At 63.9% G+C, this 57,671-nt stretch carries 44 protein-coding genes (1 of these 44 only partly in view); 27 read left to right on the top strand and 17 right to left on the bottom strand.

Annotated features, from left to right (window positions below; genetic code table 11):
- A protein-coding gene (locus ACQR1W_RS05130; protein ID WP_434849798.1) for an acyl-CoA dehydrogenase family protein crosses the window boundary here: on the bottom strand, positions 1-879 show its 5' portion. It extends 258 nt beyond the left edge of the window; only the first 879 of its 1,137 coding nucleotides appear in the window; its start codon is at positions 877-879; the stop codon falls past the left edge of the window.
- 281 nt (positions 880-1,160) lie between these two features.
- Between ACQR1W_RS05130 and ACQR1W_RS05125 the strand changes: the two genes are divergently transcribed.
- Entirely contained in the window at positions 1,161-2,711 is a 1,551-nt protein-coding gene (locus tag ACQR1W_RS05125; protein WP_434849797.1) for an acyl-CoA synthetase, read from the top strand.
- Positions 2,712-2,794: 83 nt separating this feature from the next.
- Positions 2,795-4,027, top strand: coding sequence for an ABC transporter substrate-binding protein (locus tag ACQR1W_RS05120; protein ID WP_434849796.1), 1,233 nt, complete (start codon positions 2,795-2,797; stop codon positions 4,025-4,027).
- Positions 4,028-4,348: 321 nt separating this feature from the next.
- Here ACQR1W_RS05120 and ACQR1W_RS05115 read toward each other — a convergent pair whose 3' ends face one another.
- Positions 4,349-5,119 (bottom strand): helix-turn-helix domain-containing protein, encoded by a 771-nt coding sequence (locus ACQR1W_RS05115; protein ID WP_434849795.1) that lies wholly within the window; start codon positions 5,117-5,119, stop codon positions 4,349-4,351.
- A gap of 204 nt (positions 5,120-5,323) precedes the next feature.
- Between ACQR1W_RS05115 and ACQR1W_RS05110 the strand changes: the two genes are divergently transcribed.
- From ACQR1W_RS05110 to ACQR1W_RS05095, 4 genes are all read left to right on the top strand, one after another.
- Positions 5,324-7,588: a marine proteobacterial sortase target protein gene (locus ACQR1W_RS05110; protein WP_434850427.1), complete on the top strand. Its 2,265-nt coding sequence runs from the start codon at positions 5,324-5,326 to the stop codon at positions 7,586-7,588.
- Positions 7,589-7,750: 162 nt separating this feature from the next.
- Positions 7,751-8,317, top strand: a complete 567-nt coding sequence (locus ACQR1W_RS05105) for a class GN sortase (RefSeq protein ID WP_434849794.1) — start codon at positions 7,751-7,753, stop codon at positions 8,315-8,317.
- A gap of 117 nt (positions 8,318-8,434) precedes the next feature.
- Positions 8,435-9,151, top strand: coding sequence for a DUF1614 domain-containing protein (locus tag ACQR1W_RS05100; protein ID WP_008971812.1), 717 nt, complete (start codon positions 8,435-8,437; stop codon positions 9,149-9,151).
- Positions 9,152-9,246: 95 nt separating this feature from the next.
- On the top strand, positions 9,247-10,083 hold the full coding sequence (locus tag ACQR1W_RS05095; RefSeq protein WP_434849793.1) for an MlaD family protein: 837 nt from the start codon (positions 9,247-9,249) through the stop codon (positions 10,081-10,083).
- Between the two features lie 244 nt (positions 10,084-10,327).
- On the opposite strand, the gene ACQR1W_RS05090 is transcribed toward ACQR1W_RS05095, so the two are convergent.
- From ACQR1W_RS05090 to urtA, 7 genes are all read right to left on the bottom strand, one after another.
- On the bottom strand, positions 10,328-10,669 hold the full coding sequence (locus ACQR1W_RS05090; RefSeq protein WP_434849792.1) for an FmdB family zinc ribbon protein: 342 nt from the start codon (positions 10,667-10,669) through the stop codon (positions 10,328-10,330).
- Between the two features lie 105 nt (positions 10,670-10,774).
- Positions 10,775-12,004: a formamidase gene (gene fmdA / locus ACQR1W_RS05085; protein WP_035982632.1), complete on the bottom strand. Its 1,230-nt coding sequence runs from the start codon at positions 12,002-12,004 to the stop codon at positions 10,775-10,777.
- A 50-nt stretch (positions 12,005-12,054) separates the two neighbouring features.
- Positions 12,055-12,744, bottom strand: a complete 690-nt coding sequence (gene urtE, locus ACQR1W_RS05080) for an urea ABC transporter ATP-binding subunit UrtE (RefSeq protein WP_434849791.1) — start codon at positions 12,742-12,744, stop codon at positions 12,055-12,057.
- A 207-nt stretch (positions 12,745-12,951) separates the two neighbouring features.
- Positions 12,952-13,707, bottom strand: a complete 756-nt coding sequence (gene urtD, locus ACQR1W_RS05075) for an urea ABC transporter ATP-binding protein UrtD (RefSeq protein WP_008971817.1) — start codon at positions 13,705-13,707, stop codon at positions 12,952-12,954.
- 10 nt (positions 13,708-13,717) lie between these two features.
- Positions 13,718-14,854, bottom strand: coding sequence for an urea ABC transporter permease subunit UrtC (gene urtC, locus ACQR1W_RS05070; protein ID WP_434849790.1), 1,137 nt, complete (start codon positions 14,852-14,854; stop codon positions 13,718-13,720).
- A 38-nt stretch (positions 14,855-14,892) separates the two neighbouring features.
- The gene (gene urtB / locus ACQR1W_RS05065) at positions 14,893-15,819 is read right to left on the bottom strand and encodes an urea ABC transporter permease subunit UrtB (RefSeq protein WP_434849789.1); all 927 of its coding nucleotides are present in this window, start codon (positions 15,817-15,819) and stop codon (positions 14,893-14,895) included.
- Positions 15,820-16,084: 265 nt separating this feature from the next.
- The gene (gene urtA / locus ACQR1W_RS05060; RefSeq protein ID WP_008966729.1) at positions 16,085-17,347 is read right to left on the bottom strand and encodes an urea ABC transporter substrate-binding protein; all 1,263 of its coding nucleotides are present in this window, start codon (positions 17,345-17,347) and stop codon (positions 16,085-16,087) included.
- A gap of 180 nt (positions 17,348-17,527) precedes the next feature.
- Between urtA and ACQR1W_RS05055 the strand changes: the two genes are divergently transcribed.
- The 4 genes from ACQR1W_RS05055 (at position 17,528) to ACQR1W_RS05040 (ending at position 23,957) form a co-directional block, all read left to right on the top strand.
- The gene (locus tag ACQR1W_RS05055) at positions 17,528-20,899 is read left to right on the top strand and encodes a hybrid sensor histidine kinase/response regulator (protein WP_434849788.1); all 3,372 of its coding nucleotides are present in this window, start codon (positions 17,528-17,530) and stop codon (positions 20,897-20,899) included.
- Positions 20,889-21,803 (top strand): response regulator, encoded by a 915-nt coding sequence (locus ACQR1W_RS05050; protein WP_434849787.1) that lies wholly within the window; start codon positions 20,889-20,891, stop codon positions 21,801-21,803. Before ACQR1W_RS05055 ends, ACQR1W_RS05050 begins: the two co-directional genes overlap by 11 nt.
- A gap of 227 nt (positions 21,804-22,030) precedes the next feature.
- A complete protein-coding gene (locus ACQR1W_RS05045) occupies positions 22,031-23,239 on the top strand; it encodes a glycosyltransferase family 87 protein (protein ID WP_434849786.1) in 1,209 nt (402 codons plus the stop codon).
- Between the two features lie 82 nt (positions 23,240-23,321).
- Positions 23,322-23,957, top strand: a complete 636-nt coding sequence (locus ACQR1W_RS05040; protein WP_434849785.1) for a LysE family translocator — start codon at positions 23,322-23,324, stop codon at positions 23,955-23,957.
- A gap of 130 nt (positions 23,958-24,087) precedes the next feature.
- On the opposite strand, the gene ACQR1W_RS05035 is transcribed toward ACQR1W_RS05040, so the two are convergent.
- The gene (locus tag ACQR1W_RS05035; protein ID WP_434849784.1) at positions 24,088-24,732 is read right to left on the bottom strand and encodes a glutathione S-transferase family protein; all 645 of its coding nucleotides are present in this window, start codon (positions 24,730-24,732) and stop codon (positions 24,088-24,090) included.
- Positions 24,733-24,940: 208 nt separating this feature from the next.
- On the opposite strand from ACQR1W_RS05035, the gene pyrE reads away from it, so the two are divergent.
- The gene (pyrE, locus tag ACQR1W_RS05030) at positions 24,941-25,498 is read left to right on the top strand and encodes an orotate phosphoribosyltransferase (protein ID WP_008966736.1); all 558 of its coding nucleotides are present in this window, start codon (positions 24,941-24,943) and stop codon (positions 25,496-25,498) included.
- Positions 25,499-25,712: 214 nt separating this feature from the next.
- Entirely contained in the window at positions 25,713-26,462 is a 750-nt protein-coding gene (locus ACQR1W_RS05025) for a DUF2865 domain-containing protein (RefSeq protein WP_434850426.1), read from the top strand.
- A 108-nt stretch (positions 26,463-26,570) separates the two neighbouring features.
- Here the strand turns inward: ACQR1W_RS05025 and ACQR1W_RS05020 are convergent, their stop codons facing one another.
- Positions 26,571-27,002, bottom strand: a complete 432-nt coding sequence (locus tag ACQR1W_RS05020; RefSeq protein WP_008966738.1) for a hypothetical protein — start codon at positions 27,000-27,002, stop codon at positions 26,571-26,573.
- Between the two features lie 167 nt (positions 27,003-27,169).
- Positions 27,170-27,616: a GNAT family N-acetyltransferase gene (locus ACQR1W_RS05015; protein WP_434849783.1), complete on the bottom strand. Its 447-nt coding sequence runs from the start codon at positions 27,614-27,616 to the stop codon at positions 27,170-27,172.
- A gap of 263 nt (positions 27,617-27,879) precedes the next feature.
- On the opposite strand from ACQR1W_RS05015, the gene ACQR1W_RS05010 reads away from it, so the two are divergent.
- Together ACQR1W_RS05010 and ACQR1W_RS05005 are read left to right on the top strand one after the other, a co-directional pair.
- Positions 27,880-30,399 (top strand): glycogen/starch/alpha-glucan phosphorylase, encoded by a 2,520-nt coding sequence (locus ACQR1W_RS05010; RefSeq protein ID WP_434849782.1) that lies wholly within the window; start codon positions 27,880-27,882, stop codon positions 30,397-30,399.
- A gap of 102 nt (positions 30,400-30,501) precedes the next feature.
- Positions 30,502-31,311, top strand: a complete 810-nt coding sequence (locus tag ACQR1W_RS05005; protein WP_434849781.1) for an acyl-CoA thioesterase — start codon at positions 30,502-30,504, stop codon at positions 31,309-31,311.
- Positions 31,312-31,575: 264 nt separating this feature from the next.
- On the opposite strand, the gene ACQR1W_RS05000 is transcribed toward ACQR1W_RS05005, so the two are convergent.
- Positions 31,576-33,192, bottom strand: coding sequence for a phosphoenolpyruvate carboxykinase (locus tag ACQR1W_RS05000; RefSeq protein ID WP_434849780.1), 1,617 nt, complete (start codon positions 33,190-33,192; stop codon positions 31,576-31,578).
- Positions 33,193-33,978: 786 nt separating this feature from the next.
- Positions 33,979-34,719, bottom strand: coding sequence for a HugZ family protein (locus ACQR1W_RS04995; RefSeq protein WP_434849779.1), 741 nt, complete (start codon positions 34,717-34,719; stop codon positions 33,979-33,981).
- Positions 34,720-34,935: 216 nt separating this feature from the next.
- On the opposite strand from ACQR1W_RS04995, the gene ACQR1W_RS04990 reads away from it, so the two are divergent.
- From ACQR1W_RS04990 to ACQR1W_RS04970, 5 genes are all read left to right on the top strand, one after another.
- Complete coding sequence (locus ACQR1W_RS04990) at positions 34,936-35,637, top strand: response regulator transcription factor (protein WP_008966744.1); 702 nt, start codon at positions 34,936-34,938, stop codon at positions 35,635-35,637.
- 130 nt (positions 35,638-35,767) lie between these two features.
- A complete protein-coding gene (locus tag ACQR1W_RS04985; RefSeq protein ID WP_008966745.1) occupies positions 35,768-37,576 on the top strand; it encodes a sensor histidine kinase in 1,809 nt (602 codons plus the stop codon).
- A complete protein-coding gene (locus tag ACQR1W_RS04980) occupies positions 37,573-38,097 on the top strand; it encodes an HPr kinase/phosphorylase (protein ID WP_434849778.1) in 525 nt (174 codons plus the stop codon). Before ACQR1W_RS04985 ends, ACQR1W_RS04980 begins: the two co-directional genes overlap by 4 nt.
- 132 nt (positions 38,098-38,229) lie before the next feature.
- A complete protein-coding gene (locus tag ACQR1W_RS04975) occupies positions 38,230-38,631 on the top strand; it encodes a PTS sugar transporter subunit IIA (RefSeq protein ID WP_006611446.1) in 402 nt (133 codons plus the stop codon).
- Positions 38,628-38,957 carry an HPr family phosphocarrier protein gene (locus tag ACQR1W_RS04970; protein WP_008966748.1) on the top strand — a complete coding sequence of 110 codons (330 nt, stop codon included), beginning with the start codon at positions 38,628-38,630 and terminating at the stop codon, positions 38,955-38,957. The genes ACQR1W_RS04975 and ACQR1W_RS04970 overlap by 4 nt, the downstream gene beginning before the upstream one ends.
- Before the next feature lie 131 nt (positions 38,958-39,088).
- Here ACQR1W_RS04970 and ACQR1W_RS04965 read toward each other — a convergent pair whose 3' ends face one another.
- Positions 39,089-40,693 (bottom strand): glycosyltransferase family 39 protein, encoded by a 1,605-nt coding sequence (locus ACQR1W_RS04965; RefSeq protein WP_434849777.1) that lies wholly within the window; start codon positions 40,691-40,693, stop codon positions 39,089-39,091.
- A gap of 116 nt (positions 40,694-40,809) precedes the next feature.
- On the opposite strand from ACQR1W_RS04965, the gene lepA reads away from it, so the two are divergent.
- The 5 genes from lepA to ACQR1W_RS04940 all read left to right on the top strand — a co-directional run bounded on the left by lepA (position 40,810) and on the right by ACQR1W_RS04940 (position 49,815).
- A complete protein-coding gene (gene lepA / locus ACQR1W_RS04960; RefSeq protein WP_008966750.1) occupies positions 40,810-42,621 on the top strand; it encodes a translation elongation factor 4 in 1,812 nt (603 codons plus the stop codon).
- A 179-nt stretch (positions 42,622-42,800) separates the two neighbouring features.
- Positions 42,801-45,062: a tetratricopeptide repeat protein gene (locus tag ACQR1W_RS04955; RefSeq protein ID WP_434850425.1), complete on the top strand. Its 2,262-nt coding sequence runs from the start codon at positions 42,801-42,803 to the stop codon at positions 45,060-45,062.
- 95 nt (positions 45,063-45,157) lie between these two features.
- Positions 45,158-47,125: a methyl-accepting chemotaxis protein gene (locus tag ACQR1W_RS04950; protein WP_434849776.1), complete on the top strand. Its 1,968-nt coding sequence runs from the start codon at positions 45,158-45,160 to the stop codon at positions 47,123-47,125.
- A gap of 139 nt (positions 47,126-47,264) precedes the next feature.
- The gene (locus ACQR1W_RS04945; protein ID WP_434849775.1) at positions 47,265-49,232 is read left to right on the top strand and encodes a methyl-accepting chemotaxis protein; all 1,968 of its coding nucleotides are present in this window, start codon (positions 47,265-47,267) and stop codon (positions 49,230-49,232) included.
- A 187-nt stretch (positions 49,233-49,419) separates the two neighbouring features.
- Positions 49,420-49,815, top strand: coding sequence for a DUF1801 domain-containing protein (locus ACQR1W_RS04940; RefSeq protein WP_434849774.1), 396 nt, complete (start codon positions 49,420-49,422; stop codon positions 49,813-49,815).
- A gap of 12 nt (positions 49,816-49,827) precedes the next feature.
- Here ACQR1W_RS04940 and ACQR1W_RS04935 read toward each other — a convergent pair whose 3' ends face one another.
- Entirely contained in the window at positions 49,828-52,011 is a 2,184-nt protein-coding gene (locus ACQR1W_RS04935; protein ID WP_434849773.1) for an EAL domain-containing protein, read from the bottom strand.
- A gap of 521 nt (positions 52,012-52,532) precedes the next feature.
- Here ACQR1W_RS04935 and mepA point away from each other — a divergent pair.
- Positions 52,533-53,528 (top strand): penicillin-insensitive murein endopeptidase, encoded by a 996-nt coding sequence (gene mepA, locus ACQR1W_RS04930; protein WP_434849772.1) that lies wholly within the window; start codon positions 52,533-52,535, stop codon positions 53,526-53,528.
- Positions 53,529-53,635: 107 nt separating this feature from the next.
- Complete coding sequence (locus ACQR1W_RS04925) at positions 53,636-54,154, top strand: hypothetical protein (RefSeq protein ID WP_434849771.1); 519 nt, start codon at positions 53,636-53,638, stop codon at positions 54,152-54,154.
- Positions 54,155-54,286: 132 nt separating this feature from the next.
- On the opposite strand, the gene ACQR1W_RS04920 is transcribed toward ACQR1W_RS04925, so the two are convergent.
- A complete protein-coding gene (locus tag ACQR1W_RS04920) occupies positions 54,287-56,080 on the bottom strand; it encodes a potassium/proton antiporter (RefSeq protein ID WP_434849770.1) in 1,794 nt (597 codons plus the stop codon).
- 216 nt (positions 56,081-56,296) lie between these two features.
- Here ACQR1W_RS04920 and ACQR1W_RS04915 point away from each other — a divergent pair, with 216 nt between their 5' ends.
- A complete protein-coding gene (locus tag ACQR1W_RS04915; RefSeq protein ID WP_008969365.1) occupies positions 56,297-57,616 on the top strand; it encodes a mechanosensitive ion channel family protein in 1,320 nt (439 codons plus the stop codon).
- Positions 57,617-57,671: the final 55 nt, after the last annotated feature.

Raw genomic sequence — 57,671 nt, 5'->3', positions numbered from 1 at the left:
CGCTGTCACCCGCTGCGCCATATCGACCAGCTTATGCCTGATGACCTGATGTTGCGCGAGCGGCTTGCCGAAGGTCTGCCGCTCCTTGGCATAGGCGACCGCCTCGTCGAGGCAGACACGGGCAAAGGCGGTGCAGCTCGCCGCCATGCCCATCCGCTCGCTGTTGAAATTCTGCATGATCAGCTTGAAGCCCTGGCCCTCCTCGCCGATCAGGTTCTCCGCGGGCACGCGGCAGTCGTCGAAATGCAGCGTCGCGGTGTCCGACGCCCACCAGCCCATCTTGTCGAGCTTGGTCCGCGTCAGCCCTGGCGTGCGGCCGTCGATCAGCAGCAGGCTGACACCGGATGCGCCCTCTCCGCCGGTGCGCACCGCGACCGTCAGATAGTCGGCGCGCATGCCGGAGGTGATGAACGTCTTCTCGCCGCTGACGACGTAATGATCGCCGTCGCGGCGCGCTTTGGTGCGGAGATGGGCGACGTCGGAGCCTCCGCTCGGCTCGGTGATGGCGAGCGCGGAGATTTTCCGGCCCGACAAGATCTCCGGCAGCACGCGTGCCCTGACGTCGGGACGCGCCGCGCGCGCGATCGGCGGCGCGCCGATCGTATGGCTCATCAGGCTGGCGCTGACGCCGCCGCTTCCGGCGCGCGCCAGCTCCTGGGACGCCACGATCTTCATGAACTGATCGGCCGGCACGCCGCCGAATTCTTCGGGAAAGCCGAGCCCGAGCAGGCCGATCTCGGCCGCCTTCCCATAGAGCGCGCGCGGAAATTCGCCGGCCTCGTCCCAGGCATTGGCGAACGGCGCGATCTCCCTGTCGACGAAGCGCCTGACCACCTCGCGAAAGGCCTCGTGCTCGGCCGTATAGAACGGATTTTTCATGCGGGCGATTCCACGCTGCGTCGCGCAACAGAATGGCCGGAAGGCGCGTCCTCCACTTGCGTGGAGGCGCTGACCGCCAAACGCACTCATGCCTGCGCCCCGAGCAGGCGCGCATCAGCAACTGAACGCAAGACAAATTGCCGTCCACACCGCCCCACTTCCGGCGGGAGCGGCGCAGCTCGGCATCCGGCACCTCGATGGGCCAGATCGCGAGGACGCAGCGCACAAGAACAGCAGGGACGAAGCGGCATAAAGACCGCAGGATGCGAGGGAGGGAACCAGTGCCAGTACGGTATTACGACTGGGTTGCGCACCACGCACGGCGCACACCGGCCAAGACGGCGATGGTCGATCTCGGCAGCAACAGGCGGTTCACCTATGCGGAGTTCGACGCCCGTGTCGCGCGCCTTGCCGGCCATCTGCGTGCGCAGCTCGGCGTCGGCAAAGGCGACCGCGTCGCGGTTCTGGCGCTGAACGCGACCGACACGCTGGACGTCCAGTTCGCCTGCTTCCGGCTGGGCGCGATCTTCGTGCCGCTGAACACGCGCCTCACCGTGCCGGAGCTGCAATTCATCGTCGGCGACGCCGCACCTCGTGTCATGATCCACGACGATGATCTGGCCGAGATCGCCCTTGCGGTCAGCCAGCTCTGCAATGTCCCCCATACGCTCCGCTATGGAGCCGGCCAGTCCTATGAACAGGCGATCGCATCGGCCGCGCCGCTGACGGACGTCGAGCCGGTGATGCTCGATGACGTCTCAACGATCATGTACACCTCGGGTACGACCGGTCAGCCAAAGGGCGCGACCATCACCCATGGCATGACGTTCTACAATTGCGTCAATCTCGGCGGTATCGCCTACATCACCCCGTCCTCGGTGCTGCTGACGGTGCTGCCGCTGTTCCACACCGGCGGGCTCAATTGCTACACCAACCCGGTGCTTCACGCCGGCGGCACGGTCCTGATCATGCGCGCCTTCGATCCCGGTCTGACGCTGCAGCTGATCAGCGAGCCGGCACAGGGCATCAACGTCTTCTTCGGCGTGCCCTCGATCTATCAATTCCTGGCGCAGCACCCGGCGTTCGAGGCCGCCGATTTCAGCCGCCTTGTCATCGGGGGCGTCGGTGGCGCGCCGATGCCGGTGCCGCTGCTCAACACCTGGGAAGCCCGCGGCGTGGCGCTGCAGCAGGGTTACGGCATGACGGAGACCTCGCCTGCAGTGCTCGCACTCGACCGTGAGGACGCCGCGCGGAAGGCGGGCTCAGCCGGCAAGCCGGTGCTGCACACGGAAGTGAGAATCGTGCGGCCTGACGGCAGCGATGCCGCGATCGGCGAGCTCGGCGAATTGTGGGTGCGCGGCCCCAACGTGACACCCGGCTACTGGAACAGGCCAGATGCAAACCGATCGTCCTTCACCGACGGCTGGCTGCACACCGGCGATGCCACCCGGATCGACGAGGATGGCTTCTACTACATCGTCGACCGCTGGAAGGACATGTACATCTCGGGCGGCGAGAACGTCTATCCGGCCGAGGTCGAGAACGTGCTGCATCAGCTCGGCGCCGTCGCCGAGGCGGCCGTGATCGGCATTGCCGATCCGCAATGGGGCGAGACCGGCATGGCCATCGTCGCGGTGAAGGCGGGCCGCACCTTGAGCGAAGCCGAGGTCCACGCCCACTGCCAGGCCAATCTCGCCCGCTTCAAATGCCCGCGCGTCATCCGCTTCGTCGACGCATTGCCGCGCAACGCGACCGGCAAGATCCACAAGCCGACCTTGCGCAAGACCTTCTCGACCGCATCCGCCATCGATCTGGTGCAGAAGGCATCATGAGCCTGTCATGCGGAGCAGACGCTCCGCCTGCCGATATGACGATCATCAAGAGATAACGATCATCAAAAGAGGAAGCCCAGGGAATGCCGTCCAACACTGCCAGGACTCTGCTCTCGTTCGCGGCCGCAGCTGCGTTCACGGTGCTCGCGAGCCAAGCTGCGCTTGCGCAGAAGAAATACGATCCGGGTGTAACCGACACCGAGATCAAGATCGGCAATGTCGAGGCCTATAGCGGCCCGGCGTCGGCCTATGGCATCATCGGCAAGACCGAGGACGCCTATTTCAAGATGATCAACGATCAGGGCGGGATCAACGGGCGCAAGATCAACTTCGTCTCCTATGACGACGGCTACAGCCCGCCGAAAACCGTCGAGCAGATCCGCAAGCTGATCGAGAGCGACGAGGTGTTCCTGGTGTTCAACGCGCTGGGCACGCCGACCCAGACGGCCGTGCAGAAATATCACAACGCCAAGAAGGTGCCGCAGCTCTTCCTCGCCACCGGCGCCAGCAAGTGGAACGACCCGAAGGATTTCCCCTGGACCATGGGCTTTCAGCCGAGCTACCGGGTGGAGGCGCGGATCTTCGCCAAATACATCCTGAAGGCCAAGCCGGACGCGAAGGTCGCGATCTTCTATGCCAATGATGATTTCGGCAAGGACTACCTCGCCGGCATCAAGGAAGTGTTCGGCGACAAGGCCAAGAGCCTGATCGTCGCGGAAGAGAGCTACGAGACCACCGAGCCCTCGATCGATTCCCACATCGTCAAGCTCAAGGGCACCGGTGCCGACGTCTTCGTCAACATCTCGACTCCGAAATTCGCGGCACAGGCGATCAAGAGGATCGCCGAGCTCGAATGGAAGCCGATGCAGATCATGACCGACGTGTCGATCTCGATCGGCGCGGTCATGAAGCCGGCGGGGCTCGAAGCGTCCGAAGGCGTGCTGTCGGCGCAATATCTGAAGGATGCGTCGGATCCGCAATGGAAGGACGACGAGGGCATGAAAAAGTTCATGGCCTTCGTCGACAAATACATGCCCGGCGCCAACATTTCCGATTCCAACATCCCCTATGGCTACGCCGCGGCCCAGACCATGGTCCAGGTGCTGAAACAGTGCGGCGACGACCTGACGCGCGAGAACGTGATGAAGCAGGCCGCCAGCCTGAAGAATTTCGCGCCGGATACGCTGATTCCAGGCGTCACCATCACGACCGGCCCCAACGACTTCGCGCCGATCGAACAGCTCCGCATGATGCAGTTCAAGAACGGCAAGTGGGACTTCTTCGGCGACATCATCAGCGCCGAGGTGGGCGGCTAGGGAAGAACACGCTGCCGATGAGCCCACCGCTGTGGTCGTCCGCTACCCCGGTGCGGCCTTCCGGCCGGATGACAGTGCGATACAGCGCCCTCTCCCTTTCGGGAGAGGGCATCTCCGGCCCATCACCGCGCTCGATTTGGTGAGGGGTATCTATCCGCGAATGACCCGCGTGGAAGCATACCCCTCACCCGACCGAGCTTGCCGGGCTTCCCTACATGCCCTCTCCCGCAAGGGGAGAGGGCACATTCATGCGCACCGCGCTCCTCTTCCAATCTTCGAGCGCCGCGATGATGAGTCTAATGGTTGTCACAGATTACACAATCACGACACGCCCGGCATGAACAACGCGAACGGCTCCTCGACCGTCTTGCGCAGATGATCGCGATAGAGCGCATAGTTCGGATCGGTAGGGGCAACCCGACCCAAATTCGGCTCGGGCACATTGCGAAGCGGCAATAGCGCGATCGGCGCTGCAATCGGCGTCAGCAGCGAGCCCCGCCCGGCGAGCAGGGTCGTGATGATCCCATACATCTCGCCGGTGATGGTCGGGCGTGACACCGTGATCAGCCGGTGCTGGCCGTGACGGTTGGTGACGAGATAGATGAAGCCGGACTGGTTCGGCACCGCAACCTCACCGAACTGCGTGAACGCAGCATCCAGCCGGGCGGCTTCGCGAAACAGCAGTGATGACGCCGCCTCGTCCCAGGCGATATCGGTCCGATAGGCGTAGATCGCCTCCGTGTCGCCGAACGATGGCCGCAAGGTCACGTAGGTGCCTTCGATCCATTCGACCGCACGGCGCGAATAGGAGCCGAGGCTGTCCGGCGCGATGCCGTTTTCCGCGGGCGGCACTGCGGGCGGCGCGCTCGGCGCCTTGCGTAAGGCGACGCCGAGTGCCTGCTCGAGCCGGACGATCGTGGCCAACGTGAACGGACGCCGTCCGCCAAGCGCCTTCTCGAGCGTGGAGAGGCTGATCTTGGCCTGCTCGGCCAGCCCCTGGCGCGACATGCGCCGGCGTGCGATCTCCTCGCGAATCAGGTCTGCCACCTGCCGGCTCTGTTCGTCGGATAGTTCGCTCTCGGGTATCGACATCCTGCCCTCTGCTGCACGGCGCGGTCCTTTGTAGCAGACGCACATTCCCGGACAAACCCGCACAAAGCCGCCGGTCGGCGGGTTGCTATCGGACGGACCGGGACGGACCGCGGCCAAACAAGACCGATCATTCTGCTCGCGGTAAGGCAGGCTTCCGCACAGGTTTGCGCCCACGAATATTTCGTGCGGGAGCGACAGATGACGATGAATGACACAATCGATGGCGACCGGCCAAGCCGGCCTGTCATGCGGCAGATCGGGACGGTGCTGCTGTTTTTGCTGGTGCAGGCGGCAGCCGTGCTGCTGGTCGGCCTGACGGCCCTGTTCCTGAGCTTCACGCCGGGATGGTCGGCGGAGGGACCGATCGCCCCACTGTCAAAGCCCGGCGATGCCCGCTCGGGCTCGCTTCTGTTCAAGACCGATGACGGCTACAGCGATGCCCCGCGGCTCGGCATCGATGTCGACATCACGGTGTCCGGGCCGACCGCGCGTGCCCGCATCACCCAGCTGTTCCGCAATCCGACCGACCATTGGATGGAAGCGATCTACGTCTACCCGCTGCCGGCGGGCAGCGCGGTCGATACCTTGAAGATGGTGGTCGGCGACCGCGTCGTGGTCGGCAACATCAAGGAGCGCGAACAGGCCAAGGTCATCTACGAGCAGGCCAAGCGCGACGGCAAGACAGCTGCGCTGACCGAGCAGGAGCGACCGAACATCTTCACCAATTCGGTCGCCAATATCGGTCCGGGTGAGACCGTGCTGGTGCAGATCGAATACCAGGAGCCGGTGGCGCAGAACGGCAACGAGTTCTCGCTGCGCGTGCCGCTCGTGGTCGGACCGCGCTACAATCCGGCGCCGCTCGTGCAGAGCGTCGAGCTGCGTCCAGGCGGCAACGGCTGGGGCGCGGCCAGCAATGATCCCGTGCCAGACCGCGACCGCATCTCGCCGCCGGTGCTCGACCCCGCCGAGAACGCGCCGGTCAATCCGACCCGGATCACCGTGCGCCTGCAGGCCGGCTTTGCGCTCGGCGAGGTGAAGAGCCACCATCATCAGGTCAAGATCGAGAGCCCGGATGCGACCACGCGCGTGGTGACGCTCGCCGACGGCGTGGTGCCGGCAGATCGCGACTTCGAGCTGACCTGGAAACCTTCCGACGAGACGACACCTTCGGTCGGCCTGTTCCGCGAGCATGTCGGCGATGCCGACTATCTGCTCGCCTTCGTCACACCGCCGGCGGTGGCGCCGGCCGCACAACGGCCGCTGCCGCGTGACGTCATTTTCGTGATCGACAATTCCGGCTCGATGGGCGGCACCTCGATCCAGCAGGCCAAGGCCAGCCTGCTCTATGCGCTCGGCCGGCTGCAGCCCACCGATCGCTTCAACGTGATCCGGTTCGACGACACGATGACCGTCCTGTTCCCTTCTGCGGTGCCGGCGGACGCCGAGCATGTCGGCAGCGCCACGGGCTTCGTGAGCGGGCTCGAGGCGCGCGGCGGCACCGAGATGGTGCCGGCGATGCGCGCCGCGCTGACCGACGAAAGCAGCGAGGCCGATCATGTGCGCCAGGTCGTGTTCCTGACCGACGGCGCCATCGGCAATGAGCAGCAATTGTTCGAGACGATCACGGCGATGCGCGGCCGCTCGCGGATCTTCATGGTCGGCATCGGCTCGGCGCCGAACACCTATCTGATGACCCGCGCGGCCGAGCTCGGCCGCGGTGCCTTCACCCATATCGGCTCGGTCGAGCAGGTCGAGGAGCGCATGCGCGGCCTGTTCGCGAAGCTGGAAAATCCGGCCGTCACCGGTCTCACCGCGAGCTTCTCGGACGCCTCTGCCGATATCACGCCTGCGATCATTCCCGACGTGTATCGCGACGAGCCGCTGGTGCTAGTCACGAAGCTCGACAAGCTCGAAGGCTCCCTGCGTATCAAGGGCCGGATCGGCGGCCGTCCGTGGACCGTCACGCTGCCGCTCGCCAATGCCGCCGAGGGCAAGGGCCTGTCGAAGCTGTGGGCGCGGCGCAAGATCAGCGATGCGGAAGTCGCGCGGACCATGCGGCAGATCACGCCTGACGAGGCCGACAAGGCCATCCTCAAACTGGCGCTGGAGCATCAACTGGTGACGCGCCTGACCAGCCTCGTTGCGGTCGATCAGACGCCGCACCGGCCTGCGGGCGAGCCATTGAAGCTGAGCGAGTTGCCGATCAACCTTCCGGCCGGCTGGGATTTCGAGAAGGTGTTCGGCGAGCGCATGCGCGCGCCGGCCGCACCGGTCGAACGTCGCGCACAAGACGAGAGCCGTTTGCAGGTCGCATCGCTCAAGCGGCCGGTCGTGCCGCCGTCTCCGAACACGATCACGCTGCCCAAGACGGCCACCGATGCGGAGCTCAGCATGATGCTTGGCGCGGGGCTGCTGATGCTCAGTCTGGTCTTGTTGATTGCCTCACGGCGAAGCCCGGTAATGCGGTGACTGGAGGGCAAATATCGGCGTCATGCCCCGCGAAGGCGGGGCATCCAGTACGCCGCAGCACATCGATTCATCGCAAGCGCCTCTGGAATACTGGGTCACCCGCCTTCGCGGGTGACGACAGCAAGTAACCCGGGTGATGAGAGCGAGAAGAATGACTTGATTATGCCCCGCCTCCTCTCCCTGTTCTTCGCCGCCCTCGGCCTCATGCTATTCGGCCACGGCGCATATATCCACGCCAAGGCATCGCTTGCGCAAATCCTGTTGGAGCGGGCCTTCGCCGAGACCATCGCCACGGGAAAGGTGGTCAAACCGTGGTCCTGGGCGGACACCTACCCGGTGGCGCGGATCGAGGTGAAGCGCATCCACGCCAGCGCGATCGCGCTTGCAGGTTCGAGCGGCCAGGCGCTGGCCTTCGGTCCGGGGCACGTCGAACTGAGCGCGGAGCCCGGCGAGCGGGGCGTGGCGCTCTATGCCGCGCACCGCGACACCCATTTTCGTTTCCTGCGCGAGGTGAAAATTGGCGACGAGATTTCGGTGACGCGTCGCGACGGCCAGATTTTTCGCTACCGGGCGGATGCGACGGAGATCGTTCGATTCGATGCTGGCGGCATCGACGCTGCGAGCAACGACTACGAACTGATCCTGTCGACCTGCTGGCCGTTCGACTCGGTCACATCAGGACCGGAGCGCTATTTGCTGCATGCGACCATGATCGCCTCGGGCTCGTGACCGGCGGGGAGCGGCCACCGCCTGGAAGGAACACCGATATTCGCATTTGTCATCCCGCGGTCGGCGTGAGATGCTGGCTCCGCGCGCGCCGTATCAGGGTGACAAAAGTCCAAGCTCATGCATTCCCAGGCTCAATATCTACCGATCACGCCCGGACTATTTGCGGTCCTGGTGCTGATATTCGTCGTTCTCATCATCCTGATCCAGCTACGCATCCTGCGCTATGCCTATATGAAGCTTGGCGTCAGCTCGGGCACGGCGATGCTGTTGTTGTTCGGCTCGCTGGTCGGCAGCTATTTCAACATCCCGATCACCGTTCTTCCGGCCCAGGAGGTGCGGTCCGGCGAGATCATCGATTTCTTCGGGATGCAATATGTGGTGCCGCTGGTGCATCAGTGGCCGGGCACGGTGCTCGCCGTCAACGTCGGCGGCGCGGTGATCCCGACCATCATGTCGACTTACCTCGTGCTGCGCTATCAGCTCTGGCTGCGCGCGGCCATCGCCGTGGTTGCGATCGCCATCATCATCCATGCGATGGCAACGCCGGTGCGCGGCGTCGGCATTGCCGTGCCAGTGTTCGCCCCGGTGGTCGTCACTGCGATCCTCGCCTTCCTGCTGTCGCGCGAATATGCCGCGCCGCTTGCCTATATTGGCGGCTCGATGGGAACGCTGATCGGCGCCGACCTGATGAATCTCGACAAGATCGGCAGCCTCGGCGCGCCGGTGGCCTCGATCGGCGGCGCCGGAACCTTCGACGGCGTTTTCCTGACCGGCATCCTGGCGGTGCTGCTCGCCGGCATTGCGGCGCCGTCGCGACCGGGGCTCGCACGATGAAGCGTGATCGCGGCGACCTTTCCACCATCGCGGTTGGACGCTAAAATCGCCGCGATGTCATTCGGCAGTGACTGGCCGGCGATCCCAGGCTCACCATGCGCGCAACCAATCTTGTCATCGGCACCCTGACGCTTGCGGCCGTCGCCGCCGGCATCGGCGGCACGCTGATCACGCAGAAGCTGCGCGTCGCCCAGCAACGCAGTCCGCTGCGCGTGGTGTTCGACGGCGGCTCGGCGGCCGGCTTGCGCAAGGGCGGGCCGGTCAATTTCGACGGCGTTCTGGCCGGCCAGATCCTGTCGGTGACCTTGGAGAGCCCGCGCAAGATCGTGGCGCTGGTGACGCTCGACAAGAGCGCGCCGATCCGCAAGGACACCACCGCCGGCATCGAATTCCAGGGACTGACCGGGATCGCAGCCATCTCGCTGGTCGGCGGTGCGCCGACCGCACCGCCCGTGCCGCTGGACAAGGACGGCGTCCCGGTTCTGACCGCCGACCTGAAGGATCAGGAGACGATGGTCGAGACGGTGCACAATGTCGACAAGTTCATCGTCAGCAACGCGCCGATCGTGAAGGATGCACTACAGACATTCGAGTCCGAGACCGCCTCACTGAAGGACAAGAGCGACGCGATCGACGCTGCCATCGACCAGGCGGAGGACGCTTTCAAGGGGTTCGACAAGGTCGTGACCAGGATCGATGAGGCAATCCCAGGCTTCGGCCACGGGGATGCGCACGATCTGCTCGACAGGCTGAGGTCGCTCCGCGAGTTCGCCCAGGACTTTCGGCAAAAGTCAGCAAAGGTGATCGAGGAGAGCCGGAAGACCCTGCTCGACGTCAGCGACGGCGCCAATGCGATGAGCGCGAAATTGGGCGGCCCGGCCGCGGCGCCGGCGCCCGCATCAGCGCCACGGCGAGTGCCGGCGGCGAGGTAGCAGGCACAATCGCCCTCCTCATTCCGACGTCGTCCCGGGCAAGCCTGGCAACGCGCAGCGTTGTCGGGCGCCGACCCGGGACCCATACTCCCAGCTCACCATGTGGCGGCACGCCGGAGCTACAGCTCGCCCCACAATACCCGATTGTGGTTATGGGTCCCCGCCTTCGCGGGGACGACAGCGGAGTTTGTCGCGCTGTCTGCAGGCCTCATCAACACCGCTGGTCTGAGATAAACGTCGTACCTCAATGGCTGATCATCCACGGCCTTGCGGTCGGAAATCCCTTGGCGCCGCTCTTCGACTTCGCCATCAGCCGCGGTGGCTTCTTCGGCGAGCAGCAGCCGCAGCCTGGGCCATGCTTGGCCTTGTATTCGGCGACCGTCTGCGGCGCGTGCCGGCTGCGCTCATTGGTCGCAAATGCCGCGCGACGGTCTGCCGGCATGCAGGCGAAATTCGGCGCGGTGAGGATCACGCGCGGCGCCATGTCAGCACATTGCGGACAAGCCTGGGGATCATCGCATTCCGACATCGGACGCATGTCGGTGAACGGACCGCAGGCGTCGCAGAGATACTCATAGACCGGCATCGTGATTGTCCCACGTTGTTCGTGTTCAGCTCAGAAGGTGACCGCGAGCGGATGCGGGGCGACGAAACAATGCCGTCCCGCATCCCAGTCGCCAGGGAGGAGAACTTACTTGTCCGGCGAGATCGGCATCTGGATGTCGCCGGTGATGTGCTTCACCGGACCAGCCGCCGACGGCATCACGTCGAAGTCGAAGATCTCGGTCGGCAACCATAGCGTGGCGCAGGCATTGGGCACGTCAACGACGCCCGAGATGTGCCCCTGCACCGGCGCGGTGCCGAGGATCGAATAGGCCTGCGCGCCGGAATAGCCGAACTTCTTGAGGTATTCGATCGCGTTCAGGCAGGCCTGGCGATAGGCGATGTGCACATCGAGATAATGCTGCTTGCCGGCTTCGTCGACGGAGATGCCCTCGAAGATCAGGTAGTCCTTGTAGTTCGGCGTGATCGGCGACGGCTTGAAGATCGGGTTCTTGATGCCGTATTTCGACACGCCGTCCTTGATGACATCGACTTTCAGATGCAGCCAGCCCGCCATCTCGATCGCGCCGCAGAAGGTGATCTCGCCGTCGCCCTGGCTGAAGTGCAGATCACCCATCGAGAGGCCGCCGCCGGGCACATAGACCGGGAAGTAGATCTTCGAGCCGCGCGACAGGTCCTTGATGTCGCAATTACCGCCATGCTCGCGCGGCGGCACGGTACGGGCGCCTTCGGCACCGACTTTCGCCTTGGCATCACCCTTGGCCTGTCCGGCGTGAGCCGTCGCCGCAAACGGCGGATTGGCGAGACCGGGCACACGCGTCGGATTGGTCGCGATCAACGCCGTCTCGCGCTCGTTCCAGGTCGCCAGCAGCTTCGGATCGGGCAGACAGCCAATCAGGCCGGGATGGATCAGGCCGGCGAAATTCACGCCGGGCACATGGCGCGAGGAGGTGTAGAGACCCTTGATGTCCCAAATCGACTTCTGCGCCAGCGGGAAGTGATCGGTCAGGAAGCCGCCGCCATTCTGCTTGGAGAAGAAGCCGTTGAAGCCCCACAGGCTCTCCTTCAGCGGGCCGACGTCGAGCAGGTCGACCACCAGGAGGTCGCCGGGCTCGGCGCCCTTGACCCCGATCGGCCCTGACAGGAAGTGCACGATCGAGAGATCGATGTCGCGCACGTCATCGGCAGAGTCGTTGTTCTTGATGAAGCCGCCGGTCCAGTCATAGGTCTCGATGATGAAATCGTCGCCAGGCTTGACCCAGGCCACCATCGGAATGTCCGGGTGCCAGCGGTTGTGCACCATGTCGTTCTCATAGGCCGATTTGGTGAGATCGACCTTGATCAGTGTCTCTGGCATCAATTGCTCCCCTTTGTTACTCGCCTTGACTGCTTGCGTGGACGGAGTGGTTAGACGGACAGATATTTCGAGACCTGTGCGGCATCGACCGAGTCACGCGGATCGTCGCGCACGATCTCGCCGTTCTCGATCACCAGCACGCGGTCGGCGATGTCGAGCGCGAAGCTCAGGACCTGCTCGGAGACGACGATCGACAGCCCCTTCTGATCGCGGATGCGCTTCAGGGTGCGCGCCATCTCCTTGATGATCGACGGCTGGATGCCTTCCGTCGGCTCGTCGAGCAGCAGCACTTTGGGTTTGGTCGCAAGCGCACGCGCGATCGCGAGCTGCTGCTGCTGTCCGCCGGAGAGATTGCCGCCGCGCCGATCCTTCATCTCCAGGAGCACCGGGAACAGCTCATAGATGTCGCCGGGCACTTCTGATTCACCGGAGACGACGAGACCAGTTTCGATGTTCTCCTTCACCGTCATGGTGGAGAAGATCATGCGGCCCTGCGGCACGTAAGCGAGGCCCTTGGCCACGCGCTCATAGCTCTTCAGGCCCGACAGTTCGGTGCCGCTCATATCGATCGAGCCGCTTTTCGCCGGCAGGATGCCCATCAGCGACTTCATCAGCGTGGTCTTGCCCATGCCGTTGCGGCCCATGATCGCGACGATCTCGTTCGGCGCGACCTTGACGTTGAGTCCATGCAGCACTTCGCTCTGGCCGTAGGCGACATGGAGATCGGAGATAGCGAGCATCACTGGGCTCCTTCGAAAGTGATGAGCAGGAATGACGCTGCTGCGGCATAGGCGCTGGTACTCCCTCCCCCCTTGCGGGGGATGGTTGGGGAGGGGGGTGCTCCACGCGACACCGCCGCTGTGGACCCCCACCCCCTACCCCTCCCCGCAAGGGGGAGGGGAGCACACCACGCCTGCCGCACGAGCGAATTCTTGAACATGCCCACCTCAATGCCCCAGATAGACTTCGATCACCTTCGGGTCGGTCTTGACCTTCTCCATGGTGCCCTCGGAGAGGATCTGACCCTGATGCAGCACGGTCACCTTGTGGGCGATGTCCTCGACGAACTTCATGTCGTGCTCGATCACCAGCACCGAGCGATCCTTGATGATACGGTTGAGCAGCTCGGCGGTCTTGGCGCGCTCGCTGACGCTCATGCCGGCGACCGGCTCGTCGAGCATCAGCAGATCCGGGTTCTGGATCAGCAGCATGCCGATCTCGAGCCATTGCTTCTGGCCATGGCTGAGTTCATCGGCATAGGTGTTGAGGCGATCCTTGAGGAAGATCATCTCGGCTACCTCCTCGACGCGCTCCTTGACCGCCGCGTCGCGCTGGAAGGTCAGCGAGCCGAACACGGTGCGGCCGCGCGGGTAGGAGATCTCAAGGTTCTCGAACACGGTGAGGTCTTCGAACACCGACGGCGTCTGGAATTTCCGCCCCACGCCGGCCTGGACGATCTCGTTCTCCTTGAGTCTCGTCAGCTCCTTGCCACGGAATTGAATCGAGCCCGAGGTCGCTTTGGTCTTGCCGCAGATCAGATCGAGCACGGTGGTCTTGCCGGCGCCGTTCGGACCGATGATGACGCGAATCTCGTTCTCCTCGACATAGAATGAGAGGTCGTTGACCGCCTTGAAGCCGTCGAAGGAGACGGTGAGCGCCTCGACCGCGAGCAGGAAGTCCTTGGGCTGGTGACCGATGAGCATTCGTCTCTCCTCACTCTGCGGGGGCGCCGTTGGCCACCAGGCCATTGCCGGCTTTCGGGCCGCGTGACGCCAACAGGCGGTCGATCCGGGGCTGAACGTAGTCGCCCCAGATGCCCGCGAGGCCGTTGGGGAAGGCCAGCACGACGGCGATGAACAGCGCGCCCAGACCGAACAGCCAGAGCTGCGGGAACGTCTCGGAGAGGCTTGTCTTGGCGAAGTTCACCAGGATAGTGCCGTAGATGGCGCCGAAGATCGATATGCGGCCGCCGACCGCGGTGTAGATCACCATTTCGATCGAAGGCACGATGCCGACGAAGGACGGCGACATGAAGCCGACCTCAAGCGTGAACATCGCGCCGCCGATCGCGGCGAACACCGCTGCGGCGCAGAACGCGAAGATCTTGAAGTTGGCCACGCTGTAACCGGAGAAGCGGACACGGTCCTCCTGCTCGCGCATCGCGACCAGGATGCGCCCGAGCTTGGTCAGGCGGATGAACTGCGCAATGATGACGCAGCCGAACAGCAGCGCGACCTCGACGAAGTACAGGATGTATTTGGCGTGATCGGTGCGGATGTCCCAGCCGAGCAGCGTGCGCAGATCGGTGATGCCGTTGACGCCGCCGGTGTAGCCTTGCTGGCCGATGATCAGGATGCCCAGGATCGCCGCGATCGCCTGGGTGATGATGGCAAAATAGACGCCGCCGACGCGGCGCTTGAACATCGCAGCGCCGACGATCAAGGCGAAGATGCCGGGCACCAGGATGATCGCGGCGAGCGTGAACGGGAAGCTGTGAAATGGTTTCCAGAAGAACGGCAGTGCGGTGAGCTGATTCCAGTCCATGAAGTCAGGGATGCCCGGGGTCGACTGGATCTTGGTATTCTCGACGCTCGACGCCTCGAGCTTCAGGAACATCGCCATGCAGTAGCCGCCGAGACCGAAGAACACGCCCTGCCCGAGACTCAGGATGCCGCCATAGCCCCAGCACATCACGAGCCCGATCGCGACGAACGCGTAAGTGAGATATTTGGCGACCAGGTTGAGGCGGAACACATCCAGCGCCAGTGGCAGGATGATCACGAGCAGGAGCAGCAGCGAGACGAAGCCGATCAGTTCGGAGCGGTTGAAAAAGCGCGAGTTGATGATCATGACGGTGCTTTCTTGTTATGGGCAGAACCCTGCATCGCCTATTTGCGGACCTTGAGGGCGAACAGGCCCTGCGGGCGCAGCATCAGGATCCCGACGATCGCAAGCAGCGTGATCACCTTGGCCATCGAGCCCGACATGAAGAACTCGAGCGTCGAGTCCGTCTGCGAGATCGTGAAGGCGGAGGCGATGGTGCCGAGCAGGCTGGCGGCGCCGCCGAACACCACGACGAGGAAGGTATCGACGATATAGAGCTGGCCGGCAGTCGGGCCGGTCGAGCCGATCATGGTGAAGGCCGAGCCCGCGATGCCGGCGATGCCGCAGCCGAGACCAAAGGTGTAGCGGTCGACCTTCTCGGTGTTGATGCCGACCGCGCCGGCCATCACCCGGTTCTGCACGACCGCGCGGACCTGCTTGCCCCAGCGCGACCAGAACAGCACATAGGCCACGACGATCGTGATCAGGATGGTCAGCCCCATTACGAACATGCCGTTGATCGGGATCTGGATCGAGTCCGTCGCCTGCCAGGAGCCCATCATCCATTCCGGCAGTTCGACGCCGACCTCGCGCGCACCGAACACCGAGCGATAGGTCTGCTGCAGGATCAGGCTGAGGCCCCAGGTCGCGAGCAGCGTATCCAGCGGCCGCTTGTAGAGATGGCGGATCAGCGCCCACTCGACCAGCATGCCGAGCGCGCCGGATGCGATGAAAGCCAGCGTCATCGCGACGAAAAAATAGCCGGGAAACAGCGCGGGCAGGAACTGCTGGAACGCGTTCGACGTCATCCAGGTGACGTAGGCGCCCAGGATCATGAACTCGCCATGCGCCATGTTGATGACGCCCATCTGGCCGAAGATGATGGCAAGGCCCAGCGCCATCAGCACATAGACCGAAAACAGGATGAGCCCCGCAAAGCCCTGCATGGCGAAGATCGCTGCGAGGTCGCCGAGTGAGTAGTCACCAAACATGATCCGTCCTCTCGGGCGAAGCGCCCGTGCTTGCCTGTGCTGGAAGGTCCCTTGGCTCGTGCAGCTGGCTGTCTCCGCGGCCGCAGTCGTTCCCTCCCCCCTTGTGGGGGAGGGTTAGGGAGGGGGGGGCACCCAGCAAAGGCCGTTCGTGGGATCTAGCCCTCCCCCACAAGGGGGAGGGAGCACACCTTCACTGGCGCGACAGCGTCGCCATCGAAGGCTGCGACAAGCAGCGCAGAGCAGTGCCCGCTGGCTGATCAGCGCCTTACTGATAGCCCTTCGGGAACGGATCAGGCTCGACCAGATCGGCGGTCTCGTAGATCAGCTCATACTGGCCGTCCGCCTTGGCCCGGCCGACGCGGGTCTTCGACCACAGATGGTGGTTCTCGTGGATACGGACATAACCTTCCGGCGCGCCCTTGAACTCGACGCCGGGCGAGGCCGCCGCGATCTTGTCAATGTCGAAGCTGCCGGCCTTTTCGACGGTCAGCTTCCACAGCCAGGGGCCGAGATAGGCGGCCTGGGTCACGTCGCCGATCACGGTCTTCTCGCCCCACATCTTCTTGAACGCGGCAACGAAGGCCTTGTTGTTCGGATTGTCGAGCGACTGGAAGTACTTCATGCAGGCATAGGCGCCGGCGATGTTCTCGCCGCCGATGCCATCGATCTCGTCCTCGGTGACGGAGATCGTAAGCAGCGTCTGCTTCGACATGTCGATGCCGGCGGCCTTGAGCTGCTTGTAGAAGGCGACGTTCGAGCCGCCGACGATAATCGCGTAGATCACGTCAGGCTTGGTCAGCTTGATCTTGTTGATGACCGAGTTGAACTGGGTGTGCCCCAGCGGGAAGTATTCTTCGCCGACCACCTTGCAGCCCTGCAGGTGGTTCTCGATGTGCTTGCGCGCGATCTTGTTGGAGGTGCGCGGCCAGATGTAGTCGGAGCCGAGCAGATAGAAGCTCTTCGCGCCCTTGGTCTTATTGACCCAGTCGAGCCCGGCGATGATCTGCTGGGTCGCCTCCTGGCCGGTATAGATGACGTTCTTGGACTGCTCGAGGCCTTCGTAGAAGGTCGGATAGTAGAGCATGCCGTTATACTGTTCGAACACCGGCAGCACCGCCTTGCGCGAGGCCGATGTCCAGCAGCCCATCACGGCCGCGCATTTGTCGTTCACCAGCAGCTTCTTGGCCTTCTCGGCGAAGGTCGGCCAGTCGCTGGCGCCGTCTTCCTGGATGAACTTGATCTTGCGGCCGAGCACGCCGCCCTGGGCGTTGATCTGCTCGATGGCGAGCTTCTCGGCTTCAACCGAGCCGGTTTCGGAGATCGCCATGGTGCCGGTCACCGAGTGCAGGATGCCGACGGTCACTTCGCTATCGGTGACTGCGAGCCCGGTCGTATTCACCGCGGAGGTTGCAGGAACGTCGGCCAATGATGGCCGCGGCAGCATGGTGAGGGCCGGGATCGCGGCCATTCCCATCAGCAACTGGCGCCTCAGCGGCGATTTCAGGCCTCTTTCGATATCGTCTGACATGACCACCCCATTTTTCGGATCGATGACGCTTGGGTCAGACGAAGGATGGCGCGGTTTGTGCACTGCACGGATACGCAAGATTGCGTATACTGCACCGCAAAAGCGCGACGTAGGCTTCAGACGGCGGTTGCGGGGGCGGGACGAACTCGGTGAAGACCGCTTCGGGTCAGGAGTTGGGGAGTGGCAGGGCGGCAGCGGATAGACCGCGTCAGGCGACAGTATAACCAGTGGGTCGCCAACCAGACGCTGGAGGACTACGCGCTCCGCTTTACGGCCAAGAGCGCGCGACGCTGGTCCGCCGCACGTGTGGCCAACACCGCGCTCGGTGCGATCTCCTTCCTGGCGCTGGAGGCGATCGGCGGCACGATCACGCTGAACTACGGCGTCACCAACGCGACCGCCGCGATCCTGGTCGTCAGTCTGATCATCTTCGGGTGCGGCCTGCCGATTGCCTATCATGCTGCGAAATGCGGCATCGACATCGACCTGCTGACGCGCGGCGCCGGCTTCGGCTATATCGGCTCGACCATCACCTCGCTGATCTACGCCAGCTTCACCTTCATCTTCTTCGCACTCGAGGCGGTGATCCTGGCCTCGGCGCTCGAAATGTGCTTCGGCATTCCGCGGCCGATCGGCTATCTCATCAGCGCCATCGTCATCATTCCACTAGTGACTCACGGCATCACGCTGATCAGCCGCTTCCAGCTCTGGACGCAGCCGCTCTGGATCGTGCTGCACGTCGTGCCCTTCGCCGCGATTGCCTATGCCAATCCGCGCGCGTTCACGACCTGGACGAAGTTTGCCGGCCTCCACGGTGATCCATCCGGTCAGCTCGATCTGCTGCTGTTCGGCACCGCCGCTTCCGTCGTGTTCTCCCTGGTGGCGCAGATCGGCGAACAGGTCGACTTCCTGCGTTTCCTGCCGCGCGATCGGCGGACCTCGAAAAAGGCCTGGTGGATCGCGCTGCTCGGCGCCGGCCCCGGTTGGATCGTGCTCGGCGCGCTGAAGCTGCTTGCCGGCTCATTTCTGGCCTATTTCGCGTTGGTCCATGGCGTGCCGACCGAGCACGCGGCCGAGCCTGCCAGCATGTACCTGGAGGCATTCCGTTATGTGCTGTCCCGGCCGGAGCTCGCGCTGGCCTTGACCGGCACCTTCGTGATCCTGTCGCAGCTCAAGATCAACGTCACCAACGCCTATGCCGGCTCGATCGCCTGGTCGAACTTCTTCTCGCGCCTGACCCACAGTCATCCCGGCCGCGTGGTGTGGCTGGTGTTCAATGTCGTCGTCGCACTGCTCCTGATGGAGATTGGTGTCTACAAGGCGCTGGAGCAGACGCTCGCGCTCTACTCCAACGTCGCGATCGCCTGGATGGGTGCGCTGGTCGCCGATCTCGTCGTCAACCGACCACTCGGCCTGCGCCCGCAACACATGGAGTTCAAGCGCGCGCATCTCTACGACGTCAACCCGGTCGGCGTCGGCGCCATGACCATCGCGACCATCGTGTCGATCAGCGCCTTCTACGGCCTGTTCGGGCCGACGGCGAAGGCACTCTCCGCCTTCGTGGCGCTGGCGACGGCTTTCATTGTGGCACCCGCGATCGCCTATGCGACCGATGGCAAATATTACATCGCCCGCAAACCGAAGCGGAGCTGGCAGAACATCGAGCAGATCCAGTGCTGCATCTGTGAGCATCACTTCGAGCCGGAGGACACCACCTCCTGCCCGGCCTATGCCGGCCCGATCTGCTCGCTTTGCTGCTCACTGGATGCGCGCTGCCACGACCTTTGCAAGCCGCATGCGCGGGTGCAGGCCCAGGTCGCGGCCGCGCTGGGCGGCATGCTGCCGCAACAAATCCTGGCCAGGATCAATTCGCAGCTCGGCCATTATCTCGGCGTGTTCGTGACCTCGGCCGGCCTGGTCGCACTCACGCTCGGCATGATCTATCTGGAGACCACGACAGCGCAACCTGCGGACAGGCTCGTCGTCTCCGACGTCTTGTGGAAGGTGTTCTTCGCGCTCTCCATCATCATCGGCGTCGTTGCGTGGCTGTTCGTGCTGGCGCAGCAGAGTCGCCGGGCTGCCGAGGCCGAGACGCGGCGACAGACCCAGCTCCTGATCGCGGAGATCGAGGCGCATAAGCGCACCGATGCTGAATTGCAGCGCGCCAAGGAGGTGGCGGAATCTGCCAACCTGGCCAAGAGCCGCTACGTCGTCGGGCTGAGCCATGAGCTGCGTTCGCCGCTCAATGCGATTTCGGGCTATGCCCAGCTGCTCGAACAGGATTCCAGTCTGTCATCCAAGCCGCGCGATCAGGTGCGCGTGGTCCGGCGCAGCGCCGATCATCTCTCCGGGCTGATCGACGGCATCCTCGACATCTCCAAGATCGAGGCTGGGCGGCTTTACCTGTCGCGTGACGAGGTGCGCCTGAGCGAATTCCTTGACCAGCTGGTCGGCATGTTCCGGCTGCAGGCCTCCGCCAAAGGCGTCGATTTCGTGTTCAAGCGGCCGACCGTATTGCCGCTCGTGGTCTATGCCGACGAGAAGCGGCTGCGCCAAATCCTGATCAACCTGCTCTCCAACGCGATCAAGTTCACGCAAACTGGCAGCGTCCAATTCGTGGTGCATTATCGCAGCCCCGTCGCCGAATTCGAGGTGATCGACACGGGCCCGGGCATCCGGCCCGACGACCTCGAGCGCATCTTCGCACCGTTCGAGCGCGGCGCGCTCGGCGCCTCGCAGCCCCACACCGGCACCGGCCTCGGACTCACCATCAGCCGATTGCTGGCCGGCGTCATGGGCGGCGACATCAAGGTGACCAGCCAGGTCGGCACCGGCAGCACCTTCCGGGTCAAGATCCTGCTCTCGGAGGTCATCAATCCGACGCGGCACGCACCGGTGAAGGCGCCCGTCGCCGGTTATCAAGGGCCGCGCAAGACCATCCTGGTCACCGACGATGATCCCGTCCATCGCGATCTGCTGCGCGAGGTGCTGACGCCGCTCGGTTTCATCTTGTTGAGTGCACCGGACGGCCCGTCATGCCTTGCGCTCGCACAGCACTGCCAGCCCGATCTCTTCATCCTCGATATCTCGATGCCCGGCATGGATGGCTGGACCGTCGCCGAGACCCTGCGCAAGGGCGGTCATCACCAGGCCCGTATCCTGATGACCTCGGCGAGCGCGCTGGAAGCGCATGGCCGGCCGCTGGCCCAGCCGTTCCACGACAGCTATCTGATGAAGCCGATCGACATCCCGCGGCTGTTGGAAACGATTCGGCAGCTGCTCAAGCTGGAATGGACCTACGAAGCCGACTTGATTGCCGTTCCATATTGGCGTCCGGAGACCGGTTCGCGGCCGCCACTCAAATACCTCGAAGAGCTGATCAATCTCGGTCGGATCGGCTATATCCGCGCCATCCAGCTCAAGCTCGATGAAATCGGCACCGAACACCCTGAGCACGCCGACTTCGTGATGCAAATGCGCGCGCTGATCGATCGTTTTGATCTCGATCAGTACATGGCAACCCTGAAGACCCTGCACGCATATGAACACTGACAGAAAACGCGACGTCGCGCTGGTGGTCGACGACTCGCCGGAGACGCTGCGGCTCTTGACCGACGCGCTCGACGGCATCGGCATGACCGTGATGGTCGCGCTCGACGGCGCCGCGGCGATGCGCATCGTCGACCAGATCACGCCCGACATCATCCTGCTCGACGCCGTCATGCCCGGCATGGATGGCTTCGAGGCCTGCCGAAGGCTCAAGCGCGACGCCGGCTTGAGCAACGTGCCGGTCATCTTCATGACGGGATTAGCCGACACCGAGCACATCGTGCAGGGCCTTGAGGCCGGCGGGGTCGATTATGTCACCAAGCCGATCGTGGTCGAGGAGATGCTGGCACGCATCCGCGTGCATCTGGCGAACGCGCGCATGACCCAGAGCGCACGCGCCGCGCTCGACGTATCCGGGCGTTTCCTGCTCGCGGTCGACCGCGACGGCCAGCTGATGTGGGCGACACCCCAGGCGCAGAAGCTCCTGACGGACAGCTTCGGCGCCACCGATGCGCTGGTGCTGCCGGAGGCGCTGCGCCATTGGCTCGATCAGGCGCAAATGGGCAAGGGCGGAGGAAAGCCGGCGGCCTCGATTCCAGAACGGCCCGAGCTCAAGCTCCACTATATGGGCAACGCCGGAGCGAATGAGTTTCTGCTCCGCCTCTCCAAGGAATCCACCAACACGTTCCCTGCGGAGTTCTCCAGCGCGTTCGGGCTCACTACGCGCGAAGGCGAGGTGCTGTCCTGGCTCTCCAAGGGCAAGACCAATCGCGACATCGCGCAGATCCTGGGCCTAAGCCCGCGCACGGTCGACAAGCATCTGGAGCAGATCTACGCCAAGCTCGGCGTCGAGAATCGTACCGCGGCCGCGGCGATCGCGACCGGCGCGACCCGGCGAGAGACGTGACTTCGCGATTGCCCTGATTGGGGTGCGACAAACAGTGGTGTCGTCGTTCAATGTCGCCGCCGCACGGCTTAACCGTTTGTTAGATATGACGACATCAACATTCGATAGGCCGATGCACCGGTAAGACATCGTCCAGCAGGTTCGGACGAAGCTTCGGTAGGAAAAACGCACCGACCACCCATTCATTGCATCCTCCGGGCCCTAAAACGCAGCCCCAACGTAGTCCCATGACAGCGGCTTCAACTGCAGCATCCCGTCAGCAGCGCGATGTCCGATTGTTCCTGATTCTTCTGATTGCGCTCTGCGGTTACAACGGCCTGTATCTCGTCCGTTGGTGGCTGGCATCGCCGCAGCCGGCCTTCGGCGACTTTTTCGGCTTCTGGTCGTTCGGCAAGTTCGCGGCAAGCTCCGGCACTGCCATCTACGATCCTTTTGCGCTGGCGGACTATCAGCACAGTCTCGACCCGGCGCTGGATGGCGGCTTCCCTTATCCATACCCGCCGACCTTTCTGCTGGTCCTCATCCCCCTGGGAATGATGACGCTGCCGTTCGCCTATCTCTGCTGGGTTCTGGGCACCTTTGCGCTTTATGTCCTGGCAACGTTGGGACGGAGCTGGCGGTCGATCTTCGGCCTCGCCCTGCTCGCGGCGCCGACGACGCTGATCGTCGCCATTTCGGGACAGAACGGCTTCCTGTCGGCGGCGCTGCTGATCGGAGGATTGCGCCAGCTGACAAGCAGCCCGATCCTCGGTGGCGCCTTGCTGGGCCTGTTGACCTACAAGCCGCAATTCGTGCTGCTGCTGCCGGTCGTTCTGATCGCGTCGCGGAATCTTGCGGCCATCCTGTCTGCCGTTGCGACGGCACTGCTCATTCTCGTCTTAACGAGCGCGACGTTGGACTGGTCGATCTGGCAGCAGTGGATCGCGCGCTTTCCGAGCTATCAGTCACTGCTGCGTGACAATCAGGCCAGCCTTGACCATCTGATGCCGACCATGGTTGCAGGGATGCATGCAATCGGGGCGCCGGTCATTATCGGCTATACGGTCCAGCTGCTGTTTTCCTGCGTCGTCATTGCGCTGACGTGGCGCGCCTGCCGGCAGGGCATGACCGACAGGGCCATCGCGATGGCCGCCATCGGCAGCGTCATCGCGACACCCTACGCGATGATCTACGACATGCCGATGGTTACCGCGGCAATCGCGATCCGCTGGAAGGCGCGTGCCGACGCCGGCGAGCCGACCCCGGCTCTGGAGGTCGCACTTGTGATCGCCTTGTTCGCCTGCGCTCTCGTCATGATCGGACACTCCGTGCCCTTCGCCGCCGCGACCATGGCGTTCCTTCTGTTCCTGCGCATCGCTCGCTCGCCTAGCGATGCACTCAGCGCCGATCACCGCCCGTTGCCTGCACTGAACGTTGCGCCGCCTGCTGCAAGGTGATTGCTCTCGGTGCAATCTTTCGCATGACGTCGGGCGGCGATCCACGCTACGGCTTGGCAGTCGCCCCCTAATCGAGATGATCATGCCACTGCCCTCCTCCCTGCTCACCTTCGCTTTTGTCTCGCTCGGCATGGTGCTGACACCAGGGCCGAACATGATCTACCTGGTCTCGCGCTCGATCACGCAGGGACGCGCAGCCGGGCTGGTCTCGCTCGGCGGCGTGGCACTCGGCTTCGTGGTCTACATGCTGTCAGCGGCGTTCGGCATCACCGCGCTGCTATCAGCAGTGCCCTTCGCCTATGACGCGCTGAGGTTGGCGGGTGCGGCCTATCTGTTCTATCTGGCCTGGCAGGCGGTGAAGCCCGGCGGACGCTCGCCGTTCCAGGTGCGCAAGCTTGCCGCCGACAGCCCGCACAAGCTGTTCATCATGGGCTTCGTCACCAACCTGCTGAACCCGAAGATCGCGATGCTGTATCTGGCGCTGTTGCCGCAGTTCATCGATCCCGCGGCCGGCAGCGTGCTGACGCAATCGCTCGTGCTGGGTGCAATCCAGATCGCGATCAGCATCAGCATCAACGCTGCCATCGCGATGGCGGCAGGCACGATCGCGCTGTTCCTCGCAACGCGACCGAGCTGGGCGCTGGTGCAGCGCTATCTGATGGGCCCGGTGCTCGCCGGGCTTGCGATGCGCATGGCGTTCGAGGCGAGAAGGGGATAGTTGACCAACATCTCACGCCGCATTCAGTGTGCCCTCTCCCACAAGGGGAGAGGGTGCACCGACCTTGCGGCGTGCACCCCGACTGAATTTGCGCGAGATCTGCGCACGACCTTGACCTGAGTGAAAGAGTTCACAGTGCTCGCCGCACCCAATCCAGCTTCGCCTCCATGCCGCGCTTGACCGCTGGCCGTGCCATCAACGCCTCGTACCAGCGCTTGACGTTGGGAAAATCGGCGAGATCTACCTTATGGCGTGGGTGACGCCAGGCCCAACCGAGGATAGCGAAATCGGCCACCGAGAGCTCGCCCGCGACGAATTCGTGAGCGGCGAGCCGGCGATCCAGCACCCCATACAGCCTGCGCGTCTCGGCCATGTAGCGCTTGAGCCCGTAAGCGCGGTCCTGCTCGTTTTCGAGCGCGATGAAATGGTGCACCTGGCCCGGTATCGGGCCGAAGCCGCCCATCTGCCACATCAGCCATTCGTAGACCGGGATCCGCCCGGCCAGCGGTTTCGGTAGGAATTTGCCGGTCTTCTCGCCGAGATAAAGCAGGATCGCGCCGGATTCGAAGATCGACACCGGCTTGCCCTCGGGGCCATCGGGATCGACGATCGCCGGGATCTTGTTGTTCGGGCTGATGGCCAGGAACGCCGGCGCCATCTGCTCGCCCTTGGTAATGTCGACCGGGATGACTTTGTAAGCCAGCTCCATTTCCTCCAGGGCGACGGAGATCTTGCGGCCGTTCGGCGTGTTCCAGGTGTAAAGCTCGATGGTCATCCGCGCCTCTTCAGCTCTTGTTCAGGCAAGGTCTGTAGCATCGGTAAGATCGCGCGGCAAAACGGCTGATTTGTTCGCTATTGCCGGTGGCGGAACGCCCTGCGTGCACCGCCTCGCCGCTGTTGACGGCCCGCTTGTCCGCTGGCATGTGCGTCACGCCGCCGATAAATTGCGAATGTTTGAACCCTAACAATCGGGATCAGAGACCGTGTCCAAATCCGCCTCGCGTGCCCGCCTCCTCGAGATCATTCGCAGGCGCTCGTTCGGCCGTGGCGAAGTCACGCTGGCCTCGGGCCGCAAGAGCGATTTCTATTTCAACCTGAAGCCGACCATGATGGACCCGGAGGGCGCCACCCTGCTCGCCGAGCTCACCTATGAAGCGCTGAAGGACGAGCATTACGACTACATCGGCGGGCTCGAGATGGGCGCGGTGCCGCTGGCCGGCGCGATCGCGCAGATCTCCTGGATCAAGGGCCATCCGATCGCGGCCTTCTTCGTCCGCAAGAAGCCGAAGGAACATGGCGCCCGGCTTGCGATCGAAGGACTCGCCAAGGACGAGACCTTGGCGGGCAAGCGCATCGTCGTGGTCGAGGACGTCACCACCACCGGCGGCTCGGCGATGAAGGCGGTCGAGACCCTGCGCGAGACCGGCGCCGACGTGGCGCTCGTGTTCACGATGGTTGATCGCGAGGAAGGCGCGGCCGAGGCTTTTGCGCAGGCCGGCCTGCCGTTCCAGGCGCTCTATAAAGCCAGCGAATTCTTGTGAGCCGGCCGCAAAGCATACCGCTCATTTACCATCCGCCATTAGGGTTACCGCAAAGCTGACGGGCTGCCACAAGGATGGCTTGTTTGTGGCGGCATGATCTTGGGGCAAACGCATCCGCGTTTGGGATGGTCCTTGTTGCGGATGGGAGTGAGCGTTGCGTAACGGGTTCTCGTCTTTGCAGGTCTCGCCGCGGCGCCTGATCCTGACGGTCGCGATGGCGCTGGCCGCAGCGGTCGCCGCGACGCCGAATCGGGCCGCGGCTGAGAACTTCTTCGATTTCCTGTTCGGCGGCTTCACCAAGCCGCAGCGGCAGCAGGAGGGCTTCTTTGCCGATCCGTTCGGCACCAATCCGCAAGCCCCGCCGCAACCGCGCGCAGTCGTCTCCGGCGGCTCGGGACCGGCGTTCTGCGTGCGAAGCTGCGACGGCCGCTATTTTCCGCTGATGCGCGGGCTCGCCTCGCCGGCTCAGATGTGTCAGGCCTTCTGTCCGGCCAGCGCGACCAAGGTCTATTTCGGCTCCAGCATCGATTATGCGACCGCCGCAACCGGCGAGCGCTATGCCGACAGCGAGAATGCATTCGCCTATCGCAAGGCCCTGCGCGCGGACTGCACCTGCAACGGCCGTGATCCCGCGGGCCTGGCTCCGGTCGACCTTGCGCTCGACAATTCGTTGCGCCCCGGCGACGTGGTGGCCACCACCGATGGGCTGGTCGCCTATACCGGCCCGCGCGGCGGCGGCACCGCCCAGACCTCCGAGTTCACGCCGGTCGCGTCCTATCCGGGCCTGACCAACGAGGTGCGCGCCCGTTTGACCGAGATGAAGGTGGCGCCCGTGCGCGCCGACATGGTCGCGACCGACGCCATCCCGGCCGACGTCACCGCGAGCGTGCCCAGTGCGGCGCCGCCGATGAGCATCGCGCCAAAGCCGGCGGCAGGCCGTGACAAGCGCGCTGAGATGAATTGATTCCGAAGCGCTATTCCGCGGCAGGGCCGCGCAATACGCGAGAATGGCGCATTCACTTCGAGGTCGCGGGTCCGGTGCTTCGCGCCATCCCGGAACGACTTGCAGACATCACCGCCCGACGATCACGCCGATCACGTTCGGTGCGTTGAGATATTTTTCCTCGATCGCCGCCCGCGCCGCGGCGCGGTTCTCCGGCGTCAACAGACCGCGCTTCTCGGCCAGGATCAACCAGCAGAAGCCCCACCAGTCCGTCAGCATGCCCTCGTCGTCCACGAGGTCATAGCCCTGCTCGGCCGCAAAGATGCGCGCACGTGCCTCGTCCAGACCGTCGAGGAAAGTGTGATCGGTGTCCGAGAACAGGTCGTCGGACAGGTCATCGGTCGTATAGCCCCAGATTGACAGGCAGACCGCATTGAACTCGCGGTCGATCTGGTCGTCGTCGATCGGCCGCCGCCGCGCCGCCTGGTGCAGCCGCGATAGCGTGCGGGCGAAATCGGCAATGCGGGTGAGAGCCAAGGGATCGAAGGCGGTACCGGACATGGTGTCCTCGCTGGAAACGCTGATGCCTTTGTGGAGCGGCGCCGATGGCACCGAATGGGAGCCTATATCAGCGCTTGCTAAATTGTTCTTAATTTGTTCTTGTCGATTTGGGAAGCTTGAAATCCGTGTCTTCCCGACGAAAGCCCGGTCCAGGCTCGCCGCTCCGCTCACAAATCGTTGAGATCGAGCCCCCGCTGCGCCACATAGGCGGTCCGCAACCCCGGCTTGAAGCCGCAGCTCTGGTAAAAGCGGTGCACCCCCGGGTCGGCTCGGCCACTCTGCAGCAGCACGTGATGACACTCCTGCCGCCAGGCTTCCTGCAACGCGGCGAGGACGACGGCACGTCCATGTCCTCGCCCGCGATGGTCGGGATGCGTGACGACATTTTCGAGAAAACCATGCTGGCGCCCCGCTCGCAGCAGATTGGGCGCGGTGATCGGCATGCAGGTTGCGACCACTGTTGCGTCGACCTCCGAGACGAAAACCGTCAGGCCTTCCCGCGACAGCATTTGCGCCCAAACTCGCGCCGCCCGCTCGCGTGGGGCCGCGACCGCGCTGACTTCGGAAGTCTCGAAAAGCGCAATTAGCCCATCCAAATCACCCGCCTGCGCCAATCTTGCTTCAGGCATTAAATCCGCCCTTCGCAATCATCTGATTCCAGCGCGCCCCCCGAGCAAAATCGCTTGGTGCATCGCAACTGTCCGCGCTTTGAAGAGTCCATTCTGCATGCTCAATTGATCGGGAACCCGGCCTGAACTTTGCATAAATTATCATCATTCCTGGGGGCCCGGCCCCCTCCGGGTTTCGAAGGCCGCCCATCCGGCGTATGCTTTTCATAGGACTGACACGCAGCATCACGAGCATCACAGGTTCCAAGGTGACAGATCAACCGCCCCAGCGCAGCTTCGTAAGCACCGGCCAGCCCGTCGACGAATTGGCGGTGGCGGAAATCAAGAGCGACATCTTGGCCAAGCTGCGGCTCGCGATCGGCAAGGAAGCAAGCCAGGCGACCCCGCACGATTGGTACGCTGCCGCGGCGCTGACCTTGCGCGACCGCATCGTCCATCGCTGGCTGACCGCTGATAAGGAGAGCTACGACGCCGGCCGCAAGCGGGTCTATTATCTCAGCCTCGAATTCCTGATCGGCCGGCTCTTCACCGACGCGCTCAACAACATGGGCCTGATGAAAGTGTTCGAGACCGCGCTCGGCGATCTCGGTGTCGGCCTGTCCGATCTTCGCAAGTGCGAGCCCGACGCCGCGCTCGGCAATGGCGGCCTGGGGCGGCTCGCTGCATGCTTCATGGAAAGCATGTCGACCCTGCAGATCCCGGCGATCGGCTACGGCATCCGCTACGATTTCGGGCTATTCCGGCAGGTGATCGTCGACGGCTGGCAGCAGGAATATCCGGACGTCTGGCTGTCGTTCGGCAACCCCTGGGAATTCCAGCGGCCGGAGATCGTCTACCATGTCCATTTCGGCGGTGGCGTCGAGCATGTCGACGACAAGGGCCGCGACCGCGCCATCTGGCATCCCGGCGAGACCGTGCAGGCGATGGCCTATGACACGCCGATCGTCGGCTGGCGTGGCCATCACGTGAATGCCTTGCGGCTGTGGTCGGCGCGCTCGCCGGATCCGCTCAAGCTCGACGTCTTCAACACCGGCGACTATCTCGGCGCCTCGGCCGAGGAGGCGCGCGCCGAATCGATCTGCAAGTTCCTGTATCCGAACGACGAGAGCCCTGCCGGGCGCGAGCTGCGGCTGCGGCAGGAATATTTCTTTGTTTCCGCGTCGCTCCAGGACCTGGTCAAGCGGCATCTCGGCTCCGACGGACAGTTGCGGAGTCTGTCGCAGAAGGCCGCGGTGCAGCTCAACGACACCCATCCGTCGCTCGCGGTGGCCGAGCTGATGCGCATCCTGATCGACCTGCACAATTTCCGCTGGGACGAGGCCTGGAAGATCACGGTCGCGACCCTGTCCTACACCAATCACACGCTGCTGCCGGAAGCGCTCGAAACCTGGCCGGTCGAGCTGTTCGAGCGGCTGCTGCCGCGGCATCTCGAGATCATCTACCGCATCAACGCGCAGCATCTGGCGCTGGCGGACGAGCGTGCCCCCGGCGATATCGACTATCGCGCCTCCGTCTCGCTGATCGACGAGAAGAGCGGGCGCCGCGTGCGCATGGGTCAGCTCGCCTTCGTCGGCTCGCATCGCATCAACGGCGTCTCGGCGATGCATTCGGACCTGATGAAGGAGACCGTGTTCCACGATCTCAACCATCTCTATCCCGGCCGCATCACCAACAAGACCAACGGCATCACCTTCCGCCGCTGGCTGATGCTGGCCAATCCAAAGCTGACCGACCTGTTGCGCGAATCCTGCGGCGATGCCGTCGTCGATGATTTCACCTTGCTTTCGAGCCTGGAAAGCTATGTCAGCGACAGTGCCTTCCACCAGAAATTCCGCAGCGTGAAGCACCACAACAAGATCCAGCTGGCGCGACTGATCGGCGAGCGCATGAACATCCGGCTCGACCCGGCCGCCTTGTTCGACGTGCAGATCAAGCGCATCCACGAGTACAAGCGCCAGCTGCTGAACATCCTCGAGGCGATCGCGCTCTATCAGGCGATGAAGGACGAGCCGCAGCGCGACTGGGTGCCACGGGTGAAGATCTTCGCCGGCAAGGCGGCGGCGAGCTACCGCTATGCCAAGCTCGTGATCAAGCTGATCAACGACGTCGCCGACGTCGTCAACAGCGATCCCGCGATCGGGGGCCGGCTCAAGATCGTGTTCCTCGCCGACTACAACGTCAGCCTGGCGGAATCCATCATTCCCGCCGCTGACCTGTCCGAGCAGATCTCGACCGCGGGCATGGAGGCCTCGGGCACCGGCAACATGAAGCTGGCGCTGAACGGCGCCATCACCATCGGCACGCTCGACGGCGCCAATATCGAGATCCGCGACAATGTGGGGGCCGAGAACATCGCGATCTTCGGCATGGAGGCGATGGAAGTGGTGGCGCGGCGGCAGCAGGGGCTAGATGCCTCCGACATCATCAGCCGCTCGCCGCGGCTGGCGCGGGCCATCAACGCCGTCGGGTCCGGTGAATTCTCGCCGGACGATCACGCCCGCTTCGAACCGATCGCGCATGCGCTGCGCCATCTCGACCACTACATGGTCTCAGCCGATTTCGATTCCTACTACGAGGCGCAGCGCGGTATCGACGCGCGCTGGCAGGTGATGCCGGCCTGGACCCGCGCGTCCATCCTCAACGTGGCCCGGATGTCGTGGTTCTCCTCCGACCGCACGATCCGGGAATATGCTGCCGATATCTGGAACGTACCGGTGGGGGCCGCGGCGGCGCTCGAACCGCAGGCCCAACGCGGCGTGACGGGGTAGATCCGCTCGGTGCATGCATGCCGGCGATGACCTTCGAGGTCATTGCGCTTGGCCTGACGACCATCATACGATGCGCGTTGCGAGAAACGCATACGCAGCACAATGATGGATCACCTTTTCGACCAAGCCACCCGTGTCACCGCCGGCGACAGTTGCTGGCAGGGCCGGACCAGCCCGGATTACTGGGCCTTTGTCGGTCCGTTCGGCGGCACGACCGCGGCCACCGTGCTGCGCGCGCTGATCGAACATCCGCAAGCCTCCGGCGATCCGCTGGCGCTGACGGTCAACTATTGCGCGCCGATCGCAGAAGGGCCGTTCGATTTGGATGTCCGGTTGGTCAAGGCCAACCGCTCCTCGCAGCATTGGTGTGTCGAGCTGAGCCAGGCGGGCGGTGATCCCGCCACGCTCGCGACCGCGGTGTTCGCCGAGCGCCGCCCATCCTGGTCGCACCAGCCGGCGCAGATGCCCGAGGCGCCGCCGTTCGATCAGGTGAAGCGCTATCCCGGTGGCGGTGCCTCCTGGGTTGCGCAATATGATTTCCGTTTCCTGGAAGGCCAGCCCGGTTTTGCCGGCAGCGGCAAGACCGAGCCGCAGAGCGCCTATTCGAAGCTCTGGATCTCCGACCGCAAGCCGCGGAAGCTTGATTTTCTGTCGCTGATGGCGATGTCGGATGCGTTCTTCGGCCGCGTCTTCCACGCCCGCGGTGAGCTCGTCCCGTTCGGCACGGTGTCGCTGACGACTTATTTCCACGTCAGTCGCGACGATCTCGCGGCTGAAGACATCACGCATGTGCTGGCGACTGCCGACGCCAGGGTGTTCAACAGAAGCTATCAGGACCAGCACGGCGAATTGTGGTCGCCCTCGGGCCGGCTGCTCGCGACGACAACGCAGATCGCGTATTTCAAGGCGTGAAAGCTGTTCCCAAGGCTTGAGGCCGCAGCGCCTCAACATATCAGGTGTCGTCCCGTCGAACGACGGGATCCATACTCACCGTCGTGAGTTCGGCGAAGGCTGGAGCGCCTGCTTGCCTCAACCGCAGCATCCTGTGGTTATGGGTCCCGGCGTTCGCCGGGACGACAGCTGTGGGTGAGGCGAGACCTCGACCATTTCATGCGCCGGTCGAGACAGAGCAGCAAGCCGCTTCGCGATCGGCCGCGCCCGAAGGGCGTTGCGGTCCTACTCCGCCGCGAGCTTCAGATCCGGAGCGGCGGCGCGGACTTCGGCATCGACCTGGGCTTCGAACTTGGCAAAGTTCTTCTGGAACATGCCGACCAGCGCGCGGGCGGTCTTGTCGAACTCGGCCTTGTCTTTCCAGGTGTTGACGGGATCGAGGATCTCGCTCGGAACGCCCGGCAGCGCAGTCGGCACCGCAAAGCCGAAATATTTGTCGGTGCGGAATTCGACATTGCGCAAGCTGCCGTCGAGCGCCGCGGTCAGCAGCGCGCGCGTCACCTTGATCGGCATCCGGCTGCCGACGCCGTATTTGCCTCCGGTCCAGCCGGTGTTGACCAGCCAGCAATCGACGTTGTGCTCGGCGATCAGCTCGCGCAGCATGTTGCCGTAGACGGAAGGGTCCAGCGGCAGGAACGGCGAGCCGAAGCAGGTCGAGAATTCCGGCTGCGGCTCATTGCCGAGGCCGCGTTCGGTGCCCGCGACCTTGGCCGTGTAGCCCGACAGAAAGTGGTACATCGCCTGGGCCGGCGAGAGCTTGGCGATCGGCGGCAGCACGCCGAAGGCATCGGCCGCCAGCATCACCACGTTCTTCGGATGCGGCGCGCGTCCGGTGCGCGACGCATTCGGGATGGAGTCCAGCGGATAGGCCGAGCGCGTGTTCTCGGTCTTTGATCCGTCGTTGAAGTCGGGAACGCGGCTGTCCTCATCGAGCACCACGTTCTCCAGCACCGCACCGAAGCGGCTGGACGCGGCGAAGATCTGCGGCTCCGCCTCCTGCGACAGCTTGATGCACTTCGCATAGCAGCCGCCTTCGAAGTTGAACACGCCGGCCGGCCCCCAACCATGCTCGTCGTCGCCGATCAGAGTGCGGTTCGGATCGGCCGAGAGCGTGGTTTTGCCGGTGCCGGACAGGCCGAAGAAGATCGCGGTGTCGCCCTTCGGCCCGACATTGGCCGAGCAGTGCATCGGCATCACGCCGCGCTCGGGCAAGTAGTAGTTCAGCGTGGTGAAGACGCTCTTCTTCATCTCGCCGGCATAGTAGGACCCACCGATCAGCACGATCTTGCGGACGAAATCGATCGCGACGACGTTCTCCGAGCGCACGCCGTGGCGTTTCGGATCGGCGCGGAAGCTCGGCATGTCGATGATCGTCAGCTCCGGCACGAAAGTGTCGAGCTCGATCTTCTCAGGGCGGATCAGCAGCGTGCGGATGAACAGCGAGTGCCAGGCAAGCTCGGTGAAGACGCGGGTCTTGATCCGGAAGCTCGGGTCCGCACCGCCATAGAGATCCTGCGCGAACAGGGTCTTGCCTGCGGCGTGTTTGAGGAAATCCTGATACAGCGCCTCGAACTGCTCGGACGTAATCGACTGGTTGCCAGCCCACCACATCTTCTTGTCGGTGGAGGCGTCACGAACCGTGAATTTGTCTTTCGGGCTACGACCGGTGAATTCACCGGTATCCGCGCACAAGGCTCCATCTGCCGACAACACCGCTTCACCGGCGGCGAGCGAATATTGATAGAGCTGTGGCGCGCCGAGATTCCAATGCACCTGCTTCAGATTCTTCAAGCCGAATTTATCGGCCCCGAAGGCGCCGTTGCGAATACCCGTCTCTTGCACGAAAGTCCCCTCCTCAGAGCCCGCGTCAGTTTTGCGCGAAGGATTGAAAGCGCGTGTTGCGCGGTGACCGTTACCGTTACGTATCGCCCGTCAAGCCCGGTCCTGGACCTAATACTGTTCAACGCCCGGCTTGCCAAGATGATCCGCATGAATTGGTTATTGCAGCGCGGATCGCCTTGATGCACCTCAACATGTGATATGTTGCAGGAGTCATAGCGACAAAGCGACGCGAGGCGCAATTCCACGTGCTGCATCGCAATAATCATCATACTAATGGGCTACATCTTCGCCGATTGGATTTGCAACAGCTACCAGGCAAGCCGGAACGCGTACTTGCCGATTGTAAAGGTTGCCGATTGTAAAGGCAGCGCAGATACAGCGCGGCGAAATTGTTGAGCACCGGCACGATCTCGATGCTGTCGAGACCAAGCGTCTGCTTTAACGAGAATACGCCGTGGTAGAGCGGCTCCGCTTGGCCCGCGCCGCCGAGCCAACGTCAAGCTGACGAGACCGTTGAGCGCGAGAGTTCGCGCCTGTTGCAGTCAACTCCACCCCGGCCAATCGCGGCCTGCGCGAGCACCAAGGCCTATCCCGTATTTGCCGGCGCAGGTCAGCGTGATGACCTCCTCCGCTGTGCGCGGCAAGATCGGTCTTCTGCGTGGATGGGATTGCCGACACGTCGATGCCGGCGGCTATCGCCGGCAGCGTGATTGCCAATCGTGTGAGCGCCTACTCGGACTCACAACAAGCACCATTTGCATCGGTCGCGACAGTGATTCACACCGTTCAAGCGCGAGGCTTGGCCCGGGCCTCATCGGCGAGCCGCACCAGCATCTTGCGCAACGCGTCGGGCGAAGTGACCCGTTCCGGAAAATCCAGCCGCAAGGTCTTCCCATCGGCCGCCAGGTCGAGGCCGTCTGGGTCGCATCCGGTGCAGCGCCAGTCGGCCTGCTCGGCCGCGAGCAGCCGGGTAGCATAGAGCCCAAGCGCGTCGCGGTGATCGGCGTTCATGTGATCGATCGCGCCCTGCTCTGCCTCCAGCAGGCCGTCGGCATCGGAAACGTCGGTCAGGAACTGCTCCGCCTTCAGATCGACGATGCGCCCGAATCCAGCCACGAGGTGCAGTCCCGACGGGCGGATCAGAAAGAACGAGAAATCCGCAAAATCGGCATAATTTTCGGCCGAAGGGTGAGCATTCAGATACCGTCTGCGCAAAACCTTGCGCTGCTCCGTCCCTGCCTCCTCCGCCTTTCCCAACAGCATGATCCGAGCGCCTTCCAGCGGATCACCGGGCGCGCGTTCGTCGAGCATCAGCGAGACTCTTGGATCGGCCACCACGTTCTTGGTGTGCACGGCGAGCCTTGAAATCAAGAGGATCGGCGAGCCGTCGACATCGCTCGCAATATTGACCAGCGAGCAATAGGGATCGCCGGAGTCGACCATCAAAGTCGCCAACGCCCCCTGACGACTGCGCCGCAATAGCGATTTGGCAAGGTGCGATGGGTTAAAATTAGAAGTCGGTTGCATGGTTATATCTCGCTCATCCTGTTGCAATGAGGGTCTTTTTTCGGCTAAAGGGGCCTTGTTTGGGGTCGCGACGCATCACTTCGCCATGCGTTTTGCGGAACTCGGTCACACTTCAGCCCAGCTTGCATTGCTCGTTGACCAGGTTCGAAGCCCATTTATGCGGCGCCTAGCTGGATTGCTCGCCGTTTCAGCTAACCAGACTGTGAAAGCAGGCTCATGCCCACAATCGCCTTGGTCGATGACGACCGCAACATCCTGACCTCCGTTTCGATTGCACTCGAGGCCGAAGGTTATCGCATCATGACCTACACCGATGGCGCGTCAGCCCTCGATGGCTTCCGCACCAGCCAGCCCGACCTTGCGATCCTCGACATCAAGATGCCGCGCATGGACGGCATGGAGACGTTGCGTCGGCTGCGGCAGAAATCCGATCTGCCGGTGATCTTCCTGACTTCCAAGGACGAAGAGATCGACGAATTGTTCGGCCTCAAGATGGGGGCCGACGATTTCATCCGCAAACCGTTCTCGCAGCGCCTCCTGGTCGAGCGCGTGAAAGCAGTGTTGCGGCGCTCGCAGCCGAAGGATCCGACGGCGCTGCCGAAGGAGAACGACGCCAAGGCGCTGGATCGCGGCCTGCTGCGGATGGATCCGGAGCGACACACCTGCACCTGGAAGAACGAGCCGGTGACCCTGACGGTGACGGAATTTCTGATCCTGCAGGCGCTGGCCCAGCGTCCGGGCGTCGTGAAGAGCCGCAACGCGCTGATGGACGCGGCCTATGACGACCAGGTCTATGTCGACGACCGTACCATCGACAGCCACATCAAGCGGCTGCGCAAGAAGTTCAAGATGGTCGACGAGGATTTCGAGATGATCGAAACCCTTTACGGCGTCGGCTATCGCTTCAAGGAAACCTGAGGCCGCGGGGAGTCGCAGCGCGCCAATAGCGCGCTGACGGCCTGGCCTCATTGAGGTAGACTGCGTTGGGGTGGACTTGCGTCTGAGGGCACTGCCGGGCGCAGGGACGCCGGAAACGGGGCATCAGCCATTGCTCGATCGAACGCATCCTGACTCGGGCCTGAATACGGATGGCCCATCGGCCGCTGTCGTGATCGACAGCGCCCCTGAGGAGACGCCTGCGATCTCGGGTTGGCAACGGCCGCTGAGCTGGCTGCGGCGCGCCGGCCAGTTCCTGTTCGCGCTGTCGTTCTCCAGCCTCACCCGGCGCATCGTCTCGCTGAACATCGCGGGCCTGTTGGCGCTCGTGGCGAGCATTCTCTACCTCTCGCAATTCCGCGCCGGCCTGATCGATGCCCGCGCGCAGAGCCTGCTGGTGCAGGCCGAGATCATCGCCGGAGCCATCGCGGCGTCTGCCACCGTGCAGACCAACACCATCACCATCGATCCGGAACGGCTGCTCGACCTCAAGCCGGGCGAAAGCTACGGCGCGCCGGACGAATATTCCCCGCTCGACTTTCCGATCAATCCCGAGCGCGTGGCGCCCGTATTGCGCACCCTGATCTCGCCGACCAAGACGCGGGCGCGCATCTACGATCCCAATGGCGGGCTATTGCTCGACAGCCGCAACCTCGAAAACGTGCTGCGCTTCGAGCTGCCGCCGCCCTCCTCCGAAAAGCCGGGCCTGGTCGAGCGCGCGCTGATCTCGGTGCGCACCTGGCTCAATCGCGGCGACCTGCCGCTCTATCGCGAGCACGGACCCGAGAACGGCAACGCCTATGAGGAGGTTGCCGATGCATTGCGCGGCCAGAAGCGCAGCATGGTGCGCGTCAATGTCCGCGGCGAGGTGATCGTCTCGGTTGCCGTTCCCGTGCAGCGCTCGCGCACTATCCATGGCGCCTTGATGCTGTCGACCCAAGGCGACGACATCGACCAGATGGTGACCGCCGAGCGGCTCGCGATTCTGAAAGTGGGCGGCGTCGCGTCCGCGGTCATGATCGTGCTGTCGCTGCTGTTGGCCAGCACGATCGCAGGGCCCGTGCGGCGGCTGGCCGACAGTGCGGAGCGGGTCCGCCGCCGCATCAAGACCCGCATCGAGATCCCGGACTTCACCCGCCGCCGTGACGAGATCGGCCACCTCTCCGGCGCGCTGCGCGACATGACGGATGCGCTCTACAACCGGATCGAGGCGATCGAGATGTTCGCCGCCGACGTCGCGCACGAGCTGAAGAATCCGCTGACCTCGCTGCGTTCCGCGGTCGAGACCTTGCCGCTGGCGCGCAACGACAACAGCCGCGGCCGGCTGCTCGCGGTGATCGAGCACGACGTCAGGCGGCTCGACCGGCTGATCTCCGATATCTCCGATGCGAGCCGGCTCGATGCCGAGCTGCAGCGCCAGGACATGACCCTGGTCGACGTGCGGCGGCTGTTGACCACGCTGACCTCGGTCGCCAATGAGACAAAGCTCGGTCATGACATCGGCGTCGAAGTCCGGTTCGAGGGCCGCGGTGCCAACGACACCTTCTCCGTCCCCGGGCATGATTCGCGGCTCGGCCAGGTCATCTCGAACCTGCTGTCGAACGCGCAGTCCTTCTCCAGCGCTGGCGGCAAGGTTCGCATCACCTGCCGCCGTGTGCGCTCCGAGATCGAGATTGTGGTCGATGACGACGGTCCCGGCATCCGCGAGGACGCGCTACAGCGGATCTTCGAGCGCTTCTATACCGACCGCCCGCATCAGGGCTTTGGCCAGAACTCCGGCCTCGGCCTGTCGATCTCGAAGCAGATCATCGAGGCCCATAGCGGGCGCATCTGGGCCGAGAACCGGCCGGGTCCGGCAGACGACGAGGGCTTGCCCACGGTCTCCGGAGCCCGCTTCACCGTGCGGCTGCCCGCGCCATGACGGCGGCGGGGCCTAGCGTCCACGCCTCAGCCGTCAAGGTCGGAGACCAGGCTGTTCTGATTCGCGGTCCATCCGGATCCGGCAAATCGCGTCTCGCCTTCGACCTCATCCTGGCGGGTCGGGCGGGACAGATTCCTCCCGCGACCCTGGTCGGTGACGACCGTGTTCATCTCGCCACAGCCGGCAAAGAAATATGGGTCAGCCCGGCCCCGGCGCTGGCTGGCCTGATCGAGATTCGCGGTCTCGGGATCCGGAAATGCGACTTTGTGTCCGAGGCCAGGGTCGGACTCGTTGTCGATTTGATGGCGGACGACGCGGCGAGACTCCCGGCGCCGGAATCCCTTCAATGCGAGCTTTACGGTGTTGTGTTACCAAGAATACCGGTCGGAGCTGGATTTTTACCCCTCCCTCTGGTTGCAGCGAATCTCATTACTACTGAAACTTCATGTTCCAGTAATCTTTCGGCCAATTGTGTGAAGGGAATTGGTAACCATATCACCGGCACTATCGCGTCCGACTAGACCGCGCAGTGCCTGCCATTCCGCAACTCAGATTCCGGGAGACTGGTACACATCCCCTCTTGCGTAGGGGCTCTGGATGGTCAAAGTGGCGCGTTCGTGCGGTGCACCCAAGGCGCCCGCGAGGAGTATCCAATGATTGGCCTGGTACTGGTGACCCATGGGCGCCTCGCCGACGAATTCAGAGCGGCGCTCGAACATGTCATGGGTCCTCAAAAACAAATAGAAGCCGTGACGATTGGTGCAGACGACGACTCTGATCTCTGTCGCAGCGACATCATCGAAGCCGTGAACCGTGTCGACACCGGCGACGGCGTCGCCATCCTGACCGACATGTTCGGCGGCACGCCATCGAATCTCGCCATTTCCTGCATGAGCCGGCCCAAGGTCGAAGTGCTCGCAGGCATCAACCTTCCCATGCTGGTCAAGCTTGCCAAGGTCCGCGAGGAGCGCTCGCTGCCCGACGCGATCGCGATGGCCCAGGAAGCCGGCCGCAAATACGTCACGATCGCCAGCCGCGTGCTCGCCGGCAAATGAGTGATGAGGACGCCCCCCAGGACCATGTAGCTGGGCCGGGGGTGCCCGCAGATGCATTGTCCCGGGAGCTCCTGATCACCAACAAGCGCGGCCTGCACGCCCGCGCCTCAGCAAAATTCGTCCAGACCGTCGAGCGCTTTCAGGCTGAAATCTGGGTCACCCGCGGCGGTGAGACGGTTGGCGGACGCTCGATCATGGGCCTCATGATGCTGGCCGCAGCGCCCGGGACCACGATCCTGGTCTCGGCTGCGGGGCCTGAGGCCGAGGCGGCTCTTGCGGCGATTACCGAGCTCGTCAACGACAAGTTCCACGAAGAAGGCGTATGAGCGCCTGACGCCGTCATTCCGGGGCGCGCGAAGCGCGAACCCGGAAGCTCGTAACGAAATGCGCCCTCGCAGATGAGCTCAAGATTCCGGGCTCGCCGCTGGCGCGGCGCCCCGGAATGACGTGCGCTGGACTAGCTCCCCGGCGGCTGGATGAATACCTTCCACTCGATCGCCGGGCCCGGCTGGCCCCGGAAAAAGCGTTGTGTGGTCATCACCAGCTTCTCGGCCTTGGGTGCATTCTGGGCCATCCAGGCCTCGCAGGATGCGATCCGGTTGTCTGTCGTGTCGCACACCCCGACGAAGCCGTCGCGCTTCAGCTCCTCCAGCGAGATCAGGCCTGATCCCCAGGTCTCGTCCGCCGTATAGGGCACCGTGAACGGCCGCGGGTGATCGGGGCTGTAGAACGTCATCGGCGTGTTCATTTCCGAGTAGCCGGCCACCGCCGGCCAGGCCGAACCAAACCGGCCACGCCAGACCTCGGTCAGCTCGCGGGCCAATTGCGACCGCGCGCCATAGCCCGTCGTGCCGTTCGGGTTGGCCTTCATCTCGCGCAAAGCGATCGAGGGCGAGGCGACCAGGGTGATCAGCGAGAGCACGAGCCAGAGCGTCGCCAGTCGCGCCAAGGCGGCCTTTCGGACCCGCAAGCGCGGGATCGCGACCAGCGCCAGCGGCACCAGGAAGAACAGCGAGATGCCCCAATCGGTTTTCATGTAGATCGTGAAAGCGAGCGCACCGAGCGGCGGCCCGATCGCAACGATCGCCTGCACCATCCAGACGTTCAGCGCCTGGCTCAGATTGACACCGGGATTGGGACCCGGCTTCCAGATCCGGAAAGCCCAGCGCGGCGGCCACGCCAGGACCAGCAGCGCGAGCATGATCGGCAGCGCGAGCAGCGCCAGATTGTGCCCGGCATAACCGAGCACCAGCTGCGCGACCCTCCCGCGGTCGGAGAGCGTGTAGACGTCGCCGGCATAGGTCAGCGGCACGAAATCGACATCCCACAGCCAGATGAGATGCGGGATCATCGCGACGAGCAGCGTCGCGATGCCGACCCAGGGGGCGGGCGAAGCCAGGAATCTCAGCCTCTCGGGATGGATCAGCGCTGCCAGCCCGATCGCACCGATCATGGTCAGCACCCAGTATTTCGTCATCAGGGCGGCTGCGCCGGCAAGACCGAGCCAGATGCCCGAAACCACGCTCCGCTTCTCGAACGCGTTGAGATAGGCCAGCATCACGAGCGGCAGCGTGACGAGCTGCAGCAGGTCCGGATTGTATTTGAAGCCCTTGAAATTGAAGATCGGATAGAGCGCGAGCATGACGACGACGAAAAAGGCCCGCCGCCGGTCGACCACCTTGAGGCTGACGAACCAGCAGATGACGAGGCCGACGCTCACCGTGGTCATGGCAAGCGCGTAAGTCGCCCAATCCTTGGCTGGAAAGACCATGAACCAGAGGCCGGCGATCCAGCCCGACAGCGGCGGATGCTTGCCATAGCCGAGCTGGAACTTGGTGCCCCAGGCATAGGCTTCCGCGACATCCATATGGATGTCCTGCGCTGCCTTCAGATTGGTCAGGATCACGGTCCAGAGCACCGCGTGCAGAATTGCAAGCGTCACCACCAACCAGAGGCTGGTTGCGGGATCGCTGGCGCGTGCGGCCACCCAGGCGGACAGCCGCGCGATGGGGGAGCGGCCACGCGCGCGCGCCGTGGCAGGGAGAAAAGACGTGCTCGACATGGCCTTGTCCGTAGCGCGTTTCCGAGACCAGTGAAATCAGCTTGCCGTGAAGAAAGCCCCTGGAAATTCAGCAATATGGTTGCTGCTTTGGGGCCTGAATGCTATTGGCGCGGCCCATGACGACCGTCCCCATTCCCAACATCCGCAACTTCTCCATCGTCGCCCATATCGACCATGGAAAATCGACCTTGGCCGACCGCCTGATCCAGATGACGGGCGGCCTGTCGGATCGCGAAATGGCGGGCAAGGAGCAGGTGCTCGATTCGATGGATATCGAGCGCGAGCGCGGCATCACCATCAAGGCGCAGACGGTGCGCCTGCAATACCGCGCCAAGGACGGCAAGGATTACATCTTCAACCTGATGGACACGCCCGGCCATGTCGACTTCGCCTACGAGGTCTCGCGGTCGCTGGCGGCCTGTGAGGGCTCGCTGCTGGTGGTCGACGCCAGCCAGGGCGTCGAGGCGCAGACCCTCGCCAATGTCTATCAGGCGCTCGACAACAACCACGAGATCGTTCCGGTCCTCAACAAGATCGACCTGCCCGCCGCCGAGCCCGACAAGGTCAAGCAGCAGATCGAGGACGTGATCGGCATCGACGCCTCCGACGCAGTGATGATCTCGGCCAAGACAGGCCTCGGGATCCCTGACGTCCTGGAGGCGATCGTCACCCGGCTGCCGCCGCCGAAGGGCGATCGCGATGCGACCCTGAAGGCCCTGCTGGTCGACAGCTGGTACGACGTCTATCTCGGCGTGGTCGTTTTGGTGCGCATCGTCGACGGCGTGATGAAGAAGGGTCAACGCATCCGCATGATGGGCACATCAGCGGCCTATGATGTTGAGCGCGTCGGCTTTTTCACCCCGAAGATGCAACAGGTCGAGGAGCTCGGCCCCGGCGAGATCGGCTTCATCACCGCCGCCATCAAGGAAGTCGCTGACACCCGAGTCGGCGACACCATCACCGATGACCGCAAGCCGGTCGCGGAGATGCTGCCGGGCTTCAAGCCGGCCGTGCCCGTGGTGTTCTGCGGCCTGTTCCCGGTCGATGCCGACGATTTCGAAACCCTGCGCGCAGCGATGGGCAAGCTCCGCCTCAACGACGCCAGCTTCTCCTTCGAGATGGAGACCTCGGCCGCACTCGGCTTCGGCTTCCGCTGCGGATTCCTGGGGTTGCTGCATCTGGAGATCATCCAGGAACGGCTGAGCCGCGAATTCGATCTCAATCTGATCGCGACGGCACCGAGCGTCATCTACAAGATGAAGCTGACGGATGGCTCGGAGATCGAGATCCACAATCCCGTCGACATGCCCGACGTGGTCAAGATCGCCGAGATAGAGGAGCCCTGGATCGAGGCGACGATCCTGACCCCGGACGAATATCTCGGCAGCGTCTTGAAGCTTTGCCAGGACCGCCGCGGCAATCAGAAGGAGCTCACCTACGTCGGCAGTCGTGCCATGGTCAAATATGACCTGCCGCTCAACGAGGTGGTGTTCGATTTCTACGACCGGCTGAAATCGGTCTCGAAGGGCTACGCCTCGTTCGACTATCACCTGACCGACTACAAACCGGCTGATCTGGTGAAGATGCAGATCCTGGTCAACAACGAGCCGGTCGACGCGCTGTCGATGCTGGTGCACCGGACCCGCGCGGAAGGGCGCGGCCGCGCCATGGTCGAGAAGATGAAGGAGCTGATCCCGCCGCACATGTTCCAGATCCCGATCCAGGCGGCGATCGGCGGCAAGGTGATCGCGCGCGAGACCGTGCGCGCGCTGCGCAAGGACGTCACCGCGAAGTGCTATGGCGGCGACATTACGCGCAAAAGAAAACTTCTTGAGAAGCAGAAGGAAGGCAAGAAGAAGATGCGGCAGTTCGGCAAGGTCGACATCCCGCAGGAAGCCTTCATCGCCGCGCTCAAGGTCGACAGCTGATCGCTTCACGCCGTTGCGGCTCCCCCGGACACGATCTTCCGGACCCTGGCTCCACTTGCGGCAGGCTCGGTTCGGTAGCGCCGGCCGTTTTCCGATCCTTCGCCTGATTCCGCCTCACCCTGCGTTGAACCTCCGTCTGCAAAACGGAGCGGAATGCGGTTGTGGCTGCGCTGGATCTGATGCTGCGCGAGGCAGCCCAACATTACAATTCCGGCCGGTCTGATTCGGCCGACACGCTGTGCGGCGAAATCCTGGAGCTGAGGCCAAACTATCTTCCCGCGCTCCATCTGGCCGCGGTTCTCGCATTGTCCGCGGGACGCATCGCCCAGGGGACGGACCTGCTTGGACGCGTGTTCAGCCTCGATCCAGACCATGTGCCCGCACTGGTGACGCTGGGCGATGCGCTTGCGGTGCAGGGTCAGCGCGATGGCGCGGTGGCGGCGTTCCGACGCGCTGTCATGCTCCGCCCGCTGGATGTTGCGCTTCAAGCCAAACTTGGTGCTGCCCTGGTCGACGCGGCGCGATTCGCCGACGCGGCTGCGACCTATCTAGCTGCGCTCGCGCGCGATCCCGCCCAGGTGCAGATGCGCTTCAACCTTGCCCTCTGTCTTGCTGCTGATGGCCGTCTCGCCGAGGCAGAGCAAGCCTATCGGACCGTGGTTGCGCGCGATCCAGCCCACAAGGCCGCCTGGCTCAGACTCGGCAATCTGCTTGCCGACCGTCACGACATGGATGCAGCGATCGCAATCTACCATGAAGGTCTGAGCGCCAACCCGAATGAGCCGAGCCTCCATGTCGCGATGGCCGCTTGCCTCCATCGTTGCGGCAGGCGGGACGATGCGATCGGCCACTATCGCAAGGTGACCGAGCTCGCGCCGGAGGATGCAGCGACGCTGCGAAAGCTGGGCCTGCTCTTGCACGAGGCGGGCCGCACGAAGGACGCGGTTGATATCTATCGGCGATGCGCCGCCCTCAATTTCACCGACGCGGAGATCCACAACCATCTTTGCGTCTGCCTGACCGAGCTCGGGCAACTCGATGAGGCACGCGCGTCCGCCGAACGCGCGCTGCAGATCAACCCTGGCTACGCCAAGGCGCACAACAATCTCGGCATCGTGCTCAAACGTCAGGACAAGATCGAGGCTGCGATTGCCTTCCATCGGCACGCGATCGCCGCCGATCCTGACGATGCCGACGGCTATGCCAACCTCGCGGTGGCGCTGCATCAGAAGGGCGAGCTCGATGAGGCACTGACAGCTGCCCGTCACGCAGTCTCGCGCGCGCCGGAGCACCCGCTCGTCCACGCCAACCTCGCCGGCCTCCTTCACAGCAGGGGTGACCTCGATGGCGCGCTCGCCGCGTCGCATCATGCCATCGCACTCGCGCCGGAGAACCCGATTCTTCACACCAATCTGGCCGGACTGCTGCACAGCAAGGGAGACATCGACGCGGCGCTCGCGACCTCGCGTCACGCCGTCGCGCTCGGACCGGAGCACCCGCTGGTCCGCTACAATCATTCACATCTGCTGCTGTTGTGCGGCGACCTCCAGAACGGCTTCGCGGACTATCGGTGGCGGAGCAGATGCGCCGAACATTCCGTCGCGGTCACGGGGCCGGAATGGCAGGGCGAGCCATTCGCCGGCCGAACGCTGCTGATCTTCGCGGAACAGGGACTCGGAGACACCCTGCAATTCATCCGCTATCTGCCGATGGTTGCCGCAAAGGGCGGAGCGGTCGTGCTGCAGGTTCAGCCGCCGCTGGTGCCACTGCTCCGCGCGTTGCCAGGCGTCATGGTCGTTGCGCAAGGCGCACCGTTGCCGCCGGTCGATCTTCAGGTGGCGCTGATGGATCTGGCCCACGTGTTCCGCACCACGCTCGACTCCATCCCGGCTGATATCCCGTATCTGAAGGCTGACCCAGACAAGGTGGAGACGTTGCGGCGCGCCGTCGGTGACGTCGCCGGCCTGAAGGTCGGTGTGGTCTGGGCCGGAAGCACCGTGCACAAGAGCGACCGTTACCGTTCGCTTGCCGCACAGGCGCTGCTGCCGCGTCTGGTGATGCCGGGCGTGCAGCTCTACAGTTTGCAGAAGGAGCCGCGCTCTGCGGATCTGCCGGTTCTGGCTACGCTCGGGTCCGCCGTCATCGATCTCGCGCCGGGGCTCAACGACTTTTCCGACACGGCTGCCGCCGTGGCCACGCTCGACCTCGTGATCTCCGTCGATACGTCGCTAGCACATCTGGCGGGCGCCATGGGCCGACTGGCCTGGGTGCTCTTGCCCTATGCGCAGGATTGGCGCTGGCTGCGCGACCGCGAGGATAGCCCCTGGTACCCTAGCCTGCGGCTGTTCCGACAGAAGCGGCCGCTGATCTGGGACGACGTCCTGCCGCGCGTCACCACAGAGCTCCAGCGCCTGGCGACCACGCCAAACGCCGAGAGCTGAATTTCAGTAAGTTTCGAAAGATCGAGAACCATCGATAAAGACTTTTCTGCAATTTTCTCGAAAATGCTTTTTTCACCACCATTTCGGATTGTGTGATGATTCAGCTTCGGTCGATTTCGGCACGTTTGATCCTGGCCATCGCACTCACGGTCGCCTCCGCCTGCGCGGTGCTCGGGACCTTTTCCGTTCTGCAGCAGCGTTCATTGACCAAATTGGCCCTCGAGCAGCAGCTCAAGCTGCAATATGACAGCATCATCGCCGCGATCGACTATGAGGGGCGCGCCGCGCTCGCGGTCTCCTCGACCATTGCAGGGCTTCCGCCGGTTGCCGACGCGATCGCCAAGGGCGACCGTGACGGGCTGCAGGCGCTCTTGGTCGGCGCCCAGAAAGCGCTCAATGACCAGGGCATTCCCCTGATCACTTTCCAGACCCCGCCGGCGCTCGTATTCGCCCGGATCCATGCGCCCAAAACCTTCGGCGACGACATCTCGGGCCGGCGCAAAACGGTGGTCGAAGCCCTCAAGACCGGCAAGCAGATCGTTGGCGTCGAGCCGGGACGCGAAGCGCTGAGCATCTTCGGCATGACGCCGGTCATGCGCGACGGCAAGTACTTCGCCAATGTCGATGTCGGCGCCGCCTTCGGCAAGGAATTCGTCGACCGCGCCAAAGCGCGCTTCGGCATCGATCTCGCCGTGCACTCCTTCGACGGCACTGCCTTCAAACGCTTATCCGCGACGTTCGGCGAGCAGATAATCGCGAGCGCCGAGGAAATGAAGGACGCCATCGGCGGCAAGCCGCTGCACCGCGAGGCCGTGCTGGGCGGTCATCCGGCGGCGCTCTATGTCGGCCCGATCAGGAACTATGCCGGTGAACCGGTCGGCGTGCTCGAGCTGATCAAGGACACGACCGAGTACGAAGCGGCCGCGAGCAGCGCACAACGCGCCCTCCTGCTTGGCACGGTGGTGATCCTGGCACTCGCCGTCGTGATCGCGTTCCTGATTGGCCGCGGGATCTCCCGCCCCCTGATTGCGATCACTGCGGTCATGCACCGGCTGTCGAGCGGCGACACCGGCGTCACGATTCCGGGCGGCGATCGCAAGGACGAACTCGGGACCATGGCGCAGGCGGTCGACGTGTTCCGCCACAACATGATCGAGACGGTGGCGCTGCGCGACGCTCAGGAGGCAGCTCAGCACAAGGCCGAGCAGGAGAAGCAGACCCTGCAGCGGCAGATGGCCGACCGTTTCGAGGCCGAGGTAAAGGGCGTGGTTGCAGCCGTCGCCAAGGCCACCAAGGACATGGAGCGTGTGGCTGGCGAAATCGCGACCAGCATCAGCGGAACGTCCGGCCAGGCTGCGGCCGCCGCAGCGGCATCCGAGGGGGCTTCCGCCAGCGTCTCAACGGTCGCGGCCGCCACGGAAGAACTTGCTTCCTCGGTGACCGAGATCGGCCGCCAGGTCAGCCACTCGTCGCAGGTCGCGGATGCGGCCGTGCTCAAGGCCCGGCAGACCACCGAGATGGTCGGCAGCCTCGCGGCCGCCGCGGAGAAGATCGACGACGTGCTCCGCCTGATCGATGCGATCGCGAGCCAGACCAACCTCCTGGCGCTCAATGCCACGATCGAAGCCGCGCGCGCCGGCGAGGCCGGGCGAGGCTTCGCGGTGGTGGCGGCGGAGGTCAAGGAGCTGGCCGGGCAGACCGCAAAGGCCACCGAAGAGATCGCGGGCCAGGTCAGTTCGATCCAGGCTGCGACCGGCGACTGCGTCAAGGCGATCGAGGGCATCAGCCAGACGATTCGCGAGATCTCTGCCGTCGCAACCACGATCGCGGCCGCGGTCGAGCAGCAGAACTCGGCGACACGCGAGATCGCGCGCAGCGTCCAGCAGGCTGCCGCGGGTACCAGCGAGGTTTCGCAGAACGTGACCGGCGCAAGCCAGGCCGCCGAACAATCGCGCAAGCTGGCAAACACCGTATCGGCTGCCGCCGGAGAGCTCGGCACGCACGCGACCGAGCTGTTCAGAAGCGTCGACAGTTTCGTCGCACGGCTGCGCGAAGCTGCCTGACAGGTCGAGCGGCCAGCACTGCCGGTTCCGGGCGACGGGCGCAAATGGAATGGAGGTGGCGGAGCAGGTTCCCGTAAATTTACGGTAGCCGTTCGTTAATGAATGTTTGGGACCTTCCTACCGCACTAAGGAATGTCCCATGTTCAGACTTCGGTCGATTTCTGCCCGTCTCATTCTCGCGCTTTCTCTCACCGTCGCCATCGCCTGCGCCATCCTCGGGACGTTCTCGGTCCTGCAGCAGCGCGCATTGACGCGGCTCGCCCTGGAGCAGCAGCTCAAGCTGCAATTCGACAGCGTGATCGCCGGCGTCGATTATGAAGCGCGCGCGGCGCTTGCGGTCAGCGCGACCATCGCCGGACTGCCGCCGGTGGCTGACGCCTTCGTCAAGGGTGACCGAGACGCATTGGGGACTTTGCTGGGCGGCGCGATGACATCGCTGAAGGCGCTGGGCATGCCGCTGGTTAATGTGTGGACACCGCCGGCGACCAATTTTTATCGTGTCCACGAGCCGAAAATATTCGGCGACGATACGTCCAAGCGGCGCATCACCGTGGTTCAGGCCAACCAGACCGGCCGGCAGATCGCCGGTGTCGAGCAGAGCCGACTGTCGCTCGGGATCTTCGGCATGACGCCGATCATGCGCGACGGCAAGATCATCGCCACCGCCGATGTCGGCGCCGCCTTCGGCAAGGAATTCGTCGACCGCGCCAAGCAGCGCTTCGGCATCGATCTCGCGGTGTATTGGCGCGACAATGGTCAGTTCAAACGGCTGTCTTCGACCTTCGGCGATGAAGTCGTGACCAGTCAGGATGAATTGAACGCCGTGTTCAACGGCGCTGCTTTGCAGCGAAGCGCGACGCTCGGCGGGCGGCCGGCCGCAGTCTATGTCGGCCAGATCAAGAACTATGTGGGCGAGCCGGTTGCTGTCCTCGAAGTCATCAAGGACACCACCGATTATGAGGCCGCCGCGGCAGGCGCGCAGCGCGAGTTGATCCTGGGAGCGGTGGCAATCCTGGTGGTCGCCGTGCTGATCGCGCTGTTTGTCGCACGCGGCATTTCGCGTCCGCTGGTGTCGATCACCGCCGTCATGCACCGGCTCTCGAGCGGCGATGTCAGCGTGGCTATCCCGGGCGGTGACCGCAAGGACGAGCTCGGCACCATGGCCCAGGCGGTCGATGTGTTCCGTCGCAACATGATCGAGACGCAATCGCTCCGCGAGGCCCAGGAAGCGGCGCAGGTCAAGGCCGAGCAGGAGAAGCAGGCACTGCAGCGCCAAATGGCCGACCGATTCGAGGCCGACGTGAAGGGCGTGGTCGCCGCCGTGGCCAAGGCGACCGGCGAGATGGAGCGCGTGGTTGGCGAGATCACGGCTAGCGTCAACGGGACCTCCCAGCGCGCAGCGGCGGCGGCGGCGGCGTCAGAAGAGGCCTCCAGCGGCGTCTCGACCGTGGCGGCGGCCTCCGAGGAGCTCGCTTCCTCGGTGACCGAGATCGGCCGCCAGGTGGCGCATTCGAGCAATGTCGCCGGCTCTGCCGTCGTCAAAGCCAAGCAGACCACCGAGATGGTCGGCAGCCTGGCCTCGGCCGCGGAGAAGATCGGCGACGTGCTGCGCCTGATCGACGCGATCGCCAGCCAAACCAACCTGCTCGCGCTCAATGCGACGATCGAGGCTGCGCGCGCCGGCGAAGCGGGGCGCGGCTTTGCCGTGGTCGCTGCCGAGGTGAAGGAATTGGCCGGCCAGACCGCCAAGGCCACCGAGGAGATCGCGGGCCAGGTCACCTCGATCCAGGCGGCGACCTCCGATTGCGTCACCGCGATCGGCGGCATCAGCGGCACGATCCAGGAGATCAGCGGCATCGCCGCCGCGATTGCCTCCGCCGTCGAGGAGCAAGGCTCCGCCACCCGCGAGATCGCCCGCAGCGTGCAGCAGGCCGCAGCGGGCACCAACGAGGTCTCGCAGAACGTGACTGGCGCCAGCAATGCCGCCCAGCAATCGCGACAGCTCGCCGAAAGCGTGGCGGTGGCCGCACGCGATCTCGGCCGGCACGCCAATGATCTGTTCAAGAGCGTCGATTCGTTCCTGGAGGGCTTGCGGAAGGCAGCCTGAGGTTTTGGGAATGGCTGATAGTGAAGCCCGCCACGATTTGCCCCTGCTCGCGTCGGCTCGCGAGCCTGGCCGCAGTCACGATCCTGCATTAGTCTGCCACCGCTGACATTCGGAGGCGGCTATGGCGGTAGCAGCTCATCGCACCAGGCGGCCTCGACCGCCCGCGTTTTCGGCTGCACCACCTGCCGTGGCAGCGATCTTCGCGACCTATCCGCCGCCGCTGCGCCGGCGGCTTGAGGCACTGCGGCGATTGATCCTCGATACGGCGAGGACGACGCCCGGCGTCGGTGCGCTTGAAGAAACCCTCAAATGGGGGCAACCGAGCTACCTGACGACCGAGAGCGGCAGCGGCAGCACCATCCGGATCGACCGGATCAAGTCGGAGCCCGACCGCTACGCGCTCTATGTCCACTGCCAGACCGATCTCATCGCGATCTTTCGCGAGCTCTACCCGGAGCTGACCTATGGCGGCAAGCGATGCATCGTGCTCGATGCGTCCGACGATCTGCCGGAGCAGGCGCTGCGGAACTGCATCGCTCTGGCGCTCACCTATCATCACACCAAGCGCAAGGCGCAGCTTTGACTGATCATCCCGTCACGCCACGCGCGCACCGCGATCGGCCGCATCCGCACCGCATTGCGCATTCAGCAGCGCAACGATCTCGGCGTTGGGCCGCGGCCGGCTGAACAGATAACCCTGCCCTTCGTGGCAACCCTCTCCGCGCAGGCATCGCAGCTCGGCCTCGGTTTCCACGCCCTCCGCCGTGATGATGACGCCAAGACCCCTGCCGAGGCTGACGATGGAACGAACGATCGCCTGCGCCTCGCGGTTGGCCGCAAGATCGCGGATGAAGGACTGATCGATCTTGATCTTGTCGAACGGAAAGCTGCGCAGATAGCTCAAGCTGGAATAGCCGGTGCCGAAATCATCCATCGAGATGCGGACCCCGAGCGCGCGTAGCGCATGCAAGGTCGCGAGCACCTGGCCGCTTTTTTCCAGCACCAGGGTTTCGGTGATCTCGAGCTCGAGCCGGGTCGGCGGCAGGCCGGACTGCTTCAGCACGTCCATGACCTGCGACAGCACGTTGCTGACCCGGAACTGCAGCGGTGACAGATTGACCGCGACTCGGACGTCGTCGGGCCAAGCCGCCGCATCGTGACAGGCCTGGCGCAGCATCAGCCGCCCGAGCGCGGAGATCAGCCCGGTCTCCTCGGCGATCGGGATGAATTCTGAGGGCGGGATCATGCCGCGCTCCGGATGCGGCCAGCGCGCCAGCGCTTCAAAGCCGGTGATGCGCCCGGTCGAGAGGTCGATCAGCGGCTGATAGTATGGTTGCAGCGCTTCGCGCCGGATCGCCTCACGCAGCTCGATTTCCATCCTGCGCCGGCTCTGGGCACGCGCATCCATCCCCGCCTCGAAAAAGCTGAACGTGCCGCGCGTCTCGGTCTTGGCGCGGGACAGCGCCATATCGGCATTCTTCAACAGCTTCTCGGCATCGTCGCCGTCGATCGGCGCCATGGCGATGCCGACGGTCGCGCCGATGACGATGGAATGACTATCGAGCAGATAGGTATCGGCGATCGCCTGCAACAGCCGCCGGCACAGCTGCGCCGCATCCTCCGGTCGTGCCAGACCGCCCTGGACCACCGCGAACTCGTCGGAATCCAGACGCGCCACGATGTCCTCCTCGCGCAGGACCGAGCGCAACCGTTTGGCCACGCCGCGCAGAAGCTTGTCGCCGACACCATGGCCGAGTGCGTCGTTGATCGATTTGAAATTGTCGAGCCCGAGCACCAGCACCGCCATCTTGTCGGAACCGCGCCGCATGTGCACCAGCATCTCGTCCATCTGCTGGCGCAGCAGGTTGCGATTGGGCAGGCCGGTCAGTGCGTCGTGCTGGGCCAGGAACGCCAGCCGCGCCTCCGCACGTTTGCGTTCGGTGATGTCCATCAGCGCCAGCAGCACCGCGGGTTTCTCTTCATAGGCGAGGTGACGCGAATAGATGGCGAGATCGATCAGGGTGCCATCGGCGCGAACGTGCTTCCAGGTCCGGGCCGCCTGCTCCTCGCTCTCGCGCTCGTCGGCCCAGGGCGGATCGCTGTCGAACGCCTGCAGGCTGCGGATGCTGAGTTGCTTGAACTCGGCCCGGCTGTAGCCATAGTGCCCGGCGGCCGCATCGTTGACCCCAAGGATCTTTCCGTCGTCCAGCGCACAGACGATCATCGGCACCGGATTGCTGTCGAACAAGAGGCGAAAGGATTCCTCGCGCTGCTTTCGTGCGGTGATGTCGACGCGCAGCCCGATGAGGCCGCCATCGTCGGTGAGACGCTCCTCGATCAGGATGACGCGGCCGTCTGACAGCTTCTGCTCATGAGATCCGCTCGGATGGAAGAGCTTGGCGAGTCGCTCGGCGATCCATTCCTCCTCCCGCCCGATCGCTTCGGGATAGTCACCGCGCGCGACGCCGATCCGGATCGTATCCTGCAGGCGCGCCCCCGGCACAAACTGGTCGGAACTGCGATTGTAGATCTCGGCGTATTTCTTGTTCCAGAGGATGTAGCGTCCTTCTGAATCCAGGAAGACGATGCCCTGAGGCAGAATGTCGATCGCCTCCACCAAGCGCTCGTGTGCCTTCTGTGCCTCGGCTATGGCCGTCGCGGCCTCGGCCCGGGTGCGGGTGATCTCATCGGCATTGGACGGGAGCGAGGTCTGGGACGCTGGCAGCCGAGGACGAGGCTTTGTGGGACGGAACGCTGCGCGAACCTTGGGCACGCGCATCAGTTTCTTTCGCTTGCTTGGCCGAACGGGCCGCATTGACGCCTCACTTACCTGTCTCGACCGCGATTTGTCGGCCAAGTCTCTGAAAAAATGGTATCTTGATCCGCGGACTGAGGTGGTGCGCAACCTATGGGCGTTACTTCGGAGGGATGTGAGCGCGCGGCACGAATCAGGTGCAACCGCGATAAATCACATCTAAAAATTGCATAATGAAACGCCGGGTGGCAAAAATCCCGTATGCCGTGTAGCGAGGCGGATGAACACGACCTCTGCCACAGCCGTTACGCGTATTCCCGGCACATGCAAGAAAATGGGCTTATTCCTGGTTTAAGGTTGCCAGGCGCTTAAATCGAGGGCCGCAGCTTTTGCGATGGATGCGAAATGGCTCGCCTGCCGCCCGATCGAGCGCGTTCACCAATTGTCGTCAGAAACGCGAGTCCGGTGACGTAGCCGACAAGACGCTGGGTTCGCTTGGGCGAGGGTTGCAGCCCGTGTTATCTTACAGGAGATAGAGTGACCCGATGCAAGCTCGCCCTCCTCTGATCGCGCTTTTCCTCGTCATCAGCGCCCTGAATGCGTCGCCTGTGCTGGCGCAGGACAAGGGCAGCATCGATCCGCCGCCGCTGCCACCGCTGGCGCAACCGGACGATCCCGACACGCCTGCGAAGGAACTGTTCGCGCGCAAACTGCTGCCTGCGGCGCTGCCGACCAAGGTGATCGGCACTTACAACCGGGGCTGTATTGCCGGAGCCGAGCCGATGCCGATCAACGGCGACACATGGCAGGTCATGCGGCTATCGCGCAATCGCAACTGGGGGCACCCGCAACTGATTGCGCTATTGAAGCGGCTGGCGGCCAAAGCGCACAAGGACGCCGGCTGGCCCGGCATTCTGGTCGGCGACATCGGCCAGCCGCGCGGCGGGCCAGCCCTGAGCGGCCATGCCAGCCATCAGATCGGGCTGGATGCCGACATCTGGCTGACTCCGATGCCCGATCACCGGCTGTCGCGCAACGAGCGCGAGGAGATGTCGGCTGTCATGATGGTGCGCGAGGACCGGCTGGACGTCGATCCGCGCGTGTTCACGCCCGGACATCTTGCCGTGATCCGCGACGCAGCCAAAGAACCGGCAGTGCAGCGCATCTTCGTCAATGCCGCGATCAAGAAGGCGCTGTGCCGACAGGCCAAGGGCGACCGCAGCTGGCTCACCAAGGTGCGCCCCTGGTGGGGCCACGACTATCATTTCCATATCCGGATGACCTGTCCGGAGGGTGATGCGGAGTGCCATGGCCAGCGCGACCAGGAGGGCGGCGACGGGTGCAGCCACGCCGATCTGTCCTACTGGTTTCAGGACTCCGTGCTGCATCCGCCGCCGAAGGAGCCGCCCAAGCCGGTGCCGCCGATCACGATGGCGCAATTGCCGTCGGAGTGTCGCGCCGTGTTGCTTGCACCGGACGCAAAGATCGATGCCGGACTCGCTAACAGGATTGGGATCACCTCGTCCGGCAAAATCCGCTAGTCTCATCGGCGCGCCGTAAGCGCTTCCATCACCCGGGATGACAGTCCCGCCCGCTGTTCTCAATCGAAAGCCCTCGCCTGCCGCGCGGCGGGTTGCTTGGTGTTGTCATGGTCTCACTGCCTTCACGTGCCTCCCTCACGCTCATCTTCGTCCTGATCGGTCCGTTGGCCGCGCTCGCCCAGGAGCCGAGCGGCTGCGACAAGTTCAAATGGCCGATCGATCGCGAACGCAGCGCGCTCACGGCGCCCGACCGAATCAAGCTCGTGTCGGGAGGCGAGCTGGCCACCATGCCAACATCGGGTCTGACGCTTGGCCTGGTTACGCCTGCGGAGGCAAAACTGCCCTCGCCGCCCGAGCGCGCGCCGAAGGAGGGCACCTTTGCCGGTTTTGCGAAAATCACGACCGCACCGAAGGCCGGCGTCTACACCATCAGCCTCTCGACCGGAGGCTGGATCGATGTGGTGCAGAACGGCCATCTCCTGAAGCCGATTGCCTTCAGCGGCGCCACCGACTGCGACGGCATCCGCAAGACCATGAAATACGAACTCGCAGCCCACCCCTTCGTGCTCCAGATCAGCGGCACCAAGGAGCAGGCGATTTCGATCGCGATCCTGCCGGCGGAGTGAAATAGGCCGCCCCTCATTGCGAGCAAAGCAAAGCAATCCAGGGCAACAAGGAAGTCTGGATTGCTTTGTCGCAGAGCCGGTCGTCGGATCGCGCTTCGCGCGGACCCGTTGGCTCCCCGCAATGACGGACTTTCAGACTCCCGCCACCGAAGCCCAGACATCCGCGAGCTTGCGCTTGAGCTGCTCGGACCGCGTCAGTACTGGTGCGACCTCTTCTTCCTCCGGCAGGCGCAGACCGACGACATTGACCCGCCCGCCGGAGATCGAGCGCGCCACCAGCACGATCGTGTCGAGCGTAAGCGTCGCCCCCTCCTTCGGCGCATTGTCGAGATGGACGTCGAAATAGTCGGCCAGCGTCAACTTGGCCTCGCCCTCTTCCACCTTGACGCCGTAGATCTCGGTGAGCTCTTCGAGCGTATGCTCGCCTGACACCATGAAATCGCCGAGCAAATGCGGATCCGGCGCGGAGGACGGCGCCATATCGACGAAGAAGCGGTCCAACGACTCGGCCTTCTCCGGCGGCGCCAGCAGATAAAGATAGTCGCCGGGCGCGATCGGCTCCGCCTCCGCGGGCGACAGGATCTGTTGATTGCGGATCACCAGCGTCGGCTTCGACCAGGACGGAATGAGACCGCGGCGATAGAATAGGCTCTTTGACCGGATCGAATAGCCGACCAGCTGCTGCTCGAGCTGGCCCGGCAGATCGAGCTCGACGCGGCGGGGGCCGCGATCGGTGCGCGGCAGCGCCACGTGCAGCCGGCGCGCCGCCGTGCCGAGCGTCCAGCCCTGGGCAATCAGCGAGATGATGACGACGACGAAGGCGACGTCGAAATAGAGATAGGCCTTCGACAGGCCGACCAGCATCGGGATCGAGGCCAGGAAGATTGCGACCGCGCCGCGCAGGCCTGTCCAGGCGATGAAGACCTTTTCCCGCCAGTTGAAGCGGAACGGCGCCAGACACGCGAACACCGCAAGCGGCCGCGCCACGAACATCAGCACCAGCGCGACCGCCACCGCAGGCACGACGCTGTCGACCAGCCGCTGCGGCGACACCAGAAGTCCGAGCAGCACGAACATGACGATCTGGGCGAGCCAGGTCGCAGCATCGAGGAACGTCACGACGGTGTTGTGCGCCCGTGTCGGCCGGTTGCCGATGATGATGCCGGCGAGATAAACGGCGAGAAAGCCGGAGGCGTGGGAAATCTGTGCCGCACCGAAGATGACCAGCGCAGCCGTGGCGACGAAGGGCGCGTGCAGCCCCTGCGGCAGCGCCACCTTGTTCAGCGCAATCACCACACAGCGTCCGCCGACGACGCCGAACACCGCCCCCAGAATCGCCTCCCGTGCAAGCTCGACTAGCGCATGATCGAACGAGCCGTGGCCGACCGAGATCAGTTCCACCAGTGTGAGTGTCAGGAACACCGCGAACGGATCGTTGCTGCCGGATTCCGCCTCCAGCGTGGCACCGACGCGCGGCCGCAGCCGCAGGCCCTGAGCATGCACCAGCAGAAACACGGCCGCCGCATCGGTCGATGCGATCACAGCGCCGACCAGCAGCGCCTCCGTCCAGTTGAGGTCGAGCGCGTATTTCGCGACCGGCGCGGTGACGAAGGCGGTCAGCAGCACGCCGACCGTCGCCAGCACCATCGACGGCGCCAGCACGGCGCGGATGCTTTGGAAGCGGGTCCGCAATCCGCCGTCGAACAGGATCAGCGCGAGCGCGACCGATCCCACCAGATAGGTGGTCCGTACATCCTGGAATTCGATATGCCCAGGGCCGGAATCGCCAGCCAGCATGCCGATGACCAGAAAGGCCAAAAGCAGCGGCGCGCCGAACCGCAGCGCAAGCAGGCTCGACAGGATGCCGGCCATGACAAGGACCGCGCCGAGAAGAATGGCAATGCTGACGGCGTCGAGAGAGGACATCAAAAGTGCAACTGAATCCGATCGTTACATCCTTATCGTCGCCATACTTGCGCGCCAACCGGATTTGCGCAAATCGCGGCGATATGTCCATTTTTCGGCTCTTGCGTGCATTCGCGGGTATATTGCTATTGCGGGCACCTCCGGTCCGCGCGCGACCCAATCCACCGAATTCCCGAATCAGGTCGATCCGGGCTCCATTCCAATTTGAGAATTCCGATGGACTTCGATCTCCAAGACGTTCTGACTGCGCTCCAGACGGTTGCCCGCTCGGTCGGCGCTGAAGTCACCTCGCCCTGGTTCTACCTGCAGTTCGGCTTGGTGCTGGCCGGCGCCGGAATCGCCTCGGTCGCCAGCGCCGCGATCCGCTCCCGCATCGATGTGAGCTCGCTGGCGATGCGCTGGCCCGGCCCGCTGCGACAGTTTCTGCGCGTTCTCGTCGAAAGCGTGACGACGGTCGTCTTCGTGATCCTGATGCGGATCGCGCGGACCGTGATGGTGCTGTGGACCTGGCCGAGCCGCAGCTATCTGCTCGCAATCGCCTTGAAGCTGGCAGTGGCCTGGCTGGTGATCCGCCTCGTCGCCTCGGTGATCCGCAACACCTTTCTGGTGCGCGTGGTGTCGATCTCGGCCTGGCTGGTCGCGGCGCTCAGCATCATCGGCCAGCTCGATGCCGTGCTCGATGCGCTCGACTCGGTGTCGGTGGTGCTGGGCGGCCTGCGGTTGACGCCGCTGCTGGTGATCAAGCTCGGCGTTCTCCTGATCGCGGCGTTGTGGCTGACCAACATCGCCAGCAATTTCGTCGAAGGCCGGATCACCCGCTCCACCGACCTCACGCCATCGATCCAGGTGCTCCTGATCAAGATGGTGCGCATGGGCCTGATGGTCCTCGCCATCACCATCGCGCTCAGTGCAGTCGGCATCAACCTGTCGGCGCTCGCGATCTTCTCGGGTGCGGCCGGCGTCGGCATCGGCTTCGGCCTGCAGAAGATCGTGGCCAATTTCATCAGCGGCATCATCCTGCTCGCCGACAAATCGGTGAAGCCCGGCGATCTCGTCACCATCGGCGACAGTTCCGGACGCATCAGCGCCATGAACACCCGCTACATTTCAGTGGCTGCAGGTGACGGCCGCGAATTCCTGATCCCCAATGAAGATCTCGTGACCCAGAAGGTGACCAATTGGACCTATACCGACAAGAACACGCTGGTGAAGGTCAATTTCGGCACCAATTACGACGCCGATCCCCGGCTGGTCTGCAAGCTCGCGGTCCAGATCGCCGCGAGCACGCAGCGCACCCTGAAGTCGAAATCGCCGAACTGCCTGCTCACTGAATTCACCGAAGCCGGCATGAAATTCTCGCTGACCGCCTGGATTTCCGATCCCGGCGACATGGACAGCGTCAAGAGCGAGATCATGCTGTCGCTCTGGGATGCCTTCAAGCGCGAGGGCATCCGCGTGCCATACCCAGTCCGCGAGATCCGCGTTCGCGGCGGCGCGCTCCCGGTGGAAACCACCGTAGAAGTGCCGACCGGCTGACCCGGTCCCGACCATCACGACCGTCGCAAGCACGCTTGCACGGGACGCCACGATC

This window comes from Bradyrhizobium sp. HKCCYLS1011 (assembly GCF_051167795.1).
In the GTDB taxonomy this organism is placed as follows: Bacteria; Pseudomonadota; Alphaproteobacteria; order Rhizobiales; family Xanthobacteraceae; genus Bradyrhizobium.
The sequence above is the reverse complement of the archived record's forward strand: the minus strand, read 5'-3'. Positions and strand labels throughout refer to the sequence as shown.

Excerpts from the sequence above, each read along its gene's own strand:
- ACQR1W_RS05120 (WP_434849796.1), top strand. The coding sequence starts at position 2,795 with ATGCCGTCCAACACTGCCAGGACTCTGCTCTCGTTCGCGGCCGCAGCT.
- ACQR1W_RS05115 (WP_434849795.1), bottom strand. The coding sequence starts at position 5,119 with ATGTCGATACCCGAGAGCGAACTATCCGACGAACAGAGCCGGCAGGTG.
- ACQR1W_RS05110 (WP_434850427.1), top strand. The coding sequence starts at position 5,324 with ATGAATGACACAATCGATGGCGACCGGCCAAGCCGGCCTGTCATGCGG.
- ACQR1W_RS05105 (WP_434849794.1), top strand. The coding sequence starts at position 7,751 with ATGCCCCGCCTCCTCTCCCTGTTCTTCGCCGCCCTCGGCCTCATGCTA.
- ACQR1W_RS05100 (WP_008971812.1), top strand. The coding sequence starts at position 8,435 with ATGCATTCCCAGGCTCAATATCTACCGATCACGCCCGGACTATTTGCG.
- ACQR1W_RS05095 (WP_434849793.1), top strand. The coding sequence starts at position 9,247 with ATGCGCGCAACCAATCTTGTCATCGGCACCCTGACGCTTGCGGCCGTC.
- ACQR1W_RS05090 (WP_434849792.1), bottom strand. The coding sequence starts at position 10,669 with ATGCCGGTCTATGAGTATCTCTGCGACGCCTGCGGTCCGTTCACCGAC.
- fmdA (WP_035982632.1), bottom strand. The coding sequence starts at position 12,004 with ATGCCAGAGACACTGATCAAGGTCGATCTCACCAAATCGGCCTATGAG.
- urtE (WP_434849791.1), bottom strand. The coding sequence starts at position 12,744 with ATGCTCGCTATCTCCGATCTCCATGTCGCCTACGGCCAGAGCGAAGTG.
- urtD (WP_008971817.1), bottom strand. The coding sequence starts at position 13,707 with ATGCTCATCGGTCACCAGCCCAAGGACTTCCTGCTCGCGGTCGAGGCG.
- urtC (WP_434849790.1), bottom strand. The coding sequence starts at position 14,854 with ATGATCATCAACTCGCGCTTTTTCAACCGCTCCGAACTGATCGGCTTC.
- urtB (WP_434849789.1), bottom strand. The coding sequence starts at position 15,819 with ATGTTTGGTGACTACTCACTCGGCGACCTCGCAGCGATCTTCGCCATG.
- urtA (WP_008966729.1), bottom strand. The coding sequence starts at position 17,347 with ATGTCAGACGATATCGAAAGAGGCCTGAAATCGCCGCTGAGGCGCCAG.
- ACQR1W_RS05050 (WP_434849787.1), top strand. The coding sequence starts at position 20,889 with ATGAACACTGACAGAAAACGCGACGTCGCGCTGGTGGTCGACGACTCG.
- ACQR1W_RS05045 (WP_434849786.1), top strand. The coding sequence starts at position 22,031 with ATGACAGCGGCTTCAACTGCAGCATCCCGTCAGCAGCGCGATGTCCGA.
- ACQR1W_RS05040 (WP_434849785.1), top strand. The coding sequence starts at position 23,322 with ATGCCACTGCCCTCCTCCCTGCTCACCTTCGCTTTTGTCTCGCTCGGC.
- ACQR1W_RS05035 (WP_434849784.1), bottom strand. The coding sequence starts at position 24,732 with ATGACCATCGAGCTTTACACCTGGAACACGCCGAACGGCCGCAAGATC.
- ACQR1W_RS05025 (WP_434850426.1), top strand. The coding sequence starts at position 25,713 with ATGGCGCTGGCCGCAGCGGTCGCCGCGACGCCGAATCGGGCCGCGGCT.
- ACQR1W_RS05020 (WP_008966738.1), bottom strand. The coding sequence starts at position 27,002 with ATGTCCGGTACCGCCTTCGATCCCTTGGCTCTCACCCGCATTGCCGAT.
- ACQR1W_RS05005 (WP_434849781.1), top strand. The coding sequence starts at position 30,502 with ATGATGGATCACCTTTTCGACCAAGCCACCCGTGTCACCGCCGGCGAC.
- ACQR1W_RS04995 (WP_434849779.1), bottom strand. The coding sequence starts at position 34,719 with ATGCAACCGACTTCTAATTTTAACCCATCGCACCTTGCCAAATCGCTA.
- ACQR1W_RS04990 (WP_008966744.1), top strand. The coding sequence starts at position 34,936 with ATGCCCACAATCGCCTTGGTCGATGACGACCGCAACATCCTGACCTCC.
- ACQR1W_RS04980 (WP_434849778.1), top strand. The coding sequence starts at position 37,573 with ATGACGGCGGCGGGGCCTAGCGTCCACGCCTCAGCCGTCAAGGTCGGA.
- ACQR1W_RS04975 (WP_006611446.1), top strand. The coding sequence starts at position 38,230 with ATGATTGGCCTGGTACTGGTGACCCATGGGCGCCTCGCCGACGAATTC.
- ACQR1W_RS04970 (WP_008966748.1), top strand. The coding sequence starts at position 38,628 with ATGAGTGATGAGGACGCCCCCCAGGACCATGTAGCTGGGCCGGGGGTG.
- ACQR1W_RS04965 (WP_434849777.1), bottom strand. The coding sequence starts at position 40,693 with ATGTCGAGCACGTCTTTTCTCCCTGCCACGGCGCGCGCGCGTGGCCGC.
- lepA (WP_008966750.1), top strand. The coding sequence starts at position 40,810 with ATGACGACCGTCCCCATTCCCAACATCCGCAACTTCTCCATCGTCGCC.
- ACQR1W_RS04955 (WP_434850425.1), top strand. The coding sequence starts at position 42,801 with ATGCTGCGCGAGGCAGCCCAACATTACAATTCCGGCCGGTCTGATTCG.
- ACQR1W_RS04950 (WP_434849776.1), top strand. The coding sequence starts at position 45,158 with ATGATTCAGCTTCGGTCGATTTCGGCACGTTTGATCCTGGCCATCGCA.
- ACQR1W_RS04945 (WP_434849775.1), top strand. The coding sequence starts at position 47,265 with ATGTTCAGACTTCGGTCGATTTCTGCCCGTCTCATTCTCGCGCTTTCT.
- ACQR1W_RS04935 (WP_434849773.1), bottom strand. The coding sequence starts at position 52,011 with ATGCGCGTGCCCAAGGTTCGCGCAGCGTTCCGTCCCACAAAGCCTCGT.
- mepA (WP_434849772.1), top strand. The coding sequence starts at position 52,533 with ATGCAAGCTCGCCCTCCTCTGATCGCGCTTTTCCTCGTCATCAGCGCC.
- ACQR1W_RS04925 (WP_434849771.1), top strand. The coding sequence starts at position 53,636 with ATGGTCTCACTGCCTTCACGTGCCTCCCTCACGCTCATCTTCGTCCTG.
- ACQR1W_RS04920 (WP_434849770.1), bottom strand. The coding sequence starts at position 56,080 with ATGTCCTCTCTCGACGCCGTCAGCATTGCCATTCTTCTCGGCGCGGTC.
- ACQR1W_RS04915 (WP_008969365.1), top strand. The coding sequence starts at position 56,297 with ATGGACTTCGATCTCCAAGACGTTCTGACTGCGCTCCAGACGGTTGCC.